The 57,671-nt window shown below is 36.2% G+C and carries 48 protein-coding genes and 5 pseudogenes (2 of these 53 cut by a window edge); all 53 read right to left on the reverse strand.

What is annotated here, in order from left to right; all coding sequences use genetic code 11:
- Positions 1-5,380, reverse strand: partial view of a putative Ig domain-containing protein gene (locus SMA_RS09600; protein WP_014295355.1) — the beginning only. 18,503 nt of this gene lie to the left of the window's left edge; only the first 5,380 of its 23,883 coding nucleotides appear in the window; the start codon lies at positions 5,378-5,380; its stop codon lies beyond the left edge, outside the window.
- A 351-nt stretch (positions 5,381-5,731) separates the two neighbouring features.
- Positions 5,732-6,876 (reverse strand): IS3 family transposase gene (locus SMA_RS11205; RefSeq protein ID WP_093529230.1). Its coding sequence is split into 2 segments (ribosomal slippage): positions 5,732-6,630 and positions 6,630-6,876, totalling 1,146 coding nucleotides; the frame shifts between segments, so codons are not numbered across the junction.
- A 182-nt stretch (positions 6,877-7,058) separates the two neighbouring features.
- Positions 7,059-8,027, reverse strand: coding sequence for a toll/interleukin-1 receptor domain-containing protein (locus SMA_RS09615; RefSeq protein WP_006531813.1), 969 nt, complete (start codon positions 8,025-8,027; stop codon positions 7,059-7,061).
- Between the two features lie 85 nt (positions 8,028-8,112).
- Positions 8,113-8,520: pseudogene (locus tag SMA_RS09620) on the reverse strand (hypothetical protein); the annotation flags it as partial.
- 118 nt (positions 8,521-8,638) lie between these two features.
- The gene (locus SMA_RS09625) at positions 8,639-8,863 is read right to left on the reverse strand and encodes a hypothetical protein (RefSeq protein ID WP_014295357.1); all 225 of its coding nucleotides are present in this window, start codon (positions 8,861-8,863) and stop codon (positions 8,639-8,641) included.
- A gap of 50 nt (positions 8,864-8,913) precedes the next feature.
- A pseudogene (locus SMA_RS09630) lies at positions 8,914-9,711 on the reverse strand (ParA family protein).
- Positions 9,712-9,714: 3 nt separating this feature from the next.
- Positions 9,715-10,080 carry a hypothetical protein gene (locus SMA_RS09635; protein WP_006531809.1) on the reverse strand — a complete coding sequence of 122 codons (366 nt, stop codon included), beginning with the start codon at positions 10,078-10,080 and terminating at the stop codon, positions 9,715-9,717.
- Between the two features lie 120 nt (positions 10,081-10,200).
- Positions 10,201-10,785, reverse strand: coding sequence for a recombinase family protein (locus tag SMA_RS09640; protein ID WP_006531808.1), 585 nt, complete (start codon positions 10,783-10,785; stop codon positions 10,201-10,203).
- A gap of 105 nt (positions 10,786-10,890) precedes the next feature.
- Positions 10,891-11,688 (reverse strand): hypothetical protein, encoded by a 798-nt coding sequence (locus SMA_RS09645; RefSeq protein ID WP_000791270.1) that lies wholly within the window; start codon positions 11,686-11,688, stop codon positions 10,891-10,893.
- A 35-nt stretch (positions 11,689-11,723) separates the two neighbouring features.
- A complete protein-coding gene (locus SMA_RS09650) occupies positions 11,724-13,352 on the reverse strand; it encodes a helical hairpin domain-containing protein (protein ID WP_014295358.1) in 1,629 nt (542 codons plus the stop codon).
- Positions 13,324-13,698, reverse strand: coding sequence for a plasmid mobilization protein (locus SMA_RS09655; protein ID WP_014295359.1), 375 nt, complete (start codon positions 13,696-13,698; stop codon positions 13,324-13,326). The genes SMA_RS09650 and SMA_RS09655 overlap by 29 nt, the downstream gene beginning before the upstream one ends.
- 307 nt (positions 13,699-14,005) lie before the next feature.
- Positions 14,006-14,305, reverse strand: coding sequence for a hypothetical protein (locus SMA_RS09665; RefSeq protein ID WP_014295361.1), 300 nt, complete (start codon positions 14,303-14,305; stop codon positions 14,006-14,008).
- 57 nt (positions 14,306-14,362) lie between these two features.
- Positions 14,363-19,000 carry a PBECR4 domain-containing protein gene (locus SMA_RS09670; protein ID WP_014295362.1) on the reverse strand — a complete coding sequence of 1,546 codons (4,638 nt, stop codon included), beginning with the start codon at positions 18,998-19,000 and terminating at the stop codon, positions 14,363-14,365.
- A gap of 48 nt (positions 19,001-19,048) precedes the next feature.
- The gene (locus SMA_RS09675) at positions 19,049-20,785 is read right to left on the reverse strand and encodes a DNA topoisomerase (protein ID WP_014295363.1); all 1,737 of its coding nucleotides are present in this window, start codon (positions 20,783-20,785) and stop codon (positions 19,049-19,051) included.
- A 140-nt stretch (positions 20,786-20,925) separates the two neighbouring features.
- A pseudogene (locus SMA_RS11440) lies at positions 20,926-21,075 on the reverse strand (IS256 family transposase); the annotation flags it as partial.
- Positions 21,047-21,322: a hypothetical protein gene (locus tag SMA_RS12415; RefSeq protein ID WP_014295364.1), complete on the reverse strand. Its 276-nt coding sequence runs from the start codon at positions 21,320-21,322 to the stop codon at positions 21,047-21,049. The gene SMA_RS12415 and the pseudogene SMA_RS11440, both read right to left, overlap by 29 nt.
- 81 nt (positions 21,323-21,403) lie before the next feature.
- Positions 21,404-21,541: a hypothetical protein gene (locus tag SMA_RS11615; RefSeq protein ID WP_014295365.1), complete on the reverse strand. Its 138-nt coding sequence runs from the start codon at positions 21,539-21,541 to the stop codon at positions 21,404-21,406.
- A gap of 35 nt (positions 21,542-21,576) precedes the next feature.
- The gene (locus tag SMA_RS09685; protein WP_014295366.1) at positions 21,577-23,643 is read right to left on the reverse strand and encodes a VirD4-like conjugal transfer protein, CD1115 family; all 2,067 of its coding nucleotides are present in this window, start codon (positions 23,641-23,643) and stop codon (positions 21,577-21,579) included.
- Positions 23,643-24,134, reverse strand: coding sequence for a DUF3801 domain-containing protein (locus SMA_RS09690; RefSeq protein ID WP_014295367.1), 492 nt, complete (start codon positions 24,132-24,134; stop codon positions 23,643-23,645). The genes SMA_RS09685 and SMA_RS09690 overlap by 1 nt, the downstream gene beginning before the upstream one ends.
- 17 nt (positions 24,135-24,151) lie before the next feature.
- Entirely contained in the window at positions 24,152-24,955 is an 804-nt protein-coding gene (locus SMA_RS09695; RefSeq protein WP_014295368.1) for a hypothetical protein, read from the reverse strand.
- Positions 24,955-25,230: a hypothetical protein gene (locus SMA_RS09700; RefSeq protein WP_014295369.1), complete on the reverse strand. Its 276-nt coding sequence runs from the start codon at positions 25,228-25,230 to the stop codon at positions 24,955-24,957. The genes SMA_RS09695 and SMA_RS09700 overlap by 1 nt, the downstream gene beginning before the upstream one ends.
- A 15-nt stretch (positions 25,231-25,245) precedes the next feature.
- A complete protein-coding gene (locus SMA_RS09705; protein ID WP_014295370.1) occupies positions 25,246-25,632 on the reverse strand; it encodes a single-stranded DNA-binding protein in 387 nt (128 codons plus the stop codon).
- 12 nt (positions 25,633-25,644) lie between these two features.
- Complete coding sequence (locus tag SMA_RS09710) at positions 25,645-26,250, reverse strand: hypothetical protein (RefSeq protein WP_014295371.1); 606 nt, start codon at positions 26,248-26,250, stop codon at positions 25,645-25,647.
- Positions 26,251-26,271: 21 nt separating this feature from the next.
- Positions 26,272-28,935: a phage tail tip lysozyme gene (locus SMA_RS09715; protein WP_014295372.1), complete on the reverse strand. Its 2,664-nt coding sequence runs from the start codon at positions 28,933-28,935 to the stop codon at positions 26,272-26,274.
- Between the two features lie 85 nt (positions 28,936-29,020).
- Positions 29,021-29,275, reverse strand: a complete 255-nt coding sequence (locus SMA_RS09720) for a hypothetical protein (protein WP_014295373.1) — start codon at positions 29,273-29,275, stop codon at positions 29,021-29,023.
- 13 nt (positions 29,276-29,288) lie between these two features.
- Positions 29,289-29,462: a hypothetical protein gene (locus tag SMA_RS11500; RefSeq protein ID WP_158309482.1), complete on the reverse strand. Its 174-nt coding sequence runs from the start codon at positions 29,460-29,462 to the stop codon at positions 29,289-29,291.
- A 2-nt stretch (positions 29,463-29,464) separates the two neighbouring features.
- Positions 29,465-31,831: a VirB4-like conjugal transfer ATPase, CD1110 family gene (locus SMA_RS09725; protein WP_014295374.1), complete on the reverse strand. Its 2,367-nt coding sequence runs from the start codon at positions 31,829-31,831 to the stop codon at positions 29,465-29,467.
- On the reverse strand, positions 31,806-32,162 hold the full coding sequence (locus SMA_RS09730; RefSeq protein WP_014295375.1) for a PrgI family mobile element protein: 357 nt from the start codon (positions 32,160-32,162) through the stop codon (positions 31,806-31,808). The genes SMA_RS09725 and SMA_RS09730 overlap by 26 nt, the downstream gene beginning before the upstream one ends.
- A gap of 56 nt (positions 32,163-32,218) precedes the next feature.
- Complete coding sequence (locus tag SMA_RS09735; RefSeq protein ID WP_014295376.1) at positions 32,219-32,971, reverse strand: hypothetical protein; 753 nt, start codon at positions 32,969-32,971, stop codon at positions 32,219-32,221.
- Positions 32,972-33,029: 58 nt separating this feature from the next.
- Positions 33,030-33,602: a hypothetical protein gene (locus tag SMA_RS09740; RefSeq protein ID WP_014295377.1), complete on the reverse strand. Its 573-nt coding sequence runs from the start codon at positions 33,600-33,602 to the stop codon at positions 33,030-33,032.
- Between the two features lie 79 nt (positions 33,603-33,681).
- Positions 33,682-33,909 (reverse strand): hypothetical protein, encoded by a 228-nt coding sequence (locus SMA_RS09745; RefSeq protein ID WP_000379152.1) that lies wholly within the window; start codon positions 33,907-33,909, stop codon positions 33,682-33,684.
- Positions 33,910-34,100: 191 nt separating this feature from the next.
- Positions 34,101-37,445 (reverse strand): GBS Bsp-like repeat-containing protein, encoded by a 3,345-nt coding sequence (locus SMA_RS09750; protein WP_014295378.1) that lies wholly within the window; start codon positions 37,443-37,445, stop codon positions 34,101-34,103.
- 140 nt (positions 37,446-37,585) lie between these two features.
- Positions 37,586-40,981: an SspB-related isopeptide-forming adhesin gene (locus tag SMA_RS09755; RefSeq protein ID WP_014295379.1), complete on the reverse strand. Its 3,396-nt coding sequence runs from the start codon at positions 40,979-40,981 to the stop codon at positions 37,586-37,588.
- A 23-nt stretch (positions 40,982-41,004) separates the two neighbouring features.
- Positions 41,005-41,814 carry an LPXTG cell wall anchor domain-containing protein gene (locus SMA_RS09760; RefSeq protein WP_014295380.1) on the reverse strand — a complete coding sequence of 270 codons (810 nt, stop codon included), beginning with the start codon at positions 41,812-41,814 and terminating at the stop codon, positions 41,005-41,007.
- A 12-nt stretch (positions 41,815-41,826) separates the two neighbouring features.
- Positions 41,827-42,153, reverse strand: coding sequence for a hypothetical protein (locus SMA_RS09765; protein WP_014295381.1), 327 nt, complete (start codon positions 42,151-42,153; stop codon positions 41,827-41,829).
- 240 nt (positions 42,154-42,393) lie between these two features.
- Positions 42,394-42,552 (reverse strand): hypothetical protein, encoded by a 159-nt coding sequence (locus SMA_RS11620; RefSeq protein WP_014295382.1) that lies wholly within the window; start codon positions 42,550-42,552, stop codon positions 42,394-42,396.
- A pseudogene (locus SMA_RS12420) lies at positions 42,545-43,455 on the reverse strand (replication initiator protein A). The gene SMA_RS11620 and the pseudogene SMA_RS12420 overlap by 8 nt, the downstream one beginning before the upstream one ends.
- Positions 43,456-43,459: 4 nt before the next feature.
- Complete coding sequence (locus SMA_RS11625) at positions 43,460-43,621, reverse strand: hypothetical protein (RefSeq protein WP_006531779.1); 162 nt, start codon at positions 43,619-43,621, stop codon at positions 43,460-43,462.
- A gap of 182 nt (positions 43,622-43,803) precedes the next feature.
- Positions 43,804-44,205: a DUF3021 domain-containing protein gene (locus tag SMA_RS09780; RefSeq protein ID WP_006531778.1), complete on the reverse strand. Its 402-nt coding sequence runs from the start codon at positions 44,203-44,205 to the stop codon at positions 43,804-43,806.
- Positions 44,206-44,215: 10 nt separating this feature from the next.
- On the reverse strand, positions 44,216-44,671 hold the full coding sequence (locus SMA_RS09785) for a LytTR family DNA-binding domain-containing protein (protein ID WP_014295384.1): 456 nt from the start codon (positions 44,669-44,671) through the stop codon (positions 44,216-44,218).
- A gap of 13 nt (positions 44,672-44,684) precedes the next feature.
- The gene (locus SMA_RS09790; RefSeq protein WP_014295385.1) at positions 44,685-45,524 is read right to left on the reverse strand and encodes an ABC transporter permease; all 840 of its coding nucleotides are present in this window, start codon (positions 45,522-45,524) and stop codon (positions 44,685-44,687) included.
- A gap of 1 nt (position 45,525) precedes the next feature.
- Entirely contained in the window at positions 45,526-46,377 is an 852-nt protein-coding gene (locus SMA_RS09795) for an ABC transporter ATP-binding protein (protein WP_014295386.1), read from the reverse strand.
- 122 nt (positions 46,378-46,499) lie between these two features.
- The gene (gene jag, locus SMA_RS09800; RefSeq protein ID WP_014295387.1) at positions 46,500-47,507 is read right to left on the reverse strand and encodes an RNA-binding cell elongation regulator Jag/EloR; all 1,008 of its coding nucleotides are present in this window, start codon (positions 47,505-47,507) and stop codon (positions 46,500-46,502) included.
- A gap of 12 nt (positions 47,508-47,519) precedes the next feature.
- Positions 47,520-48,335, reverse strand: a complete 816-nt coding sequence (locus tag SMA_RS09805) for a YidC/Oxa1 family membrane protein insertase (protein ID WP_014295388.1) — start codon at positions 48,333-48,335, stop codon at positions 47,520-47,522.
- Positions 48,319-48,678, reverse strand: a complete 360-nt coding sequence (gene rnpA / locus SMA_RS09810) for a ribonuclease P protein component (RefSeq protein ID WP_014295389.1) — start codon at positions 48,676-48,678, stop codon at positions 48,319-48,321. The genes SMA_RS09805 and rnpA overlap by 17 nt, the downstream gene beginning before the upstream one ends.
- 128 nt (positions 48,679-48,806) lie before the next feature.
- Positions 48,807-50,201 (reverse strand): argininosuccinate lyase, encoded by a 1,395-nt coding sequence (gene argH / locus SMA_RS09815; RefSeq protein WP_014295390.1) that lies wholly within the window; start codon positions 50,199-50,201, stop codon positions 48,807-48,809.
- Positions 50,202-50,654: 453 nt separating this feature from the next.
- Entirely contained in the window at positions 50,655-51,845 is a 1,191-nt protein-coding gene (locus SMA_RS09820; RefSeq protein WP_044563147.1) for an argininosuccinate synthase, read from the reverse strand.
- A 222-nt stretch (positions 51,846-52,067) separates the two neighbouring features.
- Positions 52,068-53,234, reverse strand: a complete 1,167-nt coding sequence (locus SMA_RS09825; protein WP_014295392.1) for a CynX/NimT family MFS transporter — start codon at positions 53,232-53,234, stop codon at positions 52,068-52,070.
- A gap of 175 nt (positions 53,235-53,409) precedes the next feature.
- Positions 53,410-54,867 carry a glutamate--tRNA ligase gene (gene gltX, locus SMA_RS09830; RefSeq protein ID WP_014295393.1) on the reverse strand — a complete coding sequence of 486 codons (1,458 nt, stop codon included), beginning with the start codon at positions 54,865-54,867 and terminating at the stop codon, positions 53,410-53,412.
- A 185-nt stretch (positions 54,868-55,052) separates the two neighbouring features.
- A pseudogene (locus SMA_RS09835) lies at positions 55,053-55,448 on the reverse strand (LURP-one-related/scramblase family protein); the annotation flags it as partial.
- Positions 55,449-55,515: 67 nt separating this feature from the next.
- Positions 55,516-56,196: an IS6 family transposase gene (locus tag SMA_RS09840; RefSeq protein ID WP_014295394.1), complete on the reverse strand. Its 681-nt coding sequence runs from the start codon at positions 56,194-56,196 to the stop codon at positions 55,516-55,518.
- 383 nt (positions 56,197-56,579) lie between these two features.
- On the reverse strand, positions 56,580-57,530 hold the full coding sequence (locus tag SMA_RS09845; RefSeq protein ID WP_014295395.1) for a magnesium transporter CorA family protein: 951 nt from the start codon (positions 57,528-57,530) through the stop codon (positions 56,580-56,582).
- Between the two features lie 130 nt (positions 57,531-57,660).
- On the reverse strand, positions 57,661-57,671 hold the final stretch of the coding sequence (locus SMA_RS09850) for a hypothetical protein (RefSeq protein ID WP_014295396.1). It continues 370 nt past the right edge of the window; only the last 11 of its 381 coding nucleotides appear in the window; its start codon lies beyond the right edge, outside the window — the gene reads right to left on this strand; it ends in the stop codon at positions 57,661-57,663.

Below are 57,671 nucleotides of genomic sequence, written 5' to 3' on the forward strand. Positions count from 1 at the left end.
CTGTCGCTGGGTTGTAGGCCAAGCCATCTGGTAAGCCAGTCACATCATTTGGATCGATGGCAATGGTGTCATCATCCTCATCGGTAACCGTTACTGGGATTGGGCTGATTGGTGCTTTTTCTGTGACGGTCGCATCATCTGCTGTGATCACTGGAAGGTTGGTATCTGGTGTCTTCGGATTCTTATCATCCTCATCCTTGATACCATCGTTATCATCATCTGGATCGGTCACATCTGGATCACCATCGCCATCTGTGTCACGTTGAACCGTGATCGTGATGGTCTTAGTAGCTTCGTTACCAGCTCCATCGGTTGCCTTGATTTCTACTGGGAAGTCTCGGCTTTCTTCCGTTGTGCCCCAATCGGAAACCGTTGGTGTGCCTTCAATCGCTTCTGTCGCTGGGTTGTAGGCCAAGCCATCTGGTAAGCCAGTCACATCATTTGGATCGATGGCAATGGTGTCATCATCCTCATCGGTAACCGTTACTGGGATTGGGCTGATTGGTGCTTTTTCTGTGACGGTCGCATCATCTGCTGTGATCACTGGAAGGTTGGTATCTGGTGTCTTCGGATTCTTATCATCCTCATCCTTGATACCATCGTTATCATCATCTGGATCGGTCACATCTGGATCACCATCGCCATCTGTGTCACGTTGAACCGTGAGGACAACAACTGTATCAACGCTTTCTAAGATACCTGCAGGAGTTGTTACGCGATTACCTAATGCATTGTAGCTCTCTACTGTCACAGGAATACTGAATGTACGTGATGTTTCATTGTCATTCGCCCAATCTGTAACAACAGCTGCACCGCTTATATAGCCACGATCATTGATTGAAACGCCTGTCAAACCTGTAGGTAAAGTTCCTTGAACGCCTTTAGTGTACGGCTTATTGCTATCAACAACTTTTTCAGAAGCAATACGCGCTTTTTCAGTAACTGTTTTGGTTTTTCCAGTTGCTGTCAAATCTGTAAAGACTTTTGATGTGCTATCTTGTCTATCTGGAATACCGTCATTGTCATCATCAGAATCTGTTTTATCTGGAATGCCATCACGGTCTGTGTCGCGATCTACAATAATAGTAACATTTGTCTTAGCTGTTTCGATAAGTCCTGTTTCAGGATTATTAAATGCTACTTCAACAGGAACAACAAAGCTTTTAGTTTCAAGAGTTCCCCAGTCTGCCACTACAGGAGTACCTGTTAATTGACCAGTTGAGTCAATGTCAAGTCCTGTTAAGCCTGTAGGCCAAGTCACTGAAGTCACATCAGATGGTTTTTTGTTAATCGTAACCGCTTGAGTAGCAGGAACCGCAACACCCTCCATCGAAGTGATTGTTTTTCCTGTTGCTGTTAATTTGGTGAAGACTTTTTGTGTGCTGTCTTCTCCATCTGGAATACCATCGTTGTCATCATCCGGATCCGTCACATCTGGATCGCCATCGCCGTCCGTGTCACGTTGAATTGTAACCGGAACATAAACTGTGACAACTTCAGAGGTTGAATTACCAGTTGGTCGGCTAACACTCAAGGAAACGCGGACAGGAATCTTAACATCACGGGTCTCATCAGTTACACCGTACCAGCTTGGAGCCTTAGGTGTTCCCACAATGACACCATTGGCATCAATAGATAAGCCATAAATTGCACTTGAAGTTAGTTTGGCTTCTGTATAATTAGGGGTAACGACGACTTTATCTGAGTCAACTTTTGCTTTATCAATAAAAACATTTGAGGTCTCTACTTTTGCACTTAGTTTTTCCGCCCAGAGCGCATACAAGGTCATGTGATCAGCCGAGATTTTTTGCCCTGTCTTATACTGACTAGTCGTTGATGTTTGGTCTGTGGTCCATCCAATCAAATTATATCCCGGACGGTTGTATCCTTGATTACGAACGTAGAAAGCTTGATTCTTACGATATTCTGTATTGATAACACGACCATTTCCTCCATTTGGATCAAAGGTCACAGTCACTTTATCAGTCGTAGGATCAGTAACCCACTCTGCAAAAAGCTCCAAACTACTTCCTGCAAAATCGTTGAATTGAAGCTCATGCTTAGGTAAATAGCGCGTTCCTTTTCCATCTGCTTTTGTGTTCCAACCGACGAAGACAAGCCCCTCTTTCGGTGGTGTCATAGCGCCTGGATCAGCAATCGCGATATTTTCTTTGAACTTCAAGTCTGAAGTTGTTGGAGGATTTGCACCACCATTGGCATTATAGTTAAGGGTTTTGGTTGGGTAGTTCCAAACAGGTACATAGATGGTACCGTGCTTAGAAATTTGTAGCGTAGATGGGTTTACACTTTCCAAACGGCCATTAACAAGTCTATACCATTCTGGTTGCAAGGTAGTGCCATCATAGTTAAGCTTGTCATTCACAGTAAGTGTGCCATCGAAGGTACGGCTAGTATCTACAATCGGAGTTCCGTTTGGATCAACCATAACAGAACCATCGCTATCAAGAACACCGTAGAATACTGCTCCCTTATCAGTTATTGTTTTACCTGGATCAACCAAGAGCACGTATTTATCATTCGAAACACTCGTATCAAGAACGGTTTCATTATGGACGATAACAGGAAGAAACTCTTTTTTCCAGATACCATAGTAAACCAGTCCACCAGCCGGCATTTTAATGTTAGAAAAATCAACTGGATCGCCTAAGCCGTTTTTGGTATCATACCACCCTTTGAAGAGATAAGTTACACCGAAAACATCCGTTTTCTTCGTAACATACTGCTTATAATCCGACGGAACAACCGGACTTACTGAGTCTAGGTAGGCTAAGTTTTCAGTCTTGACCGTTCCGTTTGCATCATTGGAAACAAACTTAACATCATAACGCTTTTTACGATAGTAAACTACCATATCTTCTGTAGTCAGCTTGGTTCTGGCAACACCTTCAGCCTCATTTTGGAACTTAACAAAATCGTAACCTTCTATAGGGGTGTAAATATATAGGTTACCAGCAACCCCATTGATTTTGAAAGAAGCAAACTCCTTATTTGTATCAATGTCCACCATTTTTACGGTAGGCGTTGCATTAATTTGCCTAAACACATCCTCTTTAATGGTTTCATCAAAATTAAATTTAGGCAAGCTTGGACGACTATAATAGATATTACGCGTTTCATTTTTCCAACCAACAACATTAGGCTGATCAAGATATTGAGTTAAGGGTTCGCCCCATTTAACATTTGCTGTTATCGTCAAAAACGCAACGTCACTTTCAGTAAAACTTACTGCCTTTGATGGAACTGAGTTTTTATATTGGGTTACAGTCCCATCTGTTAACATAATGTAACCTTGTGAATTACGCTTTGCATAAGTAACAGTCAACTGTGTTTTTTTGCGTTCATAGTAAACATTTAAAACAGACTCACCGTCTCCATTAATCGTAACAGATGGTTCTTGGTTACTTGACAGAACATACTCAGCCGCTAGAGCACTCGGCATGGTAGATGTGATAATAGCCTCTGTCGTACCTGTCAATTCTTCAACAGAGCTAACAGCATAATTAATACCAGCAAATGTCCGTGTTCCACTAGGTGTTTCTACAAGGTGAACAACTTTATACGGTGTATCTGTACGTGGTTGCCATTGCGCCTTAAGATTGTAATTACGTGTTACTTCGGCATTAATATCTACTGCCTTATTTGTAGACTTATCCAACCATTGAACAAAATCATAACCTTTACGTTCTGGAGTCGGTAACTTCCCTCCAGGGGAGTTGCTGGCTAAAGAACCATTATCAACATACATATTGTCAACTTCAGTACCACCCGCAGAATCAAAGTTGATGATTTTCTGATTTTTAACAACCGCATGAAGTTCTAAGTCGTTCGTAACAGGTGTGCTAAAGTCATACGCTTGCGCACCGTTAGCTGTTGTTGACCAATGAGAAAAGACGGTTGAATCTTTTGGCGATAGGAAGACGACATCTTTATCAGTTACCGTTTTACCAGCCTGCACTTCTTTAACACGAATAATGACACCCTCATCATCTTTAAAGACAACCCGACGGCTATTATTATAGCGCGCTACAATACGCACCAACTCTTTGTTGTCTCCACCAACGGTAGTATCTTTTTTGAAACTCGTCGGTGTTGTAAAGTCAACTTTCGTATCCTCACCTTCGATATACCATCCCAAGAATACATCTTCCCCTGAGGAAGGAAGGCTTGGTTCACGCAAGGTTTCTCCGATACGAACATACTGAGTTCCCAAGAGCTCATCATTGCTATAGAACTCAACAGCTGTGATATCCGTACCTTCAGTACCTGTATCTGCTGGTGTAGCATCCTCTACATTGAAAGTGATTTCATTAGTCGCACCTTCAGTGATAAGCATCGTTTGATTAGCCACAGGCTCTAATAATTTATAACCATTTAAAGCCGTCGTTGTCTCAATATCTACCGGTGCTTCTTCTACTGTCGCTGTTGCAACTTCATCAGTTGTTTCAACTTCTTTTTCTTTGTCTTCTCGATAAACTGCATCTCCGTTTTCATTCTTATAGACAACGGAATACTTGATAATTACCTTACGTGTACGACGAGACACTTTGAAAACAATTTCGTTAGCACCACCATCGGTCACTTCTGCTTGTTGAGACGTTTCTCCCTCCAAACGATATGACGAAAGGTCGGCAACCGATACCATATCTGTTGCATCCACCGTTACTTTTGCTGAAGCTGTTGTACCTGCAGGAACGTTTTCAACAGTCTGAGTCTCTTCACGACGATAGATTTCTTTGCCGTCTCCGTCTTTATAGACAACAAAGTACTTAATCGCCACTTGACTCTGTTTCGGTTTAACGGAAAAAGTTACCTCTGTATTGGCACCTTCTGTTACCGTTGCCTCTTTGCTATCCGATTCAGCCAATTCATAGTTTGCCAACTCAGATGCGCTTGTCATATCAGTAGCATTTACCGGAATAGTCGCGGAAGCGGAACTTTGTTCAGTTGTTTCTGTGGTCGTGGTCCGTTGGACACGGTAAAGTTCCTTGCCACTCGCATCTTTGTAGACAACGACATAATTAATCGTTGCCTGACGAGTTGCTTGTTCTGCAGCTGCTGGCGTCGTTCCTGACTCAGGAGTTCCAGTCGTCTCAGTGCCTGAAGTTGCTTCGGTGCCAGAGGCTGCTCCCGTGCCTGAAGTTGCTTCAGTACCAGACGCTGCTCCCGTGCCAGAGGCAGCCTCAGTACCTGAAGCTGCTTCTCCTCCCGTGGCAGTCGCTTCAGTACCAGTCGCTGGTGTCTCTGCCTTAACAGTGTTTGTTCCAAGAACCCCCACCAAAGCAATACCAATCAATACCGAAGCGATTCCATTATTCAGTTTTCGGATAGAAAAGCGTTGTCTTTTATTCCAAAATTCCATAAGATCCTCCAAATATCTTATTTGCAAATTGTTAGCATAAATAATTACATATTTCTAATGTTTTTCACATCAGATACCCTCACTTCTCGTGTCTGCGTTAACAATCAGTAAGAATTGCATTTGTGTAAACTATTAATAGATTACAATTATATCACAAAAAATGCTCCAATTACTCCTCAAAAAGCTCCTCAAAAATCAATTAAATCACCTAAAGTAAATTCTGGACTGAAGGTAATTATTAAAAATACCATCATAAGTATTAAAATTTTTAAAGTGATGATTAGCCATTCTTCTTTTTATTAATTCATTGACCTAGTCAAGCATTTTTGTAACACTAGTGTATAAAATTTCTTACGCTGCACGACATCGTGCAGCATAAGGTGTAAGTCCACCGTTTGCACGATGTGGTCTTACGTGATTATATTTCCCATAAACAAATTCATAGAGCTTTTGGTCAAGAATGTCATTTGAATCAAACTTGTAGAGATAATAGAATTCGTGTTTGAGCGTATTGTAGAATCTTTCCATAACGGCATTGTCATATGGACAGCCTGCTTTGCTCATACTTTGTTGGACATAGTTTTTATCACAAAATTTATTGAATTCTTTTGCGGTAAATTGACGCCCTTGATCAGAATGCAGGATAATTCCTTTTGCTGGTTTTCGACGTTCTAGTGCGATTTTCAAGGTTTCCTTTGCCAACTCAGTATCGATATGACTGCTGTTTAATGATGCAACCACTTCACGACCGCAAAGGTCTATAATCGTGCAATTGTAACGCATTGTTCCATCTGGACGAGTTAAATATGTAAAATCAGTACACCATATTTTATTGGGTTCTTTTACATCAAATTCCCTATTCAGAAGGTTTGGAAAGATTTTATTGGCAGTTCCTTTTACATAGTTTGGTTTCTTTCGACGTGTGATGGAACGTAAGCCCAATTCATTCATAAAATGATGTATTGTCAGATCTGAACGAATGCTTCCGATACCCTTAAGATAATCGTTCATCATTCGGTATCCAGGAACTCCATTTTCGCGGTGGTAGATTTCAACAATTTTACGTTGAATCTCTGCCTTTTCCTGACGATAAGCATGTTTTTTGTTTTTAAGATAATTATAGTAAGCATTTGAACAGATGTTCATTCTTCTAAGAAGCCATCTGACCCCAAATGTCTGTTGATATTTCTGGATGAACTGGTACTGAGCTAATCGATTTCCTTCGCAAAGAATGCTGCCGCTTTTTTTTAAAAATCATTTTCCTTTTTGAGTTCTTCAATTTCTTTGCGTAGCTTTTTTGCAACTTCGTATGAATCAGATTCTTCCCGTTTTGTTGGGCTGTTATCGCATTCTTTGCGGTATTGCTGTAACCAGTATGTCAGCGTGCCTTGTCCAAGATTATATTCTTCGGTCAGGCTTTTCTTGGTTCGTCCCTCTTCCAGATAGAGGCGAAGAACCTTTTGTTTGAGCTCAGGCTCGTAACGATTATTTGTCATTGTAACATCTCCTTGGATTATGTATGTATTTTACCAAACTATACACAGGTGTTACAACTTAATTATATCAGGTCAATGTATCGCTAGTTAAACTTATATATATGAATTATAAAACGCACTAAACCTATACAAATTAAGCTGTTTAATAACAAAATCTACGAGACAATCACTTTATTATTTTATTAGTTGTTTTTACTTTGAATGAAATCATCAGTAATATTAATGGGATTTAATATTCGATATTGAAGAGTTACCTTGCTTTTTACTTCATCCTTACTATTCATGTCTATATTCAGAATTTTACCAATAGCAACAAAATTGTTTTTATTCACCCACACAATACCATCACCGATCTCAAGAGTTGTAGACCACTTAAAATGAAATAGGTCATCAACTGGAATATCAGAGGTCTTTCTGACTTTTTCAAAAAGTGTAAAGTTATGAATACGAAATGTCTTCTGGACTTTATTATAAGAATGTATATTTTGTACCCCACTAGTAGACCAATGGGTCGTAAAATTCATTGGTGGTAAACCTATCTCAAAATCTCCTTCATTTAATAAATATTGAAATGAAACTATCCCTTCTGGTTGACATTCAAAATTCATCAAATCTATTGTATCAGCTAATAACTTGAATTTTTCTACATTATTATAATAATTTTCTATTCTCTTTTTTGGCTCTACACCCTTTACTGATAGTGCTTCATCTCTTAATGTACTAATAAGTTCAAAAATATTGTTTCTATTATCTTGAGAATATGGCTCAGAAAAATTTAACTCACTAACAAATTTACCACGAAAAAATGATGGTAAATTGACAAATTTACCTTTTTCTATAATTGGAATAATAAATTTGCTGTCGGCATTTTCTTGTAATAGTGTGAACTCAGTATTTACACCTGTACCGATTTTTGTCATCTTTTTAGTATATGTTTCTGTACAAATACATAATACAAATCTTGAAGTATTGACTCCCTCTAACATGAATGAATCTAATTTTGTTCCGGGATGATTCTCATATACATCAAGAAGTACTTCAAAATCCCATTTTTTTAAATAAACCGCTAACCATTGGGTAAACATTTTTACTTTTTTATCTTTTTCACTATTTTCTTCCCAAGCATAAGAAATAAAAATTTTTTTCTTCATAAATTTTCCTCGCAACTTAACTAACCCATGACCTAGTCAAGCATTTTTATACACTAGTGTTACAAAAATGCTTGACTAGGTCAGTTTCTTCAACTTGGTCAACAGCCGCTGTGGCAATCTGCCCTACTTCATTTTCAAACACCTTATAACGCCCAACTGGTGCATATTCATTATATTCTGAACTTGTTCCAGCTTTTAAAATGCTATGTAGTTTTTTAACATAGTCTTCTGTTAGCTGCTCATCAACTGTATTAATGATATAGTCAAAACATTTAAAATGATTGTTAGTTTCAACCAAATCATCAATTTTGATGCCTGTTCCACCAATATTTGCGATTGTTTTTGTTTCATAAATGAAACTAGTTTGCTCTTCAGTTAGACGATTGCCTTCAATTTTATTTGAATTATAAGCAAAATGCTTCTGAGTAATATCATAAATGCCACCATGAACCCTGCCATCTCGTTCAACTTTAAGTCTTGTAATTAAATCCATGATTATTCTCCTTTAATGGGCAGTATATTCATATTTATAACATTCAATATAAATATATGTGTAAATATATTTATAACTATCTATATCATTTTATATATAATTATAAATATAACAATATTTATAACTCGAAGTTTTTAAAATAATCATTTAGAAATGATGATGCAGATCGATAACCACGATTATGAGCAATTTGTGTAATTTTTTCTCGTACAGATGGTTGTAACGAAAACATAAATTGTTTAGTTCTTTCAAACTCAAAATTTGAATTAGTGTTATGTTTAGTTGTGTTGTCAGTTGATTTTAAAAGATTGCTAATTTTGTCTTGGTTATTATCAAATGCCATATTTTTCTCCTCTATACTCAATATAATTATATACACCAATATAAATATATTTACATTGCTATTTTATCAGTAATTGTTTTGAATGTACAGTTAATACTATCAAAGAATTTTTTATGTTTTTGATATAGTACTTTATCTTCCTTCATCTCTGAAAGAGACACTTTATCTAATGTTGAGCGATTGAACAACTCTCTATAAGGAATAGTTGATAGAACATTATCATTGCCTTGAAGCTGTTCTACAAGTTCTCTTGAAGAATTGGTATTGTGCTTGATCATATTTCCTAAAAAGTATAAATCAGCTGTAACATAACTTTTGCGAGTTTTAAAATCGAATGTTTCAGCTTTAAATTCTTCAAGACGTTCTTGAATATTGAATGTTGCTGAATAGCCAAATTTTGACGGAACAACAGGACTTAAAACAGCGTGACTTACTACGACAGCATTACGTGTTGCCGTTGAAAAATCAGGATGACAATCAATTAAAATAAAGTCATATTTACCAAGATTTTTAGGCTCATAATTGTCTTCTAACCACATGTAAAGCAACATATCTTTTTAATTTTTAGTTTCAAGTTCTTTCTCAAGACTATCTAAGCGGATATACCCTGGGATTAAATCAATATTATCTTTAAGATGATGAATAGCAACGTCACCTTTTCGTTTAAAGATATTAGCAACAGTCCCCTCACTTTCAAAAACATCATACGTTTGAGTTAGATTACATTGATGATCTAAATCAATTAAAAGTACCTGATAGTTTTGCTCAGCTAACCATTCAGCATAATTATATGCTAAAGTTGTTTTTCCTACACCGCCTTTAATAGCTGCAAATGTAATAATTTTCATTTTTTATTCTCCTTCAAATTCTTCTTCAATCCATTCAATGATATTTTCTGCTAAATCATTGATAATTATTTTCCAAGCTTCTTGAAGTGTTTTAATATTTTGATTATCAAAATCATCTTCAATTTGATCTAATTCGCTTGTACCTTTTAGACATTGTCTTAATAAGTCTTGTAAGTCACTAAAATTTTTAACGTTATTATCTTGCGAGGAAATGACAAGTGTTATTTCACAATCGTTAGTTCTTTGATTAAAATCAGCTAAATACAAATGAATTAATTGATATCGTCTTGAAATAGATTTTAGCAAGCTTTGTAAATCCTCTAAATTCATTGAACCTACTACCTCAAACTTTATTTGTGTTCTTGTCATTTATTACACCTCGTTTCATTTTCTAAATATATTATAGCATTTTTATATATATTTGTAAATATATTTATATATATAATTGTAAATATGTTTGTAAACATCATTATATATAATGTTTCTATACTATCTATGAATACCATATTTTTTTCGATAACGTCTAAACGTTCGCTCATTAATCCCCGTCAGTTCTGCAACATCTCTATCTGATTTTCCTGAAAGAAACAAGCCAAAAGCATGCTGCAATCTGCTGTCATCAGCTGAAAACAGTGCCCTACGTCCCTTATATTTACCCTGGGCTTTTGCAATGGCAATTCCTTGTGCCTGACGCTCTTTAATACGTTCTCTTTCAGCTTGCGCCTGATACTTATATAATTCCAATATCAAATTATTTAATAGACGTCTTAGATTATCATCTTCAATCCCTCTAAGGGTGGGGAGATTAAGAACTTCCAAGGTTGCACCTTTTAATTTTATCTCATCCATAACTTCGGTTAATTCTTTGTTATTTCTTCCTAGTCGCTCCAATTCAGTTACAACGACTATATCACCATCACGAATATAATCCAGCATTGCAATCAACTGAGGACGCTCTCTACTTGCTCCACTGATAGACTCTTTAAAAATCTTTTCAACGTTATTTAATTGTTTTAACTGCCTATCTAAATTTTGGTCAGCTGAACTGACCCTTGCATAACCGATTTTCGCCATTTTTTCTCCTCTATTTTGCCTAACTCTACTGTCCTATTCGAGAATCCTTTAAAATCAAGGTAAAACAAAAAGGACAATAAGGTATACTTAAATGTCCTTTTTGTTTTACAAATGCAATGCACTCACAAAACCAATTCTTACAAAATAATATGAAAATCCATCCTTGTACGGATATGGAGCTGGCGCTAATGTTTCTCCAAGAACTTGAAAATCTAGAAGCACACCAAGCTCTTTTTTATTTCTTCGAAACATATCATTATAAGATAGCTTTAATTCTATCCGAATAAGATTTTGACTAGTATTTTCATCTTTTAAAAACAAATAATTAGGAAAATTGATGATGACATCTGCTTTTTCATCAACCAAAATATCTCCCATAGACAATGGCAGATTTGAAGCAATATAAAGTTTGCTATCATCATCCCAGCTTACTTCTTCGATTTTTACACTATCCAGTGAGACATCAACTGCTTCTCCTCTTCCCTTATTTTTAAAAAGTACATGAAAAGAAGTCATACATTTCATTTGTTCTTCAAAAATTCTTTCTTTTTGCCCTCTTAAAGGATCATCATTAAAATACCATACTGGAAAACGAACACTTAATTCTCGATTTACAATAAAATCGGAATATTCATTCTCTACTGAAGCAAGTTTTATGATTGGTTTATATTTAATTGCGTCATCCGCTTCTGATTGTTTAGTCTGATAATTCAGAGTCATAACAACACCAACCAAGGTAATAATACCACCTAACAATGAACCATAATAAGAAAGTAAGTCACCTGCTCCCCACTCAGCAATAAATAATGGAGCTAAATACACTTTAAAGGAAAGATTGATAAAGATAGGAACAATAACAACTAAGATAACACTTACAAGTATAATAATTTTTTTGTTTTTCATATTTATATATTATAACCTTTTTCCTGAAGTAAGCATCATAATTTCTTACTATTTTTATGTGCCATTTCCTCACGCTCTTCTTTCATCTCTTTTGCAAAGTCATAATCTTTTACAATTTTATCTCTGTGCTTTTTGAGTATGTCACGTTCAATCTGAAGCTCTTTAATTTCTTTTTGTAATTCTTCTAGTTTTGTATTCTTATCAATTTTACCTTTTTCAAGAAGTTCAAGACTTACTTCTGAAGGAACTATATTATTTTGATAATCTGATAAAGCACCCATAAGTTTATTAAGATAAGTCATCTTTTCATCCAAGAACTCTAAAGTCTTATCGGTTTCATCCAATTGTTCCAAAAATTGATTTTGTAATTCTTCAAATTGTTTTGAATTGGTAACTTTGTTAATTGCCAAAAAGTTAAATTCATCAACTAATCTATCTAAATTTGTAATATTTTTGTTTTTAGTCAAAATCATTTCACCATTTTGAGCAGATAGTTGCTTGATTAAAGTTGTTCCGTTAATAAAACGATTTTGTTCAGAATGGTCAGCATTCAAAAAGTAAAAGAAATCATTCTTTTTAACAAAAGCTGTAAATGTTCCATCTTCATTTTGGTCAAGCATTCTTGCAGAAATAGAGACTGTACCTTTTCTATCTAATCCAAAAGTAATTGGAACATAAATAGATTGACTGGTAAGTTGCTGCACTTGCCAAGGTTCAATTGTGATTTGTAACTCAAAATCATCTTGTTTACTTTCCTGTTCTTCATCATATTTTTCCTTTATGACGTTTAAATTATAAACAACTTCATTTGTCGCAATTTGTTCTTTGATTTTTTCAAGTGAGAACTTACCTTTTTTAGATAATGTACGATCACGAACAAAACGCTCTTGTGGTTGATCCAGTAACATATATTTAACGTACTTACCACTCGTATCAATTTGCAAGTTTAAAGCTTTTGCTTTTTGTAAAAAGTCATTCATATCTAACGAGTGCTTTAACAAAAAGTTCAACCGTTCTTTAATCTCAAAGCGATAATTATTTTTTCGTCTCCATGCAGCATATTCAGTGTGAGAGTTTCTAAGCCTTGGTTCTAAAACTTTTGCGCCATATAGCTCAGCATACTTATTTGAAATTTGAAATAAGTTGCGAGCTGTATTTTTTTGCCAACGAAACTTTTTCAAAGTCACTTCGTTAGTTGTATTAAAAATGATATGGTTATGTAAGTGTCCTTTATCCATGTGCGTTGCAACAACAAATTGATAATCACCACCAGTTAACTCTAAAGCGGTTTTTCGTCCAATCTCGTTAACTTCTTCTGGAGTTAAGCCATCTTCTGGTGAAAACGATTGGATGATATGGTGCGCTAAAACACGTTTATCATTTTTTAAATCTGATAAGGTATCATTATTGTATAAAACATCAACTGACTCTTTCAATAAAATAAAATCTTCATAAATCGTTTGCGGATCAGATATATCTGTCAAATCATGACCAGATATTAATCGTTTCATCACTTGACCATTGACAATTTCAAAAGAATAATTTTCATCACCCTCTAAATGTTCTGTATCTAATTTTAAGGTTGCACTGTCACGTGTAATATAATCAATTGCTTGTTTTAATTTATTAGTGTGTTTAATCTGAAGAACCTTCGTCACTACCATTTAATTTCGCATGTCCTTTCGTTTTAAATTCATCAAAAAGTAATTCCTTCATATCATCAATTTCAGCTTGTAAAGCTTTAAAAAGTTCATTATCAATCTCATCAAAAGTGTTAGCATAACGAACTAACTGATTGACGTTTTGACCAATACGATTAACTTCAATTCGTAACTTCTGTAATTCTGAATAATCATAGGTTACTATTTTTCCATTTTGCAACATCTCTAAAGCATATGCTTGAAACGTTTTTTTATTGGCATGAGAAAAGCGTTGACGAATTTTACTAGCTCCAGCTTCGGTAGCTCTTAACTTAAATTCAACTGAACGTTTTCGTTTTTTGTCTGCCATGTCCTGTTTCCTTTCTAAAAACTATGATGATTATTATAGTTTCCTATCCCCGGTACTCAAGGTGAACTTTCATACCGGCAAGATTAGCAAGTGGTACCCCACTTACGAAAATAAAAAGCAAAAAAGCCTATTTGTAGGGCAACCCCACAAACAGACTTTTGACTTTTTACACTTTGGGGAAATCCCCAATCCCCTTTTTGGCACTTCGTGCATTTTTCAAAAATGACAATTTTTGATAATTGCATTTTGGTAAAATGCAACAATAGAAAAACTGACAATTTGAAAATTGTCAGCATTCCCTCTTATGTCATTTTTCGTTTTTTTGGCTTGGTTCCCAAGAAAAAACTTCTGTTTTTATCTTTTGATAATTGTCTTCCGATAATTCTTCCAGTGTAGCAATGCTAACTGAAAGCTCATCAAGATAATCATTGTTATCTTCTGTAGACAATTCTTCAAAATCAGATTTTAACATATCCAATAACTCGTCTTTTGATTTTTGGATAATATCAATGTTAACAATTTTGTTTCCTTTGAGCCATTCGCTCATGTCAAAATAATAACTCATCAATAATGTTTCAGTTGTCATCATCATTTCTTCTGTTACCATAACTTGTCTCTCCTTCTACTTTTAAAGTTAGTCCTTTTTTATGCGACCTACGCTGCGTTATTGCTTGGTAGGTCGATTGACTTTTTTTGATTGTTCTTCATTGTCAGGCGTTACCTGTTTGCTTTCCTCTTTAGCTTTTTGCAAACTTTGATAAAATGGGTTTGCTGCTTTGGATAATTCTCGTTTTTGACTTTCAGTTAGTTTTTCATCTTTTGAAACTGTTAGGCTTTGATATTTTTCTAAATACTTATCAATACGTTTCATAAGAGAACTTGCTTCTTCTTGAACAATTTCAAGCTGTGCTTTTAGATTTTCTAGTCCATCTGGTTCTTGTGACCAAGAAGCAAGATAGGCAAATGAGTCATTACTTGTATCAAAACCTAAATGATTAGATACAACATAAGCAATTGACTCAGCTTGTAATTCTTTTGAAGAACGTGTCAATTTACCTTCAAAACGTTCCGTTAAACTCTTCTTATTGTGTAATTCAGAATGTGCCATTTCATGAATTAGGGTTGAAAGAGTTTGTTCGTAAGTCATCCCTTTTTTAATTGTGATTTCATTTGTTTTAGGACTGTAAGAACCATCTGATTTTTCAAGTTCTCTAAAACGAATTGGAATACCATTTTCTTTTTGAGAAATATCCCTTAATGAGCGGTAAACATTTTGATAATACTCTTTAGTAATTTGGCTAGGAATGACTTCACCCATTTTAGGTAAATTCAATTCTTTACCTTTTACAGGTGATACTTGACTAATATCAAAAACAGGAACAGGTTTAAAGTAGGTAATAGTTTCTTTTTCTCCCGTTTCAGAATTAATAATAGGGTTGCCATCAACATCTTTTTTAATTACTGTGATTGGTGCTTGAACATAAAGAGCTTTTTCACCTTTATTAACATGACCGTTTCGCTTCTTCCACTCATTAAAAGAGGCAACCATACTAGCTTTAGGTAATTGAGCTTTTATTAACCTAATGTTTCTTGCTGAATAATTGTTGAAGTGTGACATCCCTTCAAGATAGTTCTTATAGTTGTCACTATCAAAATAATCTTTAATACCTTCCTGTAAATGTTGATTAAGTGCTGCTGTATTTTTGGCTTTAATCATTTCTGATAATGTTAAGTCACGTTTATTCATTTCTTCTTTTCGACTGTCTGGCGTATCTGATGGATTAGTGGCATCCGTACCACTAGCTTTTTCAACGCTATCTAAAATACCATCTCCATCTGTATCTGGACTGTATGGATTAGTACCTAATGCAATTTCTTCATCATCTGTTAGACCATCACCGTCAGAATCCTGCACTTTTTGATTTTCTTCTTGTATCTTGTTGACCCATACTTCTTTATAAAAATCTGAATTTTCATCTAGAAGATTATCTGCTCGTGCTGCCTTAACAATAACATCAAAATTATTGTCATATCTTTCAGCATATTCAAAGTATTTGTCCCAAGCAGGATATAAGTTTTCTGAAATGTTTTTTCTGTTGTCTTTTCCGACTCGTGCACCAACATTGTAGACGGCATCTAAGACTTTTGAAAAATCTTCAGCTGTCAATTCTCTTTCAGCTACCTTAACAGCTTTTTCAGGTGCTAGCTCTTGTTCAAGGAATTTGTAAATTTCTTCATTTCTTTCCAAACCATCACCTATATCAAGACGTTCTTGTTGTACTACTTTATTATCTTGAATTTTATTAAAGTAGAATTTATAATAGCCTTCACCTTCACCATTTAAACTTGCTAGATACAAACGATAATCATAATCTTTAATGCGTTCAAGTAATTCTTCTGTCAGACCTGCACCTGTAAAACTAGGAATTTCTACATTACCTGATAAATTAGTTTCATTAAATTCAATAACCCATTCAGCTTTTGGGACTGTATTTGATAAGTCTTCAAGTTGTCCATTTTTAACAATTGATAACATTTTTTCACCACCATCTTTGATAACTTCTTCATTAACAGATAAGATTTTAAATTCTCCATCTTTCTCACCAATGATACCTAAAACATCTTTGTTATTTGCCATCGACAATTCAGATTCTAGCTTATTAGTAACTTTCATTAATGAAGCTGGAAGATACTCACCATCAACATTTCTAAAAGCAATCAAAACATCCTTGTCTTCAGTACGAATAGCTTTACCTAAGTCCAATCGGTGCATACGTTCAACATCTGATAAATCGTCAAATATAAAACTATTAGAGTCAATTACTGCTTTAAAATCAGGTAAGACTTGAATTTTGCTGAATGTAGCACCCTTATTTGCAACCATAATGTTTTGATAATCACCTTGACCAGATACCAAATCATCTAGAGTCTTAGCTGCAGATTGCTCTTCATCAATAGCAAAAAAGCCAATCAAGTGCGGATACTGTTCTGCTTTAAAAGTTACTTTTAAAGCTTCAATTTCATTATTATTTTTATAAAAATATGTGACATTGCTATCAGCTAACTCTTTTTTATACCACGTAGCACTTTCTTGAATTTGAGTTGCATAACGGTTTAATTTATTTAATTCTTTCTTATTAACAGGATGATAACCAGTCTTATAAATTGACTTTTCAGGCTCTGAAATGGTAAAATGAAGCAAAGGTTGAGACTGAGTTTGAGTCGGTGACGACTCATTCAAAGAGTGCTCCTTGTGAGTACTAGGTAGAGGTGCTGCCTCCTGACTTTGCTCAGGTAAATCCCCGATTGGGTTCTCAACCTTTTTTTGTTGCTCAAAATTAACAATTTCTGTCTCTTGAAGTTCTTCAGGAGATTTTTCTTTTTCATTAGATAGCCCATATTGAGCAACAATAGCTTCAAATTGGTCATCATAGTGGTCAATGACCTTGTCCCAAGTTTCATCAACGGCAGCTTTTAAATTCTTCAAAAATAGTACTTTTTGGTCAAACGTCCAATCTTGATCAGCTAAATAATCTTCAATACTATCAGCATCAATTGGATTACCATCGAGTGAAAGATATCCTGTAACACCATCAGCAGATGACTCTTCAACATAAAGATAAATATCATTTTGATTATATTCAATATCTTTTAAATGATAGTGAAAATTGATAAACGCTTCATCAGGTGCGTTTAGGTTTTCTAGTTCTTCATCGTGCCATAAATAGTAAGTTTCGCCATCAGTAATATCTGCAATCATCCCATCAAGTGCACGTTGACGTAATTCTTCTCCTTCTTTTTGACTTTCTCCAAAATCATAAATACCTCCACCTTTAAGAACGAACTCACCTTTTTGGGGTTCAACTGCTTGTGTGGTAGCTAAAAACGCATTGACGTCTTTTTGAGTGTATAAATGATTTGTGACTTGATTATCCTTAACCCAAGTTTCAAGATTACCTAACTCATCTTCAATATCAAAGTCATTGCCCCAATCTTCACCATAAGCCAAATAACCAAGTGATTGACCATTCCTCATGACTTCAAGCGTCCAAGGTGCTGCAACGTCTGTTAGATTTTCTACCTCTTCATTGCTATGAATAGCTAATGAAAGACTATAGCCCTGGTTTAAATAAACCTCATTCATATAAACAACATCAACCGCTTGAGTGCCAACTAAATCACTTTCTTGAGACAGTTGTTCTTGAATATCATCAATATTCCAAGTCTCATCAACAGTACTTTCTTTAGTCTTAGTTTCCTGTTTAAGATAATCATTCCAATCCATTTTCTCTTGATTAGCCTGACGTGGTGGTAAATCTGGTACCACAGGGATACCATCATCTTGTAAGCCTTTAATAAAGCTTTGACCTGCTTCATCATTATCAACCGCTAAGGTAATCATATCTGGTTGCTCTTGTAAAATGTTTGTTGTCTTATTTAAGGCATCTAAAGCCCCTCTAATTTGCTCAGTTGACATGGTTTGAGAGTATTTACCATCTGTTAGCATATCAGCGACATAGCGGCTAATAACGCTCTTTTTAAGTCCATCCATAGCCACAAGTTTAACATCTTGTAACTCGTCTTTGTGTAGTTCGTAGTAAGACATCAGATCGATTGGAGCTTCCGCAAAGACTAAACGTTTTGGATTTCCAATATCTAAGCTAAAGCCTGCAGTCCCATCTGAGTTCTTCATCATTTGTTTAAGACGTCCACGTTCGGGGTGCTGAACACGATTTTCAACAATTCCTTGAAGGCTAGCACCAATCATTTTTCCATCGTTATCACGGCTTTTAAAAACAATAACAGGTTCAAAATAATCACCTTTTTTACGAGTAGCTGTCGCTAAATTTCCTGATGCTAAAAATGTATCAATCGTTTCATCAGACAAACCACGTTCTTCTTTCAAATATTGTTTTCCAATATTAAAATCAGAATGTTCATAGCGTTCTAGATAATACTCAAATGGCTCTTTAACAGGTGGTTGTACCGTTACATTCTCAAATTGACCAGTTTCAAGAAAAGCTGCAGCTTCCTTAAAGCTTGGTTTTTGACCTGTTAATTCTTCTCTTACCACTTGAACCAAGTCAATAGTATTTGATCCAATACTTCTTGACCACCAACGAAATGTATTAGTATTAGGATAAATATGGAAGCTATCATGTTCTTCCCAATAATAAGTTCCGCTTGAACCTGGTTTTAGCTTCATTCCTAAGGATTCAGCCACCGCCACAATATCCATACTAACTAATTTTTGTTTTCGAGCTTCAAAGCGTTGAGAAAGTAATTCTTGCATATTTGCCATGTTTTTCTCCTTCCAAAAAACGCCACTATTTACATGAGATAGTGGCGTTTAAATTTGTTTTCCTTTTTCAATTTGTTTAGTGATAGCCCATTTGATTTTGTCAACGAAGGCTTCTTTTTGAATTTTTCCTTGTCCGATTTGAGCTAATACTTCTTCCCATTTTCCTGTTGTTTCAGGATTAGTATAAGCAATCTCTAATTGGTCAAGATAATGAATAAGTAGCTTTCCTCGTTCTGTCGGGAAAAACTGTCCTGTTTTCTTATTCTTAGTGACATAACCTTTGTCCTGAATTAAATCAATCATCCCATCACGAGTTGCAGACGTCCCTAAATTGTATTTAGGTAACAATTTCTTCAATAAAATTTGTTCAGTAATTCGTGTCGGTGGCTTTGTCATTTCCTCTAAGAGTTTGCATTCAACAGTGATAGTTTGCCCTTCCTGGTAATTGGGTAACTCTTTATCTTCTTTTTTTACGGCTAAATAGTTTCGCCATCCCTTATCCTTAGTTACAGCACCAGTTGCTTTAAATTCAAGCCCATGATTATCGAGAATAACACTGGTTGATTGATAGCGATAGTCAGGGGTAAACATCAACAAAGTCCTAAAGACTACCTTCTGATAAATAAGCTTTTCATCATCGCTTAGCTCACTCAAATCAGGAATAGTTTCAGTTGGAATAATAGCATAGTGTTCTAACACTTTCTTATCATTCACATAAGCTTTTCTTGGCGAGCGATTAGGTGTTTCTAATTGTTTATTGATTGCCTTTTGATAGTCTTCAATATGTTCAACAAGATAAGCAAATTCATTGGTTGTAATCAAGGTTGAATCAGTACGTGGGTAAGAAAGATAGCCTTTTTGATAAAGGCTTTGAACCAATTCTTTCGTTTTAGTGGCATCAAAATGATATAGCTTACTCATTTCTGATTGAAAATTAGTTAAATTATAAAGCTTAGGTGCTTCTTGCACTTTTTCTTCACTCGTAACCGTTTTGACAACTGCTATATTAGCTAACTGTTGTAGCATCTGTTCTGCTTCAGCTTTTGATTGATATTTAATATCGTTGCCAAATGTAACTTTGGCTTCAGGATCAATCAGTTTTAGCTGCCAATAAGGACTCGGTTTAAAATTTTCAATGGCTTCATCATTTCTAACGATTAGACTAACAATAGGTGTTTGAACTCGTCCAACAGACATAGAATGGTCTTTCTTGTCTAAATACCCTTCTTCTTTCATTTTAATGGTTACGAAAGGACTTAAATTAAACCCAACCAGCCAGTCTGCATCACCTCTTGCATCTGCTTCATGAAAGTAGTTAACTGAATCCTTTGGATTTTTAAGACTTGAGAAGGCTTGTTCTAAACCTTTCTTTGTTAAAGAGTTTGCCCATAAGCGATATTTAATCTTTCTTAGGGCTCCTGGAATTAATTCTAAAATACGATAAGCAATGGCTTCTCCTTCACGGTCAGGATCAGTACCAATGATTATGGCATCTACTTCCTTAACCGCTTTTTTGATAGCCTTAAAGCGTTTAATAGTATCTTTTTTAGGCTCATAAGAAAAGCCTTCAGGTAAAGCAGGAAGATTCGCCATCTCCCAATTTTCAAAGTTTGTATATGGATTAATTCGTTCAACTAAGTGACCAACGGCAGGTGCAACAATCACTTCAGCATTCAATACAGATGATTGAACACGCCAAACACCTTTATCGTTTTTAGGGTTTCCTAAAGCGTTCGCATACTTTTTAGCCTGGTCAGGCTTTTCTGCTAAAAGTAGATATTTCAATAAAATCACTCTCCTTTCTATTATTTCTATCATAGTTATAAAATATTTTTTATTAAGAAAATAAATGATAAAATAGACTAAAAATTATTTAGGATACTGTCAATAATTATGTGTAAACACTCAAGTAGAGTTGAAGAATGTTAATCAAATAAGCTTTCAAGTGTGTCAGCACATTGGCCAAACCCTTTATGGATGCGTTGATTTTGCTTGAAATTATAATCTTCAAACAGGTTAACTAAATAACGTTCCAGAGCCTCCTCGTTAGGAAAAAGGACCTTCTTTTTTGTTTTTTAGAAGATGTTGCACTTCTTGCATTTGCTCTTCACCAAAAGCAGAAGACAGGGCTTTTTGGTATTCTAAGAACTGAATCGTCTCTTTTAAAGAAACAATCAATTCTTCCAGTTGTTCAGGAGTATATTGAAGATACATGTCATCAAAGTTAGCTTGTCTTACATAACCACTACCAATGAGGTTTTGAAAATCATTATATTCCTCTGTCTTATAGTCACCATGAGCTTTATTTTTAAATAATTTCATTATAATCTCCTTATATATTTTAAATAAGTCACACGATTTTACAAAAACAAAAGCTACACCGTTTAACGATGTAGCTTATTTTTAGTCTGATAAATTTAATAGTAACTGTTCAAGTTTAGTAACCAAAGGATCATCTGGATGTTCCTTTAGATAATGTAACAATTCATCCTCTGAAATTCCAAGTGTTTTAAAGAATGGACTTTGTTTTGATGTAGCCATATAAACCTCCTGAAACTATTATACTTTATTACAGGCTAAACTTCACCATAATACTCACCATCTTCTTCATCTTCTGGTGGGAGTTCAAAGATTTCACCAGTCTCAAAATCCACTGCTTTGATTTCACTTTCTTGTGTCTGAGATTGGCTTTCTACGCTCATTTCAGGCAATTGAATGGGTACTTGTTCATAAACAGGCTCTTCTGTGCCTTGCATGTTTACTTCATCAGCTTGTGCTACTTCAACTTCAGTTAGTTTTGAAGTATCAATATCATTATCTTTAACAAACTGATCATAACCTTTCATATCTGGATACCAGATATTTTTAGGGTCAATTTTTCCATCACGTGCATTATTAAAAAGTTCTGGATCTTCAACCATGAAACGAATGTAGTTATACCATTTCCCATCATTCGGATTGTCAGATAATTCATCTTTCATAGGGTGGTCTGTCACCATAGCCTTTTTATCTCGGAAAACATTTTGTTTTGAGATAAATACTAATGCTTCATCAACACCTATACGTGCAATTTCATCAGGTGTCATCAAGTCACGCTGATGAGCTTGTGTACTTGTAGATCCTGATACACGTTGACCACGTTGTTCAGAATAGCTTTTTTGTGTAATGGTTTGTTTACCAGCACGCATTGAGAAGTAACGCATAGTATCTTCGTCATTAGTCCCTAAGAATAGCAAGGTTGCACAGTTATTAACCATTGATTTTCGTGCTTTATCACCATAAATCGTATCAAGCTGACTAATGGCTTGAATGATGATTTTTACGGACATTTCACGACTGCGAATAGATGCTAAAACTTCGTTAAAATGAGGTATTTTACCAATGTTCGCAAATTCATCAAAAATAAATTGAACATGCACCAAATCATCAGCTGTGTAACCATCTTTCTTTCCTTGAATAATAGCATCAGCGTTGTGTGTTAATTGGTCAAACATGACTGTAAACAAAGTAGATGCTAGGAAACTGTAAGCTGTATTAGTTTCTGAAATGGCAACAAAAACGGCTGTTTTTTCAGTGTTCCAAGTATCCATCTCCATAGTGTCAGCCATAATCAAATTAGTGACAGCTTGGTGATCGAAGATAGAATATTGTGTAGCAACAATCGCAAGAACACTGGTTCTTGTGTCAGCTTCAAAGTTACTGTTAAATAAGTCCCATTGTCGACAAGCATAATTTCCAGGCATGGCTTTTTCAAGATTTGCAAACATCTTTTCAACTGGACTTGGTTCTTTTTCATTTGGACGTTTCATGTTACGAAGTAATTCAGAGACCATTGATAGGTTAGGGGTGTAATTTTGAACCTGACTATCAAAATAGAGATAACCAATCAATGCACGATTAAGAAGAAGTTTTGCTTGATTCCAGAAATCTTCACCTTCACGATCACCTTTTTTACTTCCTTCAACGATTGCTTCTGTGATACGGTCAATATCTAGTTCTGATTTCATGTAGTGAAAAGGATTGAACATATCTGATTTAGTGAGGTTAACCAGGTCAAATACTTTAACCTGGTAACCATGTTCCTCAAGCATCTTACCAGTTTCACGAACTAAAAGTCCTTTGGGGTCGGTAACAATAAAGCTTGAATTCATTTGCATAAGGTTAGGTTTAACATAAGTAAATGTTTTACCATCACCAGGAAGCCCAACAACAAGAACATTTTTATTCAATTGCCATTGAAACGGAAGATTCTTATTAAACAATCCCATTTGGGCATTCTTTGTGAAAATCATATTGTTTGTTGGCTCTGGATCTTTAAAGCCAGCAATCTCTTGAGCAAACGCAAACTTTGCTGAACCTGCTTCTTCACCATGACGAAGAGTTTCATCAGGTTTTATTTTTAAATAAAACATCATCCCAATAAAGAAACCAACCATTGCAGCTAAAATAGCAATTGGACTGAAGTTAGGATAAAAGTATGGTTGTTCAACATATTTTTCCAGGACATAGGTATATTGACTAAATAAATTGCTCATATCAGGTTTAGGAGCAATGCTATATAACACATAAGCCCTGTGAGTCAAAAAAGCTAAAAATAGACTAATAATCAGATAAGGAATAAGAGGTTTCTTTTGAAGTTTCATCAGATACTCTTTCCTTTCTTCTTAGTTTTGACAGTATCAAGTTTTTCCTTAGTTGCTTTCTTGATTTTGTTAATCTGTTCTTTTGGAGTTAACTCTTGTTCTGATTTCATGTACTTTTCTTTAGCTTTTTTAGGGTCATTAACGATTTCATTAAGAGTATGTCTCAAAGCATCCGCAATAACTTCCCTGTTAGGTGCTTCAAACCAAACTTGTTTCGTACCGTCACCCAAATCTTTAAAAGCAAAGCGAACACCTGATTTTTTAAGCTCATCCGTAAACTTTCTAAGGTTAACATCCGCTTCTAAAAAAACAATATGATCTTTCGTCAAAGATGACAGATTGAAGTTTTTAAAAGACTGTTCTCCAATCTGTTTGTGTTCATCATAAGTTTTGTACAGCTGTTGTGCCGCATAAGCTAAAAATTGAAATAACTGTTTACCTGTCTCAAGAGTGACACGTGCACCTCTATCAAAAATTTGTTCTTGATCCATCTTTCTCCCCCTTTATGTTATGGATAAGCAGTTAGTTTAGGAGCTTTTGAGACTAAATAGCCATATTTAGCTTCTTTGTTTTGTTTTACGGTTAGTGTCAAACGTTTGTTAGCGGTTGAATTATCGTCATAGCGACAATTAATAACATAAGTTAAAGTCGTTACTTTTTTAGTCATCACTTCTTTTTCTAACAAAACACTAACTGTTGTTGCTTTGTCAGTATCAAACTGTTTTAAATCAAGCGAATTAGAAATAAAATCCTCACGAGCTGATGAGTTTGCAAAATAATTACTGATGAAATAGCGACAAAAAACATCAGCTCCTTGATTAATGGTAGTCTGTTGTGTTTTATTCTCCTCTTTTTGATACCTACTGTAATGATTAGTAAGAGAAGTCGCTAAACTAAAAATTGAGAGTAACAAAGCTATCATTACCCAAAAACGATTAGAAGACTTGGGAGTTGCTTTAACAGATGGCTTTGATTTGCTCATATTTTCGTTTGCGGTTGATAATTCATGTTTTTTCTTTTGAACTCTTTGAGTTTTTTCTTGCTTAGTCCCACGTCTGAAGAAGAATTTCTTATCCTTTTTTAGTCCAAAGTCACCTAAAAGCTCTTTAACGTCTTGTTCCCCAGAAGATGGAATAGTGAGTTCCATTGACTCTAGCAGCTCTTCATTTTTATCAAGATGAAAAAGTTGAAAAGTGGCTGTTGTATTTAGCTGCAAGCAACGATTTTCTTCACCTTCCAAGAAAAATTCTAACTCTTCTCGATTTTGAAAATCGCGCTGTTGACCTGTACTTAATCTTGTAATGCGAAACATTACGCATCACCCCCAAGTTTGTCCTTGTTATCAGCTAAAAAGGCTTCTAAGTCCGATAAACTCATGCCATATTCTTTAAGAATTTCTTGTTGACGTTTGGCTTCAAGTTCTTTAATATCGGCTTCCAGTTGTTTAATTTTCTTTTGAGCCGCTTCAAGAGATGCTTTTGCTTTATTGAGTTGTTTCAATTTGTCTTTTAAGCGATCACTTGTTGATTTTTGACGGCGTGCTGATTTAGCAGTGTGATTATTTGTTTCAAAAGTCGTTTCATTCATTGTCTAGTTCTCCTTCTATAGTGATAAATTATCTAAACTATCGTTAACAATAGTTTTTTCTTTAACAGGATAGTCACCTTGATTTTGATTAACGGCAACAATATACCATTTATCAACTTGGACTTCGGTAACTTTATGAGTTACCTCTTTTTTATCTTTATAAGTTCTAGTCTGCAAACGCCCTGTAACCTGAAGAGTATCGCCTTTAGCTGTTAACGTATGGAAACTCTCAGCTGGTGCTCCCCACAAAACACAATCAATAAAGTCTGCTGGGTAAGCCCCCTCTTCTGTTTTATAATCTCTACTTGAAGCAAGCGTAAAAGAGACCACAGAACGGTCAGTCACTTTTCTTAGCTCGGTATCTTTTGTTAGATGTCCTGTAATAATACTTTGGTTCAACATCGTTTTATTCTCCTATTCATCATTACTTGCAACAACATCTCCATAAGAATCTTGTGAAGCTGTCGGATTTTGAGAATCTGTAATCAAAAGTGTACTCATGTTATTTACTAAGTATTTCCCATTAATTTCATTGTAAGTTAACTGGATAATAGTATTATTATCTACACTCAGTTGGGCACCTTCTGTTGAATTCTTTTTCTGAAGCAAATCGTTTGTATAATTAACATAACAAATAACTTTATCATTGGTTTTATCAATATAAATTTGAGCATCTTTAAATTCAAAATTGACAACAAAGCCTTTATAAGCTTGATTTTGTGCTGTTTCTTCCTCAGATACAGCAGCATTAAACATGCCATCAGTCATATATTCTTTGTAGCGATTACGATTTTCTTCTAAATCTTTTTTAGTGTAATAAGCGATTAAAAATTGCTTAACCCAGCTTTCGGTTAACTGCTGACCTTCTTTAGTTTTCTTCACTGAAGTTGTGTGACTTGAAGATTGATTATCTGTTTTCTTTCCCATTGATCCAAATCCTAAACCAATGAGAAAGATAACGATAATACCTACAATCATCATGACACGTTTAAAAAAGGTCACTTTAAATTCATCTATCATTATCTTTCCTTTCTGTTACTATTAAGGTGTTGCAAACGTGTAGTATGGAGCGTTACGACAAACACGCCAGTGAATTTGACTTTGATTACCTGCATAATTACATTCAGATACCAAAAAGCTACCATCAGCATTGACCGCTTCAACAATCATAACGTGTCCATACTGAGGATAGGTGCTATCAAAGCCACCAGCCGTTGAACAAACAGCTCCTGCCGTTGGCATTGTACTAAATTTCCAACCTTTGGCGACAAGATTTCCTACCCAGCTTTTACCATCACCAAGGTGACCATAACTTCCTGATAAATCCGTAATTTCACCTAGTTCAACCAGACGATTATAAGCATACCAAGTACATTGACCTGCAGGATAACCATTACCAGGTTGTGTTGTCATGCTGACACCTGTTGGCATGCTCTTAATTTTGTCCCGATACTCCTCAGGGAAATTCCAAGAGGAAGCCATTGTTCCACCACCTGCGATTGATTGGTGGAACCAAGACAATGTTTGTTTAGCATAGCTTTGACGTTGAGAAAGTGTACCATTGTTGATACCTTCCCACTTTGTTAAGAAGGTTCTGGTTAGACTATCTGTATCAGAATTAGAACTTAACACACTTTTTAAAATGTTTTGATAATAAGGTGAATCACCTTCTAACATAAAGCGAATTTGTGTTTCTAGCTCATACCATTTTTTACCAATAGAATTTGCATAATTGATTAGCATAGTATGACGAGTACCGCCATCGGTGGTATCCGTCCATTGACCAAGTCCGATCCCACGATGAAGGATATTAGGATAACCACCACCGTAGATTGCTGTACCACCCATATTCAACCAATTTGCATCATCCCAGCACCCATCAGATGCTCCGATGGGTGGGCTAAGATAATCACCTTCGGCTCGTTTTGGGGTAATGGATGACTCAACGGCAAAATTACCAACAACAGCAGCAATTCCATTATCAGTAGCACTTGGATAAAACTTCTTCATTAAGTCATAAAATTGTTTAGCACGTCCACTCAATTCAGATGATGTTCGCATAATGACAGTTGTTTGAGCGTACTTAACAAACGGGAAATAAAAACCAGGATTAACTAACACCCAAACGTTTGTCTTATTTTTCTTTGTCTGCTCCGTATAACCATATGAAACATCTTTATTTTTTATGTCTTGCAACCACTGAGAATCTTTAGCATCGACTTCACCATAGTTTTTGGCATAGGCAATCTTTTGTGAACCACCAGAAACGGTTCCAAGCTCGGCTCCTGCTTCAACTTTATCACCTGTCTTAACTCGAATAGCTGAAACACCATAATAAATGAAACGTGCATCACTATCTGAAATAATTAAGTTAGTTGTTTTCGTTTCGTTACCTTTTAAATCTTTTGTTGTAACCGTAACCTTACCATCCATGACTGCATAAAGCTTTTGACCTGATTGAGCCTGAAGCGTTGTCGTTGGATCAATTTTATCTTTAGACGTATATCCATATCGCTTTGAAACAGTTAGATAATCTGTATCGCTTTTGGCATCATCCGCAGAATAAAAAGGATTAATCAATTCTTGAGTAGCTAAGTATTTTCCTGTTTCGGATTGACTCTCAAGAATTTCTTTATAATCAGCTAAATCAGCTTTATCTAGTTTCATCCAGGCTTTACCGTTAGTATAAAGCTCAGCCATAGTTTTTAGGTTATCAATATCGCTATTTTCTTCTTTCCAAATATCATCCAGCGCATCTGAAAAATGATTAAAACCAAGGGCACCTGTTAATTTACCACCTGTCCCATCATCCCAGTTAGCATCTGGTTCCCATTCACCACCATAGCGAAAGTTCATGTAAAGCAAGATAGAATCAATATCCGTGTAATATTCAACTTGGTCAGATGATTTTTGGCGGTCAACTTGTGAAATATGAAGCCAGGATTGATTAAGTGTAAAATCATTTTGTTGAATAACATTACTTGAAAAAATTGAGGATACAATGATTACCAAAAACAAGATAAAAGCAAGAACAGCACTGACAATCCATGTAATGGGGTTAGCTAATAACGTTGCTGCTGCACTTGCTGCCGTTTTTACAGCTGAAGCAGTTGCTTGTGCTACTTTTGTAGCAGCTTTTGCTGTTGTTTTAGTTGCAAACTTAGTTCCTGCTTTGGTGCTTTTATAAGCTCCTCGACTAACTTTAACCATGCCTTTACTTTTTCGATAGGCTAGTTTAGCACCTCGCCAAGTCACTTTACCAGCTTGTTTAGCAACTGCTTTTGACTGTCTTGTTCGATATTGTAAATTTTGTAAATCGGACAAGGTATCATCCTGGTCCATTGCAGTAGTTTTAATCTGATGACTAGCATTTAAAGCTATATTCTTACCAGTTCGTCTAGCTTTCTGACCAATGGTTGGATTAGTCTTTCTGACTTTCTTTTTGATTTTCTTGGTAGCTTTCTTTTCAGCTAATGCTTTCTCTAGGTCGTCAACAATCTTTTCACCGTCAACATCTTTATCAATGCCTTTCTCAGCTCTCCTTAAAGATGCTCTAGCATGTTTCACCTTAATCTTAGCTTCATGATGCTCCTTTTTAGCAGCGTTTTGAGCTTTCTTAGCTGATAACTGATTATGACGTTGCACACTTTCTTTAATGTGACGATTTCTCACCACACGCTTTCTTAAATCTTTTTTGTCAGACATGGTTCACCTCCTCTCAAAAATGGTTGAAATTAATAAAAATAATTTTTTAAAAGTAGATAACTTTTAAAGATAATGACAACAGCCACTAGTTATTATGTTGCTCAGCTTTCCGCTGTGCAGCTATCGCTTTTATATCAGCTTCTAGCCATTTCTTATGCTTTCGATGATGAATATAAGCAAGTACTGCTAAAAACGACAACAGCAAAAGACCAGCAGCAACTAAGCCAAATACAAACTTAATAGTTATGACGCTAAAAATAACACCTAAAGCTATCAGAATTCTTTTTTCACTAGCTTTTGCTTCTTGTTGAAGTTTAGTATCCAAATCTTTTAAAGTCATAGCAAGCTTCCTTTTAAAACATAGTACTGAAAAATATAGTCATTATTGCAATCCCTAAAACTAACACTCCTTTAAAAAACTTTTCTTCGTTTTTTATTTCTAATTCAATCTGTTTGAACATCATGATTAGTCCAACAACAAAGATTAACGGACTAATAACAACTAGCAAGTCAAGTATGGTTTCCATTTTTATTCTCCCTCAAGTTTACGGTAAGCATCAGTAGCAACCAACCTGAACAACTCAGTATTCTTAGGAATTGGATTTTCAAATGGTACTGCTGTTTGACCTGCAATGATTAGCCCTGTGCCTTTCGCTTTAGGCTTTTCAACATAACGAATAAGTGCATCTGTCAAATTGATAGTTTGAGTTAAGTATTGTAAATCTGTTTTCTTCTGCTTCAGCAAAACAATAAACTCACTATTTGAAATCAATTTACGTCCTTCAGTACGAGCTAATAGTGTTTCAACGTTTTGAGTAATTCCAGTTGGGATAGCACCATACTTACGAACACGAGCGTAAAGGTTTGTAAAGAACTCTGCTTGATTATCTGTCAAGAATTGATTTTGCATTTCATCAAAATAAATGCGAGTTGTTAGTTTACCTTGATTGTTAACGACTTGGTTCCAGATATAATCTTGTACAACCATTAAGGCAAATGGTTTCAATTTACCATCAAGTTTTTTCAAGTTGAAAATAACCACTTGATTATTCAAGTTAACATTAGTCTCATGTGCAAAAATATCTTGAGAACCATTCGTATACGATTCTGACTTCAAAGCCAAATCTTGAGCTACATCTTCAGGTTGTTCCAACAGAATGTTGTACCAATCTTTTAAAGTCGGTGTTCTATCAGTGATACGTTCATAACATAGACGTGTGACACGGTCAATAATCGAAAAATCTTCATCAGTAACTTCTTGAAGAATATTTTCAAAAAGTCCCATAATAAGCGATGATTTTTCACCAATTGGGTCAGCATCTTCAGCCGATAGATTTTCTTCATCTGGTAAATCCATCAAATTCAAGTGGGTTTGTGAACCTGGGAAAATATCGATTAGTTGGGCATCAAATGCACGTCCAATATCAGAATATTCATCCTCAGGGTCAACAATAATAATACGGTCATCAGGATACCTTAAAATCGTTGGAATAACTTCACTCGTTTTAACAAATACAGACTTTCCAGAACCAGAAGAACCTAGGATAACACCAGAAGACGTGTTCAAATCACGTTGACGATCAAGCGTAATAATATTGTTTGAAATTTGATTTTGTCCGTAATAAATCGCCATCGGACTACTACTTTGCAAGTCAGTATTTGTAAACGGAATTTGTGTGGCAATGTTGGTTGTTGTCATATCACGCATGAAACGGCGTTTAACATCCAAATAAGTTTTTCCGATTGGCAACATGGTATTAAGCGCTTCTTCTTGGTGATAGTAAGTTTCCTCAAAATCAACCACATGCTTACGTCCAGCTTGTTTGACACGGTTTGTATAATCAGCAAGTTCTTCAGGTGTATCTGCTTTTAGCATGACTGCAAAAATACCTGAAAACATTTTTTGGTCATTATCATTAATTTCAGTACTCCATTTAGCGGCTTCTTCTGCAGTAGCTTGAGCTACACCTGATACTGCTAAATTTCCTGAGATACCTTTATCTGCAGCAACCTTTTGAGACTTAATCATATCCATTTTTACCCCTGCTTCAGCTGTATTGATTTTCTGAACAGCGTCTGCTGGATCATACGGTTTAGCATGAATAGTAATAGCTAATTCAATCCCAATATCTGTGATTGACTTGATAAGACGGTCATTTAGAAAAGCTGGGAAGCTTCTAGCAAAAAGAACTTTGCAGTACTTTTTATCCATCATAAATTGGTCTTGTTGGAACCAAATCCGTCCAGGAGCAACAAAAGATTTTGTTGTTAAACCGCTAATCCGAACATCTTTGTAATCAACGTTAAGATATGGGTTACCTCTCAACAAATCAGCGAAAATATTTAATCGTTCTGTTCCTGTTAAAGGTGTGAAGGGAATATCAATCACTTGGAATTGTTTTGAAAAGTTATTTTCAACATCATTTAATTTTCGATAAGCTTGTTTACGATCTCGTGCAGACGTTGAAACAGTGATAAATTTTTCAACCTTAAAATTATTTTGGTCAGTCGCAAAACGTGACGTAATCATATCATTATATTCTTGACGATAGACATCACGATCATCACTTTCAAGTTCATAGGTAATTTGATTTAAAAGCGTTGATGGAACTGGACGATTAATAATAAGTAATTGGTAAGTATTGTCACTGTCTAATCCATTCAGAGCTTCAACATAATAATCAATAATATCAAGCTTTTCATCCTCATCAGCTGTGATATAGTTAGTATCGCCCAACTCCCAAGTCTTAGAGTATTCTTCATCAACAATGTGCATTAATCCATCTTCAAATAAAGACGTGTATTTAATTGTGTTTTGAGTGCTAGCTTTCAAAGCTTTCTTAAGTTGCTTTGCTCGCTCTTTATCTTCTTTAGTCAAAGTTGTCGTTCCATTCATGGACGCCCTTTTCTTGAATAAACGTACCATTCATATCCTCACTTTCAAAATCTGTTTGATAAGCACGTTCTTGTACTGTAAATTTAAACATTAGAACTTCTTTAATATGTTCATCTTTCTTTATGCCATAAACAAATGATGGCGGAACAGTTAAAGCTAGTGCTAGATAGAACAAAATGTCAGGCAATTTCAAAAAAGAAATCAATGTTGCTAAAGCAACACCAAAGATAATCCCAAATAGCATGACAAGCTGACGCCAAGTAAAACCACCAACGACACTTCGTTCAAACTGGTCAATTGCTTTAAAAAATTCAGAACCTAGTTTGTTCATTTTTCTCCTTTCTACCCAATACCCAAAAAGCACCTCTTAATCAGAGATGCTTTTTATTAAGATACATTAAGTAATTGTTTGGCTTTACGTTGTGAACCAATCAGCAAAATCAAGAAGACTACACATTTACCTATATAGCTAAAACCTGCTGAAAAAGAGCCTAACCAAGAATCTTTTGAAATCTGAATTGCAGTATCAATGTTGAAACCTTGCCAGATAGCAAGCAACAATACAATAACCGCTCCTTGTAGTGCTACAGCACCAAACATTTTTAAAAAGTTAATAGCAATATGACGTGTGTTGTCACTCATCCAAAAAGCAACAATTACAGGTGCTATTGCTTTAAAGAAATAAAGTTCAATAAATCGTAATAAAATTATGACTCTTATAGATAGGGTAGCTGCAGCACCAATAATCGAAGCTAAACCATTAACCACTATGCGGACACCAAAATTTCCTTTTTTAATCCAAGTAAAAGTAAACATATTATCATTACCAAAATTTACACCTATCAATTTAGTAACACCATTGGTAAACCACATAATAGCATTTAAAATTGCACCTGACTGAGCCACTAAAAAATAAGCAATAAAATATTTGATTGCAACTTCTAAAAAGAGTTTCCAAGTCATTTCTCCACCTTGGTTCCGAATAAATCTGTACCAAGAGAGCATTTCAATTAAAAATAAAATCGAAATCAGAATATAACCTATTGCCATCAAAGACTTATTGATTGCACCAATCGATGAATTAACTGTTTTATTATAACTTCCTAAAGTCTTAGTTAGTTCAGAAAGAGTTCTATCCATACCTCTCCTTTCTAGCATAATAAAAAAGAGCCTTGAAAATAAGGCTCTCATCCTATAATTATTTGTGTTCTTCTACTTTTGAAAAAGTGGCAACTAATGCAAGTAAAATAATAACAATACCAATAATCCAAGCATCTAACACAGGGTGAGGGAAGAAATTAGGCAGTGCATTTAAGAAAAATTCTTTTCCTAAAATAAAGTCAATAATCTCTCTAAACGGTGTTGGAAAAGGATTACTTTCTAAATTAGAACCATATTTTACATCTGTAATGATTCCAATAATTAATCCAAACATAAATTTAGAAATAAACCAAACCATGAATACACCGATTGCTGATTTGATTAAATTAAAGAAAAGCATTGTTAAATATAGTGGAGACATAAGAATAAAAAATAAAGCTTTGAAAAATCCACGTCCTAGAAAGCCTAAAGCATCCTTTAAGTGTTCGCCAAATGTTGGCTTATAAGATGCGTTAATGCGTTCCAACTCAGCTTGTGACTCTTCTGGTGTATGCCATCTAATACCGAAATGTTCCCATTTAGCATTATCAAGTTCATCCGCTGTTGGTGGACGTCCGTTAGTGGCTTCAAAGTTTTTTGCAAAAGCTACATAATCAAATTCCTTACTCATTCTTATTCTCCTTGTAACCCTTTTACTTACCGTTATCATACCACTTTTTCAACTGATTATCTTACATGTATGTAAGTTATTAGAATGAGATTGAGCGCATAGCCGCAACAATTGCTGCCGCAACACCTGCTGAAATAACTGCAATAGCTCCACCTGAAACCATTGAAGTCATGCCTTGGTCCATCATAGCTGGATTACCATTTTTACGTCCTGAAAAATAGTCAAAGGCTCCTGTTAATACCCACCCAAGACCTACGATTGAAAGAATTGCTCCTAAAGCTGTAACTACACGAACTGCTGTATCCATAATAAATTTCTCCTTTTAAGTGTAATAAAAAAAGACTGTAAATTGTCTTATCAGTTATTTTTACAGTCTTTATCAATAGAGCCTTACCTGCTCCACGCAACAAGCGACCTAGGCGATTTATTTTGACACTATTTAGAAAAAAGGTGACTTGCTGGTTAGAGCAGGCAAAGCCTGTTTTAATAAAGTATTATTTAAATATCTATGATTTTGACAAATGGATTTCCTAAACCACGAGTATCCACACTTTGCGTACTTTGTTCATTCCAAAGTGAGACAATTGGATACCAACCGTTATTGGCTGAATTGTATGGGTCGTAAACATAAGTATTTCCATTTGAATAGCCTTTAAGAACAATCTCATGGCTTGTTCCCCATCCCCACGGAGAGAATTTGTCCTGTTGAACGGCAGCTACCACATGATGCCCTTCTTTAAGAGCACTTGTTAAGGCATCTGAGGAATTAAGAACAGTCGGTGTCAAGCCCCATTGACGAGAGGCAACCAAGATACCATTTCCTGTTGTTCCTTCTGTTCCTCGGTTAAATTCTACCGTATTGTTATAGAGATAGCTTGCCACTGTAGTTGGAAGCACTTCATTTCCTGTTAGAGATGAGAAGACCATGGCAAGACTGGTTGGGACGCAGCCTGTAGATGCCAAAGTGTAGTAACCATAGCGATTACCACCCCAACGACCATCACGTTGATTGTAATACGGTGTGTTGTAGTTGGTTTGTTTAACGGTGAAATCTGTTGATGTCAAGAAATACATCTGCCCATTATCAGATTGATAGGCATGAAGATGATATGTTCCTGTACCAGAATGATTAGCAACATTAATGAGACCACTAGCACTTGTTCCTGAAGTTGTCGCATCATACCACTTAATGTCATCTTGTCCATTCGTATCAGACCAAACAGCGTATTTAACCGTTCCACTTGAATAAACACCTGAAACGTTAACGCTATAGACACCTGTTCCTTTATAAGTCGTTGACACACTAGCTGTTGTTTGTTTATTATTTAAGACATACTGACCAAGATTATAACCTATTGTTTCACCATCTTTAGTTTTCACATAGACGTGAATAGTGTAATCCGCTGAAAGATTGTGGTGATATTTTTCATCAACTGTAATCACAACTTTGCCATTTGACACCTTAGAACTTGTATACCAGTGAATATTTTTTTGATTAGGATCTGACCAAGCCGCAACTGACACACTAGCAACATCTTTCGAAGTTTCTGTCTCTGCAATTACTACTTGTAAAGTACCGTTAGCCTCATTATGATTCTGAACAGTTACCGTTGGCTTTGAAAGGCTTTGATTAAAGGTTAAATCAATCCCATCTGAGCCTGATAAAGCCACAAATGAATGTGTCACTTCACTTGTTCCATAGACATGGACATTATAATGACCTGTCTCAAAGTTATGATTTTTAGCATAGAACGTGTAGGTATAACTTCCGTCTGACTGTTTAGTAGCTTTATACCATTTTAAATCATCTTGATTGTTCTTACTTGTCCATGTTGGCAATTGAATATCATGGATATAAACAGGGACATCAGTTACCGTTACTTTAGCTGAGGTATCACTCACTTTAGTAATACTTACCTTAACTTCTGGTTTTGGGACATCGATACTTGTTGCACTAATGATTTGCATTTGTCCTTTAACAACAGCATAGGTATGAATCAAATAAGGTCCATAATCACCTGTGTAGGTAGCGGTTGTCTTACCACTATGATCAACTTTATACCATTTAAGATCATCTTGGTTATTTTTCGTAGACCAGACCGCATGATAGACCGTTAAGTTTGTACTCACATCACTTGGCATAGTAATGTAAATCCCTTTTTCACCTAAAGAAGCTTGAACCTGTACATCTCCATATTGATAATCTGCTGTGAATCGTGTCCCAAGTAACCCTGTTAAGTTATTTGTCACACGACTATTACCGTACACATGAACGTTGTAAGTCCCTGCTTCTAAGTTGTGAGTCGCTTCACTAAAGATAACATAATAAGAGCCATCAGCGGCTTTTGTTGCCTTATACCACTGAATATCATCTTGACCACCTTTTTCTGTCCACGTTGGTATTTGAATACTATCAATGTAAACTGGGACATCGGTTACCGTCACTTTATAAGTTGTAGCACTTTCTTTGGTGATGGTTGCCTTAGCAGTTGGTGTGGGAACATCAATTGATGTTGCACTCAAACAAACCATGTGACCGTTAACAACGCCGTAAGTATGGATAAGGTATGTGCCATAGTCACCAGTATATTTAGCAGTTAATTGTCCGTTTGAAGGAACTTTGTACCAAACAATATCATCTTGGTCGTTTTTAGCAGACCAGACCGCATGATAAACGGTCATTCCTTGGCTAACATCACTTGGCATTGTGATATTGATACCAGTTTGACCGAGACTTGCTGACACCGCAACATCTCCAAAGGCATAGTCGCCTTGGAAACTTGTTCCCAACAAACCTGTTAGAGAATTGGTAACTGCACTTGTTCCGTAAACATGAACATTGTATTTACCACTTTCAAGGTTATGTTCAGCAACGCTGATAGTTGCAGAGTAGGTTGTCGAACCATCCTTGGTAGTCTTATACCAAATAATATCATCTTGACCACTTTTTTCTGTCCACGTTGGCAAGGTTACACTGGTAATGTAAACTGGTACATCTGTGACAGTCACTTTATAAGTTGTAGCGCTAGCTTTTGTAATGGTTACCTTAGCACTTGGTTTTGGCACGTCAATTGTTGTTCCGTTCAGTCCAGTCATCTTTCCATTGAGATTTTGGTACGTGTGAACATTGTATTTACCGTATGAGCCCGTATATTTAGCGGTTGCTTTTCCGTTGCTATCTGCGGTGTACCAAACTAAGTCATCTTGACCATTAACGTCAGACCAAACGGCAAACATGATTTTAGCGCCATTTGCAATGGCTTGATTGTATTGTAAGTTAAAGCCGCTGCTTGCTAGAGAAACGCTTGTGACTTCATTAGTCGCATTTCCAGTTGCTCCACGCTCAACAGTCACATTGTCAGCTGATTCTTCAACAGTTACTTCTTGTTCATCAGTTTGGACAGAATCTTGTGTGTCAGCTGCTTTATCTTCTGTTTGCTCTGCTATTTCACTATTAGATACTTCTATTTCAGCAATCGTTTGTGAGCTTTCTTCGCTATCTGATGACACGTCTTTTGCTGTTTCAGAATCAGCGTTATCAGTTGTCATCTGTTCTTGAACATCAGCTTGGTTATCTTCAGAAACCGTTTCCTGTTCATCATTAACCGTGACAATTTCTTCACTAACAACAGGCTCTGTTTCAGTAGCAGCCTCGTTATTTTCTGCTTCCGTAGCAACTGAATCAGTTACTAATTCAGTTGTCGTATTGGTTTCAATAGTTGTTTCATCTGCGCTAACACTTGCTGTTCCTAAGGTAGCAATTAAAGCTCCCGACAGAAACAAGGTTCCAATGACACCATAGGCTTTCGATTTTTTGATTGTTCCATGCCCTTTTTGTTTCATAAACACTCCTTCATTCGATGATTAGTTTTGATTATTATAACAAAATTTTAAGCTATTTTTAAGGTAAACGCTTCATTTTCCTTAAAAATCAAAGACCGCACAAGGTCTTGTTCTATTGTGCAGTCTTTAAAAAGTAATCATCAGTCTTCTTTGCGTTTACGAACGCCAAGGATACCAAAGACAAACATTAGTACACCAATAAGTGATGCCATAATATTGAGTGGTGTTGTTTCGTCACCTGTCAATGGCAGAACACTAGATTGAACAACTGGAACATCTTCAACTGGTGTTTCAGGTGTCTCTGGAACTTCTGGTTCTGGTGTGTCAGTCACAACTTCTGTTTGGTAATCAACACCATTGATTGTATTGATAAGAATGTTATGAACGTCACCTGATGCAATACGTTCAGCTTCAAGCCAAGTGTTAACATCGAAAGTACCAACAATACCAAGCGATTGTAAGAAATCACTATCAACAACTAATTTCCAAACTCCTGCTTCTTCATCCCAAGTCACTTTGACGATAGAGTTAACAAACTCTTCATTTGTATCTTGGTTAAACGTGAAGTAGAAAGCGTACTCTGTTCCTTCTGGAATAACGTCACCTGCTTTAATAACTGTTCCTGAAATAGAACCATCTGCGTTAACAGTGTAATCAGTCATCACATCATAAGCAAGTGTCAAATCTTCACTAGCAACGTATTTTGTACCAATAATTTCACTGTGATAGTTACCAGTATAACGGTCATGAACAGTATCCATAATATCTGTTAGATCATATTGCCACAATGTGTCATGACGTTCAGGAATTTCGATACCATCAAGAAGATAATTGATAACTTCACCAAGACCAACCGTTTGATTATCAAGGACGGTATTTGTACCATCTGTACTAATCGCATGTTTTTCTGGTGAGACATCTGGAACTTGAACCGTTACAAGATTTGATTGATAAGCATTTCCGAAGTCAATTTGATAGAAATCATTAGGAACAACAGTGCCTGCATCTGCTGTGAGATAGGCAGGAAGGTCAATGGTAACGTTCTTACCTGCCTTAACATAGTTTGTATAGAAACTTGCAGGGTCTTTAGCTACCCAAAGATAGAATTCACCAACTGGTGATAAACCTGATTGATCCAAAATAGCTTGAACTTCATCTGAAATAGTTTCATCTGATAGAACATGATACATTGTAAAGAGGTCATTCAACTTATTAACAGCAGTTGTTTCTTCGCTATCGTTATCACCTGTATGGTTAGTTGATACGCCGCCTGCTTCTGTAACATCTGCAATGTCAGTAGAAAGCGTTGTTGTTTCGCCATTATCATCAGTCAAACGGATAACAATACCGTCTTCATTAACAGTAAACAAGCCATCTTCAACGTCATCTAAGATAGCAAACCCTTTAGAAATAGCATCTGTTGAAGCTGTTACATCTGTATAAGGTGTGTAATCAGTATTGAGGTGGAAAACAACGTTTTTATCGAAAGTTGTTGACCCATCAATGTCGTTACCATGAGTATCTGTGATTTCCTTCGTTGGTTGAGGCGCTTCTGGCGTTGGTGTTTTTACTGTATTTGAATAAACTTGATAAAGGTTATCATTAACAAGCACTTTATAAGTGTTATCGTAATAAGTAGCATCATAGGCAGGCGCCCAATCAACCGTTGGCACAACTAATTTTTCACCTGTATAAGTTGTTTTATAAGTGAACGTTTCTGTTGCAGCATCGTAGCTGACTTCCCAACCATTCGCAACTGCCGCAGCAATATTGTCATCAACGTTGTAGTATTCCCCTGCTTCGAGTGGATCGATAATCGTAATGGTATCACCAACGTTAAGGTTAGCATAGAGATTTGAAATATCAAGTGTATCTGTTAAGACATCACCTTTAACAGCAGTCTTACCATCCATATCAACACCATCACTATTGGCGCGATCTTTTTCAACCATTGGGCTGTAGTTAAGCTTGTAGTCATGGTAACTTGCTTTAATAGTTTGATTTGTTGTGTCTGACAAACTTGTCAATGCCAAACTTGGTTTTTTTGGATTGACAGCCGTTACCAAATTCGCTTTGACCTCAGGTGGATTTACAGGATCTGGAGCTTTATTGGTATTCGTAAAGCTAATAACGGCTTGACCATGTGTGTTGTAGATCCAGTTATCATCAATATTCAAGAAACCAACATTAGCCAAGGTATCACCGACAGAAACACCGTGTTCATAAGTTAAAGTTGTTGAGCGATTAATGGTATCTGTAAAGGAATCATTACCAGTATGATAAGTACTGTAAATTTCAGTACCGCCAAGCGTATAAACATGGAAGTTTAGATTTTGATTAACCGCATAGTTTGGTCGATAAGCTGTATAAGAGTAAGTATAGAGCTCAACGCTATCCAAATAGACGGTAATATTACCATTACCTTGAGATTCTACATGGTAATTAAGTTTTCCTGTTAGCGTACCTGTACCAAGTGTGCCATAAGTATCATTCAAGCCATCGTTCATATCATGAGTGAAAGTAAAGGTACCATCAGCGTTGATTGTACCATTCATGAACGAATTACCATACGTCAAATTATCAACATCTTGTGTCTTAACACCTGCAGAGACAGAAACGTTTGTCCCATTGTTAAATGCAGCTAAATCAGCTGCATATTGTGCCAAAAGCGCATCAACAGCAGCTTTTTCGCTATTGGCTTGGGCAATAGTGGCATCATTTTGCGCTTGCAAGGCTTCAACATCAGCTACAGAGTTGACAACTTGACTTGATGTTGTTACCGTAACACCTTTATTCTTCAATTCGTTAGCTGCTGCTTCAACCGCTGCATTCAGCTCTTCTGCTTTTGAAACAGTGGCATCATAGTTAGCTTTAGCTTCTACATATTCAGCAACTGCTTCTTTGTTATCAGCTAAGGTTTGTTCAGCTTTTGTTTTAGCTTCGTTATTGGCACTAGCTGTACCGTCAGTAGCTGTTGATGAATCATTTGTCACTGTTACAGTTGTTTCTGAACCGTAAGTATCTTTAGCATTATTAACATAATCGTTATTGGCATCAATAGCAGCTTGCGCATCTGCATACGCTGTATTATTAGCGTTTTGTGTTGCTGTTGCTTGTTCTAGTGAGTCGACTTGTTTTTCTTGGTCGTTAGCAATTTCTGATTTTGTATCATTTAATCCATCAGTTGTTGTATCTGTTCCATAGTCTTTAGCAGCTTCTTTTGTCACGTCAACACCAACGTTGCTAGCTTCTGTCGCAGCAGCTTCCACATTACTGTTATCAATATCTACTGCTAGTGTCCCTTCAGAAGTATTAGCATTTTCTGCATAAACATTGTTATCATTGATGCTTTCGGGTTGACTCGTCACAACTTCTGTCGTGTTATCTGTAGCCGCTGTTGTTTCATCGGCAGAAATACCTGTTGCACCTGCAAAGGTAATGACAGCAGCTCCTAGGGCAATACCTGAAGCTAACCCTTTTGCCCATTTTTTCTTCCGAAAATAACCATGTCCTTGTAATTGTTCTTTCTGATTCATTTGTTATTCTCCTATCCTATTTTTTAATTAAAGTATTGGCGTTTCTTAAAGAATAAACCACCAATAGCGGCTAAGGCACTTCCTAAGATACTTAAAAGTGTTGTATTTTCATCACCTGTCATCGGTAATGTGGTGCTTTCACCAGTTGCGGTTGTGACTGAGATAGTCCCATCACTGTTTGTCGTTGCTCCGATTGATTCAGGACTGGTAATCGTGCCATCAGCCAATACGACTGAGCCATTTTGGGTGCTCACAATCGTAGCGCCTGTGTTGGTGTAGACTGGTGAGTCTGTCGTTACGTCTTGCACGATTTGGCCTGTAACCGTTGAGGTTGTACCAACTTGAGATGCACCAGCATTAGCTGCTGTTTCAGCTGAGATATTTGGATTGTTGGTAGGTACAGATGTGTCTGGAGTGACTGTTGCTGTCCCACCATCCGTTGTTGGAACGGTATGATTTGTTGCCACACCGCCTGCATCATCCACATTAGGAACCTCTTCACTCGGATCTGTATTACTTTCCGTTTGGGTATCGCTATCACCTGTGTGATCTGTTGTCACACCATTATCATCGGTTACCTCTGTAACGTCTGAAGAAGGATTCGTTGGATCAACAGGGACGGTTGGTTCCGTTGTAGAACCTGTGTCTGTTGACGGGGTGGTTGACCCCTCATCAGGGATAACAACCTCTGATGAGGGAGCTGTTGATGGTGTCACTTGCTCTGTTGAGGGAGAAGTGGTGCCATCTGAAATCAATTCATCCGCATAAACTCCTGTTGAAGCCGTTGCTAAAATAGCTGTTGAAAATAAAGCGACTGCTTTAATCTTTTTCATTGGTTTCCTCCTTTATTCATTTCGTTGGCGATGATAGCCAACTCCTGTTAACACAAGAAGATTATCTCCGTTTCGATTAATTCTCTCAGCAATGATAAAGTGTTTTCGCTTGACGGTTAGAATTGCTGAGTAGATCTCGTGAAAACGGAGAATCTCTTCACTAACAACTTGCCAATTGCCATTAACCATTCGTTTTTCTTGCACTACTGCAAACTTTGGTCTGACAATGGCTTGCCTTCCGTCAACAAGGTAAAGAATAGCTTCACCTTGTTGTCCAAGAAGACGTAAGTCTGATAGAGTCATTTCTGGTCTATCAAATACTTTTTGTAAGTTTGGCATAGCAAACTCCTTTCTGCTGCTTATGTAGAAATAAATTCTATCCGCAAATTTAAACGCATGAGTAATACTCACAACTCCTAAACAGGAGTTAAGCCAGGACGTGCCTTCCCTTTTAAAAGGCTGTTACACCGTCTTCCTTATTCATTGTTATTCCATAGGCTTGCTGATCAGATCGGTGTTGGTGTTTAATTATCAAAGGTCACAAGTAGTTTTGTGACTTGCCCAGGTCAATGATTGCTGTTAAGCAACATTGTGTGTTTTGTGAGTGTTGTGGTTTGGATATGATATTGTTGTCATTTCATCATCAGCCAATAATGGAGCATTGTGAGCTTCAACAGTAACTAAGGTAATCCCTATGATAGCTACAAAACTTATGACTACGAATACGACACTAAACATTTTCATCACCTTCTTTTTTCATGCTATAGTAATTTTCAGCATTTAAATGTGCTATACTTTTTTGCTCATACAGTCGCTCTTGTTTTAAGTTTTCTAGTGATTTCAGCAAATACGCTAATGGAGAAGTGCTATCTTTCGGAATACGTTCAATCATGTTTAATACTTCAGCACTTGTTACATAGCCACTTGCTAAATATTGTCCGATTTTCATTTTCTGGTTATGAGTCATTGTTAAAACATTAGGAAACCCAAACAGTTGCTCATTGTATTTATCAGCAATTATTTGCAAGAGAGAATAATACTTTGGTTCAACGAATGGAGTTGATTGATTTTGTGATAATGACTGATTAGTTTCAGTTGACTGTGAAAATTCATTAGAATTTTTCTCAGTCTTTCTAGAACTAATATGATCACTATAATTAGTCTCGTTATATTCAGTCTCATTAGGGGCTGAATTTGACACCACCCCCGTATTATTTTGACACCCCCCTGGTCTAAATTTGACACCCCGGGTAATTCATCATCGTTAGCGTCAAAATCATCAACAATCAAGTTTCCAAGATAAATACGATTAGCAAGGTTTCCTTTACTACTAGTTGACTGTTGAACTTCCTTAATTAAATCGTATTCAGCTAATTGTTTTTTTATCCTTAACAAAGTTGACTTTGATACTTTAAGAATTTTCATTAAACTTGTATTTGAATAAACTAGATAAATTCGTCCCTCTTCATCAACCCAATTATTTCTTAGGGAAAGGCTTAGTCTATCTTTTAAGATTGAATAAGATACTTTTGAATCTAATCGCATATCTTCATAACGAGGACTTTCAAATAAAAGTTTTGGAAGTTTAAAATATCGTTCAGACGTTTCATACTGTTCTACAGTTATTGCATTAAAAACCATAAATCTATACCATTTTAAAATAAAGCTGACCATTTGGTTTTATTTCAATAAGACCAAATTTTTCTAATTCAGCAAGTTGACTTTGACTTTCTTTACGTGAAATTTTTAACTCAAACATCAAAAATTCAATGAGTATTTCACGCGAATGTAGTTCATTAGAAGTCATGTTTGTATCCTTTCTTTTTAGTACAGAAAAAGAGAACAATTTTCATTGCTCTCTTGACTTATAGATTTATTTTATTAATTCTCAAAACTCTAGACACTTACTTTTTGTTTAATTTCAAAGACTTTCTTTTGAGCGTTTGATAGAAGAAAAAGTCCTGAGTCCTGGCAATAATAAGTTAAAATTTATTTTTTAGTTTTTTCTTGTAGTTTCTGGTTAATATTTTTTACACGATGATTAAAATTAATATAAAGCACAAGCCAAATCACTAGGTAAATCAAGGTAAATTCTACCAAAAAATCCCATGACCAAATGAAAGTTGTCGTAATACCATTCAATAAATTTAACCAGCTATTAATACTGTAAACTAAACAAAAATGAATTATAATTTTCCATATCATTGGAATAGTTTCAACCGCAAAAATCATACTAACCAAACCTATCAACCCACTTGTGAAAATAACATTAGCAATTTGTTGAACTGTCTGGGTTTCAGCACCACTTTGCCACAAGAAATAGAGATAGCAAAGACCACCAAAGCCTATTCCAATTAAAATATAGATAACCGCACCTTTAATATATTTCATCACGTCCACCTCACAATCCCAAAGCTTTTTCCAAATCTGACAAATAACGTCTGCTAACATTTGTCGTCACGTCATTTGTAAGCATGGCCAACATATTTCCTGAGAAGCTATTTTCTAAGGATTTTAAATGATTAATATTAATCAGAGCATGCTTTGAGATCTGTACAAAGTCAGGATTAGCTAGACGCTCACGAAACTTGTACAAGCGATCCGTAGTGATAAGTCTTCCATTGGTCGTCTCCAAAATCAAAGAAGTCCCATCAACATCCACAAGAATCAAATCTGACACGCGTAATAACTCTGTACGAACAGCCGTTTTTACTGGCAAAATCTCCACCCTGCCCTGCTCAAATTTCGCTAAATAATCTAAAACATCTTGGACAGCTTGGTCGTATTTTCCACTTCGTACCAAAACTTCAATAGTCTCTTTTGGTAAACTGCTATCCTCTTCAAACTGGTAATGCACCCTTCAACTCCTCTTATTTATGTTTAGTCAATGAAAATCGCTCAAGATATAAGCTTAGTGCCAAAAGAACGACGATGCCACAAATGACAAGACTCACTAAAAGTATTTCTTGATTCAAGGTTGTTAAGGTTTTTAATTTCAAACCAATTCCTAAAAATTCCTTGGCATCTGCGTTTACAGCGTCTTTTGCAATCAAAAGCTGACGATAAGCAGCTGATACGTAGGCTGCAGGTGTTAATTTGACCACTTTTTGTGCAAAATCAGGCAAAGCACCAATCGGCATATAAACCCCAACAAGAAAACCTGAAACAGTTCCAACAATTGTCGCCAAAGCTTCACTTGTTGATAAGGTTTTAATGAATTGCAAGACAAACAAAGCAATTCCTGATCCCATAATAGAACTTAGGAGCATGACTAAAAGGATTTGTGGTAAATAATCTAAATCAAAGCTGACCTCATCTTGCCAGTAGAAGTACAATTTCATAATGGCTAACATAATTAATTGCATGATAAAACCAATCACACTAGAAGAAATTAAATAGCCAAGATAAAGTTTTAAACGAGAAATATCTGTTAATAAAAAGTCTTCCAATTTATGGCTTACCTTATCCTGAACCAATCGCGTAACCCCAGTCCAAGTTGTTGTAATACTCGTAACAGCTAACGTTCCACCTAGAACCCAATTATCAAGAAGTTCTTCCAAATTCGGTGTTCCTGCAAATGAATCCTGCATATTTTTCTGCAAGAAAATCACATAAAGAATAAAAGCAATCAAGGCTCCAAGTAATGAGAAAAAGACACTAGCCTTATTTGAAAAATAAAGTTTTAAGTTTCGTTTTGTCATTGCCCACATCTTACGCCATCTCCCTTCCCGTAATGTTCAAAAAGACATCATTGATATTTGCTTTAACATAATCAAAATCATTAATAACTGTACGTTTATCTGATAAAATGGCCAAAGCTTTTGAAGAATCTTCAACAATAATTTTCAAACGACCATCTCCCAAACGCTTACAGTCAAGGTCTGAGAAAGCAGCTACGTCACTTGTTTCAACCAATAAATATGGTTTTGAATAAGTTTCTTTCAGTTCCTTAGCAGAACCTTTAGCTAAAACCTTCCCGTGGTCAATAATATAGGCCATATCCGCATTCTCAGCCTCTTCAAGGTAATGAGTGGTCAAAAAGATAGTCAAGTTTTCTTCACGTTGTAAGCGATGTAAAATCTCCCAAATCGCGCGACGTGTCTGGATATCAAGTCCTGTCGTTGGTTCATCTAAGAAAAGTAAGTTAGGCTTATTCAAAAGGGCACGAACGATATCAACACGACGACGTTGACCACCTGATAACGTGCCATACTTTTGGTTCAAAAAAGCATCCAAACCTGTCAGATGAATAAGTTTTTCTAACCAAGCTTTATCCTGTTTACGGTAAAACGCTTGGCGACTTTTCAGATTATCTAAAACCGTCAATTCCTCATCAAGAACACTCTCTTGAAAAACCATTCCAATCTTCAAATCTGCTGCCAATTCAATCTCACCTGACGTTGGTTTTAAGAGCCCCGTTAACATCTTCATAGTTGTTGATTTCCCAGCACCATTTGTCCCAATATAAGCTAGCAATTTCCCTTCTTCCACTTCCAAATTCAAGTGCTCAATCACCGTTTTATCTCCGAAGGTCTTGATTAAATCTTTTGTTCTAATTAGCATAATTAACCCTCCCTTTTGACATTATTTTATCAAAAAAAGGCTTGAAATAAAGCCTTTTTTGGTAAGCGGTTAAAAATAAGCGGTAAATGGTATTAAAAAAAGCCCTGACGGGCTTTTAAGTCTTATTGAACAGGCGTTACGACCACGTAGCGATTTGGGTCGTTACCTTCAGAATAACTATCAACACCTTCGATGCTTGTGATAGTTTTATGAACAATTTTGCGTTCACTATTACTCATTGGGTCCATGACATAATCTTTACCAGTTTCAAGCACACGGCTTGCGGCTTTGCGGGTAAATTCAATCAATGTCTCTGTACGGTGTTCCACGTAATCATGAACATTCAAAATCACAGAGAAATTCTTTGAATAACGGTCATGTAGGAAATTTTGTGAAAGTAGTTGAAGTGATTTCAACACTTTTCCGTGATAGCCAATCACACGACCAGCTTCTGGTGTTTCAATTTGCAAATTGATTTGACGGCGATTGTGGCTTGTTTCCACAGTTACCTCAATATCCATTTCGTAGATGATTTTTTTAACATAATCAGCCACTTCTTCTGTCGCTTTTTCGATATCTTTACTCAATTCACGTTGAGCTGGAAATTCGCTGGCCACAAATTCTTCAAAACTTTGGTCTGTGTTAACAGGTTTTGGTGTGTCTGAAACTTCTTTTGGCTCTACAACTGCTTCGTTAACATCGTCTGTTTTTCCGAGCGCTTCTAAAACTTCTGTATGTCCAGCTTCTTCAAGAATGGTTTGTGTTTTTTTCTTGTGCATGACGATGTCTTCCTTGACAGAATCATCGATGACTTCGCCATGTTCTTCCATTTTTTTAATGATGCTGGCTACTTTACGAAGCTCCATAGTATCTTCAAATTTTGATGATACATGCTCATTTTTTTGATTAACTTCTTCTGGCACACCTTTAACTGCTTTTTGGTTAGCACGGTGAGCAGTGACTTCATTAATCCCTTCAATATCTACTTGAGCTGGTTTCTTACCAAAGCCAAAGAAACCTTTTTTCTCACGAGAAACAACCTTAATATGGGCTTTAAGACGTGACAAATTTAACTCTTTCAAGCCCTTTTCAATAGCATCTTCAACAGTTCGACCTGTGAATATTACCATAGTTTTATCCTCTTACTTTCTTCTCTTTTGCGCTTTCTTTTTAGCACGACGAATCTTAGCCGCATGTTCTTTTTCAGCACGTTCCTTAGCTTCACGTTCTGCAATAATCTTAAATGGATTATTTAACAAAAGGATTTGGAACACTTGGAAGGCATTTGATACTGTCCAATAAAGCACAACCCCTGACGCCAAACGGAAACCAAAGAAGAAGATAATGATTGGCATCACGTAGGTCATAAGCGTTATCGCGAAATTTTTCTCACGCGCAGCTTTATTAGTCAACCAAGTTGAAAGGAATGTAAATAGAGCTGCTAAAACAGGCAAGATATAATATGGATCTGGTTGTGACAATTCAATCCACAAGAAAGTACCTGTTTTCAAGAAAGCAACACGAGTCAATGCTTGATACAAAGCCATCAAAATCGGCAATTGAACGACTAGTGGGAGCATCGTCGCATATGGATTAACACCGTATTCCTTGTAAAGCGCTTGGCTTTCCTCTGTCAAGTTCATGCGGCTGTCTGTATCACGACCAGGATATTTTTCTTGCAACTTTTTAAGCTCTGGCTGCAAGTCTTGCATTTTTTGCCCTGATTTGATTTGCATATTGTAAAGCGGCATCATGATTGCTCGAATGATAATGGTAAAGAGAACAATCCCAACTCCGATTCGACCATTAATCGATAACCACTGAATAGCTTTGGCAAAGAAATAAACAATTTGATCCCAGCCATTAGTTGATGAAGCGGTTACTTCGCTGCGCCCACAAGCAGCCAAAAGTATTAAAGTAAGACTACTTAATCCTAATAATTTAATCTTTCTTTTCACTATTTAGACCTTCCTCATATAAATTGGCAAGTTTTAAAACATGGAGTAAATTTTTCTTCACTTCATGATAATCAAGTTCCTCGACACCTTTACGAGCAATGATAACAAAATCATGATGTCGTAAATTTGGTGACAATTCCATGACAACATGTCGAATTTTTCGCTTGATGCTATTTCGGGTAACAGCATTACCAAGTTTTTTGCTTACAGAAAGCCCTACACGATAGTGGCCTTGATTTTTTTCTAATTGATAGACGACAAATTTTCGATTGGCAACACTTGTTCCCTTGCTAAAAATTGCCTGAAAATCTTTGTCACTTTTGACACGATAGGTTTTCTTCAACGTACAACTCCATTCTAAATTATTTTTATTATACCATAAAAATTTAAAAAGCCCTAACCTCTAAGGATTTTGGGCTTAATATCTTTAAATATTTTATTGGAAAATGCTTTAGGAAGTAGAAAAAATTGTTAATGAGTCGCTTTTAGACTGTTTTTGGCTTCTTTAATTTGCCTTTTGACTTGGTCAAATCCAGTCCCACCAAGAGAATGGCGACGCTCAACAGCGGTGTGTGATTTAAGCGTTTCATAAATGTCCTCATCAATCAAATCAGAAATTTCTTGGTAACGTTCAAGCGGCACATCTTGCAAACAATAGCCAGCTTTAGTACATTCTAATACTAATTTACCAACGATTTCATGAGCTTGACGGAATGGAAGCCCTTTGCTTGCGAGATAATCAGCCAATTCAGTTGCATTTGAAAAATCTTTTTCAGTTGATTCAGCCATATGCTCTTTATTGACCGTCATGGTTTTAAGCATACCAGCCAAAATATCAATAGCCACCGTAATGGTTTCAACCGTATCAAACATGCCTTCTTTATCTTCTTGCAAATCTTTATTGTAAGCCAAAGGCAAAGATTTCATAACCGTCAAAAGCCCAAAAAGATTACCGTAAACACGACCAGATTTTCCACGAATCAATTCTGCCATATCAGGATTTTTCTTTTGCGGCATGATTGATGAACCTGTTGAGAACGTATCTGAAAGCGTCACAAACTTAAATTCATTTGAGCACCAGCTGATGATTTCTTCACAAATACGGCTCATATGCATCATCAAAATAGAACTATTTGCCAAAAATTCCAAGATAAAATCACGGTCAGACACTGCATCAAGGGAATTGCTGTAAGGTTTGGCAAAGCCCATAAGCTCCGCTGTCATCTCACGGTCAATTGGAAAAGTTGTTCCAGCAAGAGCAGCCGCACCAAGCGGTGATATATCCGTATGTTTCACATTAAATTCAAAACGTTCACTATCACGCGTAAACATATTATAATACGCCATTAAGTGATGCCCAAATGAAATCGGCTGTGCGTGTTGCAAATGCGTATAACCTGGCATGATAGTATAGACATGCTCATCAGCCAAGTCCACCAACGTTTGACGCAAATTGGCAAGCTTTTCAATCACTTCATCAAGCTTAGCTTTTAAGTACAAGTGCATATCAGTTGCCACTTGGTCATTACGTGAACGTGCCGTATGCAATTTTCCAGCCACAGAACCGATTTTAGCAGTCAAGAGACTTTCCATATTCATGTGAATATCTTCGTTTGACACGTCAAATTCAATTTTTCCACCCTTGTATTCTGCAAGCAATTCTTCAAGACCTTCTTTGATTTGCGCAGCTTCGTCTTTTGCAATAATGCCTGTTTCACCAAGCATGGTCACGTGAGCAATTGAGCCTTTCAAGTCAAATTCTGCCATTTTTTGGTCAAAAGAAATCGATGCTCCAAATTCTTCAACCCATTTTTCAAGACCAGCTTCAAAACGCCCGCCCCATAATTTATGATTTTCTGTTGCCATAACAATGATACAATGAACCACCAAAACACGTGGCGTTCAAAGCCTTTCTCTTTTCTTATTTGTTAATTAATAAATAAGTCCAAGGAGCGACCTAGGACTTATAGGGTGTTGCCTCACGGGGCGTTGGTCTTAAATGATTCTCACAGGATATCATTATTTAAGCTCGATGCCACTCTCTGTTGACATTAACGAGATAGGTAAGTTATAAGAAAAGAGTCTCAGATGGGGCTCCCTGTCCCCTTTTATCTGAAACTTGGTGGAAATTTTCGGTACTAATCATCGTCATCATGGCTTGCCGTACCCTAAGTACTGCCTGTGCCATTCTTCCTTGATTAGGCTTGAAAATTCCTCACCAATTCTTTTTTTACTTATTAATATTTTTATCTACGGCTCACTTCCTTGATTGATATCAAAGTTACGCCTTAGAAACTATTTTATTTATTTTTCTGTTAACTATTTATTGTTTACTTGTGAGTTAACTTGGGTTGGTAGTCCCCAAAGTTTGATGAAGCCTACGGCTGCGTCTTGGTCAAAGCTGTCAGCTGATGTGTAAGTTGCCAAGTTTTCGTCGTAAAGTGAGTTTGGTGATTTACGAGCCACAACTTGAGCATGACCTTTGTAAAGTTTCACTTTAGCAGTACCGTTAACCATTTTTTGTGTTTCTTTGATGTAAGCAATGATAGCTTCTGTCGCAGGGCTAAACCACAAAGCATTGTAGATAAGGTTTGACAATTCATTTTCAAGAATTGGTTTGAAATGAGAAATTTCACGTACCAATGTGATGTCTTCGATTTCTTTGTGAGCTGTCAAAAGTGTGATAGCACCTGGGCATTCGTAAATTTCACGTGATTTGATACCAACCAAACGGTTTTCAACGTGGTCAATACGTCCAACACCGTGTTTACCAGCGGTTGTGTTTAATTTTTGGATAAGGTCTGCCAATTTTAGCTCTTCGCCGTTAAGTGCAATTGGTTTTCCTTGTTTAAATTCAATATCAACAAATTCTGGTGTATCTGGAGCTTCTTCTGGAGAAGTTGTGATACCAAAAGCAGCCTCTGGTGCTTGATTCCATGGATTTTCAAGGACACCACATTCATTAGCACGCCCCCAAAGGTTTTGGTCAACTGAATATGGATTGTCAAGGTCAGCAGGAACTGACACACCGTTTGCTTTAGCGTATTCAATTTCTTCTTCACGAGACCATTTCCATTCACGAACTGGAGCAATAACTTTCAAGTTTGGATCAAGCGCAGCGATTGCCACTTCAAAACGAACTTGGTCATTACCTTTACCAGTACATCCGTGAGCAATAGTAGTCGCACCAGTTTTATGAGCAATTTCAACCAATTTTTTAGAAATGACTGGACGGCTAAGCGCTGATACCAATGGGTATTTTTGTTCGTAGTAAGCGTGAGCTTGAAGTGCTGGAAGCACATATTCCTCAGCAAATTCATCTTTAACGTCAAGGACGTAAGATTCAACCGCACCAACTTTAAGAGCTTTATCATGAATAAAATCAAGGTCTTTACCTTCGCCGACGTCCATACAAACAGCAACAACATCATAATCTTTCATGAGCCAAGTAATGGCAACTGAAGTATCAAGACCACCTGAGTATGCAAGGATAACTTTTTCTTTTGACATAGGAATACTCTCTTTTCTTATTTTTGTGTTTTTATCAACTTTATGTGTATAATTATACATATCAAAAACAATCCTGTCAACACTTTTTTGAATATTTTTTCAAAAAAAGAGAAATTTTTACGGTTTTATAACAAATATACAGTATATATACAGAAAATAAGCAATTTTATGCAAAAACAATCTCCCCAGTATATCTACTGGGGAGATTGTTTTTCTCATTTATTATAATATTTTTTCAAAACGTTCGGTGTAGAACAAAGCTACTGTCATGATAATCGTACAGATGAATAGGCAAAGGACTGCTACTGTCCATGAACCAAAGAGGTCAAAGCTATAACCAAACAGTATTGGTCCAAAGGCTGCTAGAAAGTAACCTCCTGATTGTACCATCCCAGATAATTGAGCGGTTTGGCTTGGCGTATGAGATTTCATTGAGAAAACGACAAGCAGATATGGGAAAAGGGCGCTAACAGCAATTCCGATTAAAACATTAACAAGCAACCAATAGATAAAGTTGCTTGATTGGAATAACAGCATACCAGTTCCGATGATACCACAAGCAGAGACAATCGCTAACATGATTTTACGATTCTTAGCCGATAAATTAGTGGCTAAAGTTGGAATTGTCAATGAAAATGGCAAACTAATCAATGAATAAATAGAAGCCAAAATACCTGCTGCTTCGCTTGATACACCAGCTTGACTTGCCATTGTTGGTAACCAAGTCATTCCTGTGTAAAAAAGAAGAGATTGCAAACCACCAAAAACAAGCAATGCCAGCGCACGCTTATTTTTCCAAAGCGACCCAACGTGTGCTTCTTCATCCTTTTCAGTCACATGATTGTGGAATGTATTTGGAAACCAGACCACCAAAGCAAGCAAAATCAAGAAACTAAGAAGTAAAATCAACCCTTTCCATGATGTCATCTTGACAATTGGCACAGCCACAGATGAAGCGACCGAAGAAGCTAAGCCCATAGCTGTCGTATAAACAGTCGTCAAAAGCCCAATACGCAACGGTTGATTAGCCAAGATAACGCTTGGTAGTAAAACGTTCATCATGGCAATACTAACTCCAATAATCATAGTACCGAGATAAAGACTTGGTAAATTAATCACGCGCATACTTGAGCCGATAAACATGGCAATCAAAACCATGGTGAATAATTTTTCAAGCCCAAATTTATCTGCCAAGCGCGGTGCCAAAGACGAACAAAAAGCAAACATAATCAACGGGATACTCGTTAGAATCCCTAGTGAATTGACCGAAACGCCCAAACCGTCCGCAACATAGCTCAAAACCGTTGGTATCGTTGTAAATGGAATCCGCAAAACAGCTCCCACTAAGATGATACCAGGAACAAAAAAGCTCGAATAATCTTTTTTCATATAAACCTTCTTAACTTAGAAATAAACAAATTCAATACCTATTATAACAAGAACGACACACGTTTAGAATAGATATTATCAAAGAAAACGTTTTTTACAACAAATTTAAAATATTTCTCAAAATTCATTATTTTAAGCAAAAAGCCCAAGGTTTACATCTCGGGCTTTTATTCTATTATTTCAAGCTGTTAAGCATACTTTCGATGTGTTCAATTGATTTTTCACGACCAAGAAGATAGATAGTATCTGGAAGTTCTGGACCGTGCATTTCACCTGAAACAGCGATACGAATTGGCATAAAGAGATTTTTACCTTTGATACCAGTTTCTTTTTGAACAGCTTTGATTTGTCGGAAGATATTTTCTGATTTGAAATCTTCGTCACTCATCGCTTCAAGTTTAGCTTTGAAAGCTTCAAGAACTGTTGGAACGGTTTCACCAGCCATGAATTCTTTTTCAGCATCTGTCAATTCTGGGAAATCTTCGAAGAACAAGTCAGTCAATGGAATGATTTCGTCAACAGATTTCATTTGTGGTTTATAAAGTTCAACCATTTTTTCAGCTTTGTCAGTCAAACGACCAGCTTCTTCCAAGAATGGTTTCGCCATTGCAAAGACTGTATCAAAATCAGCATTCTTGATGTATTCGTTGCTCATCCAGTCCATTTTCTTTTGGTCAAATGCAGCTGGAGATTTACTCAAACGGTGTTCATCAAAGAGTTTGATCAATTCTTCACGTGAGAAGATTTCATCTTCACCACCAGGGTTCCAACCAAGAAGAGCGATAAAGTTGAATACTGCTTCTGGCATGTAACCTTTTTTACGGTAGTCTTCGATGAATTGAAGTGTGTTAGTGTCACGTTTTGACAATTTTTTACCAGTTTCAGAGTTGATAATCAATGTCATGTGACCGAATTCTGGTGCTTCCCAACCAAGTGCTTCGTAAACCATCAATTGTTTTGGTGTGTTTGCGATGTGGTCATCTCCACGGATAACGTGAGAGATTTCCATCAAGTGGTCATCGATAACAACGGCAAAGTTGTATGTTGGGTAACCATCTTTTTTCTGGATAACCCAGTCACCACCGACGTTTCCACCTTCAAATTCGATGTCGCCTTTAACGATATCATGCCATTTGTAGATACCTGATTCATTAACAGCCAAACGAACAGTTGGAACGATTCCTTTTGCTTCACGTTCTGCGATATAAGCAGCTTTTTCGTCTTCTGACATACCAAGGAATTCGTTGATATAACGAGGTGTTTCACCAGCAGCTTCTTGGCGTTCACGTTCTGCAGCTAATTCTTCTTCAGTAACGTATGATTTGTAAGCTTTACCTTCTGCCAACAATTGGTCGATGTATTTTTGGTAAATGTCCAAACGTTCTGATTGGCGATATTTTTCATGAGTTTGTGGGCTTTCGTCCCAATCTATTCCCAACCATTTAAGGTTTTCCAATTGTGAACGTTCACCGTCTTCGACATGACGTTTACGGTCAGTATCTTCGATACGGATAACAAAATCACCACCATAGTGACGAGCATAAAGATAATTAAAGAGCGCAGTACGCGCATTTCCGATGTGTAAAAGTCCTGTTGGACTTGGTGCATAACGCACGCGAATTTTCTTAGGCATTTTCGTCTCCTGTTGAATTTCGATCATTTCTATTATAGCACAATATTTATCCTTGGAACAAAAAAATCAGCTGAAAACAGCTGATTTCCTAGGTATCTTTCAATATTTGATTTCCAGCGAGTTTTGATTTCTCGTTGTTAACCTAAAACGATCTATTTCCAGACCATTACTTTCCAACTCTATAATCAGCTTGAGGCAGAGCTACTTGATGATTCGATTGCTTTGACGTAGTCGATAGCAATCACTAGCGAAATCACTAAATCAGCAAGACTGTCATCGTAAATATCAACATGGTAAGTCGAGGCTATCTTGAACCATTCTTGATGAATACCTGCCACTTCACGCCCTTGGTCAAGCAGACTAAAATTCATATTCCAAATGTCTTCAGCCACTTCCAAACCAAAATCAGAAATATCATATTTAGCTTTGAGCAATGAAAAATGTTGTTGAATCGTAATCTGTTTACCGTCCACAAAAGTTACCGTAAACCGTTGAAAAGGAAAGCTAAAATGATGTTTGATATGACTAACAAACTGCCCTTGACTATCAGAAATCGTGAATTCCTTTAAAAACTTTAAAAATGATCCTTGAACGGGTTCTGTTGCAAAGTTTTAAATAAAGAATAAAATCCCTTACGGTATCTATGATTTAAGATGGGATTCCCAATAATACCTTGATTTCAGTACAGACCGAAAACCCGAAGAGTGTTCCATTTCTTCGGTTCTTTTTGTATATTCCTCGAATGGTCTCCATGCCCTTTATCGTGGTTGAGGCAGTACGAAGACTTCTATAAAATTTATTACGCCGCTTAATTGGCCGATGGTCCTGCTCAATTAAATTGTTGAGATACTTCACTGTTCGATGCTCCGTCTTGGTATATAAACCGTTCCTCTGCAACTTTCTAAATGCAGCTCCAATAGACGGAGCTTTATCCGTGACAATTACTCTAAGTTCACCAAACTGCTTATGTAGTCGTTTCAAGAATGCATAAGCAGCTTGAGTATCCCGCTTCTTTCGTAACCAGATATCTAAAGTCAATCCATCCGCATCAATTGCTCTGTACAGATCATGCCATTTGCCTTTAATTTTGATGTACGTCTCATCCATTTTCCATGAATAAAAGGATTTTTTATTTTTCTTTTTCCAAATTTGATAGAGTAGTTTGCCATATTCTTGCACCCAACGATAAATCGTCGTATGAGAAACGTTAATGCCACGATCATATAAGATTTCTTGAACTTCACGATAGCTAAGGTTATAACGAAGATAGTAGCCCACGGCTACAATAATCACATCCTGCTGAAATTGCTTTCCTTTAAAATGATTCATCGTCATTCCTCCTGCTATCTTTTTCAATTATTCTACCTTATCTGATAGTAGATTTAAAACTTTGCAACAGAACCCGTAAAAATAACCCCTATAATCTTCATCCTAGATCATAAGGGTTGTTTTTATTGGATTTCCTAGGGGTTATTATCTAATTATAGACCCTAAGTTAAGGAATGTACTGATGTTTTCTAGTATAATCCCTAGTTTGATAATATTTATTGTATTTTTCTGTATTTAGTTATTCGATGATATCGAGGCTAATATGTCAGTCTTCCAAGCAGCCATTGGTTGGTATATCAATTTTTATAATCGCAATCGTATCTCAAATGTTGCCTAAGTAAAAGAAATTCTGCTTTAAATCATATTAGGGTATCACAAATACTTTACAAATATGTTTTACGTCGCATCAAAAACCAGGAAATTAGACTTAGTATAGCAGAGATAATCAATACGGCTAAAACACCATAAGAAGACTTTTCAAACGGGACATGGACATTGATTCCCCAAAAGCCAAAAATAATTGCTGGAATAGTCAAAACAATTGATATCTCGGTTAAGGTTTTCATAATCATGTTTAGCTGATACGAAATCATATTGTCTATCATATTTTCCAACTTGTCCAAATATTGGCTGTAACCTAAAATGATTCTATCCATTGTATCACTTGTATCGTATAACTCATCAATTATTTTTTTAGTACTAAAATCAATATCGTCAATAGTTGTGAAATTTTTTTTAATGAAATCAAGCGCTTTATGGTTAGCTTTATAAGTTATTGACAAAGCTATTATGTATTTTTGAAGAGTCAATAAATCACCAAACGCTGGTCTGAGTGAACCGGTCGTTGATATTTCTGAGTCTAATTCATCAATTTTTTCCTTGACTCCACGAAGGTCGTTAAGCATCACATAGAAATCTTTTTGCACGATCTTTAAAAGTACTTCCTCCACGAAATGATTGACATCACGTAAAACCATATTGGATAAGAGTTCGGGAATGAATTTTAATTTTTGTTTTGTAAAAATTATCAACTTATTTTTAAATACCAAGAAAACAATAGATGTCGTCAGGTTATCTAGACGCCCACCTTCATGTACCTTGGGAAACAAAAAACTTACGAGCAAACTTTTTTCATCGTTCTGATCTATCATCGTGTCACATGCAACTTGATCATCAAACGTTAGTATATTGCCTATTTTAAAGTCATATTTATGTTCAAAAGATTCGATATATTCTCGTTCGTCACCATAAACATAAACAACAGAAGAATTTTTGATATTTGATTCTGACGAAACTAATAATGTATCTTTTGTTAAGGAATAAGTTTTCAGCATTGTAATCCTCCTGCTTTATATTTTTCTCAGAAATAAATGCGTAATTGTTGTGGAATAAATACATTATCAGTTTTAAAAACATTTTGTCTTATGTATGATAACCTGCCAAAAATTTTATCTCACACATTATCTAGACAATCT

The sequence above is a fragment of the Streptococcus macedonicus ACA-DC 198 genome (genome assembly GCA_000283635.1).
Lineage (GTDB): Bacteria > Bacillota > Bacilli > Lactobacillales > Streptococcaceae > Streptococcus > Streptococcus macedonicus.

What these genes read in the sequence shown, in the direction of transcription:
- SMA_RS09650 (WP_014295358.1), bottom strand. Translation starts at nt 13,352, where the DNA reads ATGGTAGTGACGAAGGTTCTTCAGATTAAACACACTAATAAATTAAAA.
- SMA_RS09690 (WP_014295367.1), bottom strand. Translation starts at nt 24,134, where the DNA reads ATGGATCAAGAACAAATTTTTGATAGAGGTGCACGTGTCACTCTTGAG.
- SMA_RS09645 (WP_000791270.1), bottom strand. Translation starts at nt 11,688, where the DNA reads ATGAAAAACAAAAAAATTATTATACTTGTAAGTGTTATCTTAGTTGTT.
- SMA_RS09745 (WP_000379152.1), bottom strand. Translation starts at nt 33,909, where the DNA reads ATGGATACAGCAGTTCGTGTAGTTACAGCTTTAGGAGCAATTCTTTCA.
- SMA_RS11500 (WP_158309482.1), bottom strand. Translation starts at nt 29,462, where the DNA reads ATGGAAACCATACTTGACTTGCTAGTTGTTATTAGTCCGTTAATCTTT.
- SMA_RS09750 (WP_014295378.1), bottom strand. Translation starts at nt 37,445, where the DNA reads ATGAAACAAAAAGGGCATGGAACAATCAAAAAATCGAAAGCCTATGGT.
- SMA_RS09720 (WP_014295373.1), bottom strand. Translation starts at nt 29,275, where the DNA reads ATGACTTTAAAAGATTTGGATACTAAACTTCAACAAGAAGCAAAAGCT.
- SMA_RS09755 (WP_014295379.1), bottom strand. Translation starts at nt 40,981, where the DNA reads ATGAATCAGAAAGAACAATTACAAGGACATGGTTATTTTCGGAAGAAA.
- SMA_RS09615 (WP_006531813.1), bottom strand. Translation starts at nt 8,027, where the DNA reads ATGAAGAAAAAAATTTTTATTTCTTATGCTTGGGAAGAAAATAGTGAA.
- SMA_RS09760 (WP_014295380.1), bottom strand. Translation starts at nt 41,814, where the DNA reads ATGAAAAAGATTAAAGCAGTCGCTTTATTTTCAACAGCTATTTTAGCA.
- SMA_RS09740 (WP_014295377.1), bottom strand. Translation starts at nt 33,602, where the DNA reads ATGAGTAAGGAATTTGATTATGTAGCTTTTGCAAAAAACTTTGAAGCC.
- SMA_RS09730 (WP_014295375.1), bottom strand. Translation starts at nt 32,162, where the DNA reads ATGAACAAACTAGGTTCTGAATTTTTTAAAGCAATTGACCAGTTTGAA.
- SMA_RS09825 (WP_014295392.1), bottom strand. Translation starts at nt 53,234, where the DNA reads ATGAAAAAAGATTATTCGAGCTTTTTTGTTCCTGGTATCATCTTAGTG.
- SMA_RS09735 (WP_014295376.1), bottom strand. Translation starts at nt 32,971, where the DNA reads ATGGATAGAACTCTTTCTGAACTAACTAAGACTTTAGGAAGTTATAAT.
- SMA_RS09765 (WP_014295381.1), bottom strand. Translation starts at nt 42,153, where the DNA reads ATGCCAAACTTACAAAAAGTATTTGATAGACCAGAAATGACTCTATCA.
- SMA_RS09725 (WP_014295374.1), bottom strand. Translation starts at nt 31,831, where the DNA reads ATGAATGGAACGACAACTTTGACTAAAGAAGATAAAGAGCGAGCAAAG.
- SMA_RS09670 (WP_014295362.1), bottom strand. Translation starts at nt 19,000, where the DNA reads ATGGCAAATATGCAAGAATTACTTTCTCAACGCTTTGAAGCTCGAAAA.
- SMA_RS09840 (WP_014295394.1), bottom strand. Translation starts at nt 56,196, where the DNA reads ATGAATCATTTTAAAGGAAAGCAATTTCAGCAGGATGTGATTATTGTA.
- SMA_RS09715 (WP_014295372.1), bottom strand. Translation starts at nt 28,935, where the DNA reads ATGTCTGACAAAAAAGATTTAAGAAAGCGTGTGGTGAGAAATCGTCAC.
- SMA_RS09655 (WP_014295359.1), bottom strand. Translation starts at nt 13,698, where the DNA reads ATGGCAGACAAAAAACGAAAACGTTCAGTTGAATTTAAGTTAAGAGCT.
- argH (WP_014295390.1), bottom strand. Translation starts at nt 50,201, where the DNA reads ATGGCAACAGAAAATCATAAATTATGGGGCGGGCGTTTTGAAGCTGGT.
- SMA_RS09640 (WP_006531808.1), bottom strand. Translation starts at nt 10,785, where the DNA reads ATGGCGAAAATCGGTTATGCAAGGGTCAGTTCAGCTGACCAAAATTTA.
- SMA_RS09700 (WP_014295369.1), bottom strand. Translation starts at nt 25,230, where the DNA reads ATGAATGAAACGACTTTTGAAACAAATAATCACACTGCTAAATCAGCA.
- gltX (WP_014295393.1), bottom strand. Translation starts at nt 54,867, where the DNA reads ATGCCTAAGAAAATTCGCGTGCGTTATGCACCAAGTCCAACAGGACTT.
- SMA_RS09635 (WP_006531809.1), bottom strand. Translation starts at nt 10,080, where the DNA reads ATGACAAGAACACAAATAAAGTTTGAGGTAGTAGGTTCAATGAATTTA.
- SMA_RS09665 (WP_014295361.1), bottom strand. Translation starts at nt 14,305, where the DNA reads ATGGTAACAGAAGAAATGATGATGACAACTGAAACATTATTGATGAGT.
- SMA_RS09795 (WP_014295386.1), bottom strand. Translation starts at nt 46,377, where the DNA reads ATGCTAATTAGAACAAAAGATTTAATCAAGACCTTCGGAGATAAAACG.
- SMA_RS11615 (WP_014295365.1), bottom strand. Translation starts at nt 21,541, where the DNA reads ATGGCTACATCAAAACAAAGTCCATTCTTTAAAACACTTGGAATTTCA.
- jag (WP_014295387.1), bottom strand. Translation starts at nt 47,507, where the DNA reads ATGGTAATATTCACAGGTCGAACTGTTGAAGATGCTATTGAAAAGGGC.
- SMA_RS09625 (WP_014295357.1), bottom strand. Translation starts at nt 8,863, where the DNA reads ATGGCATTTGATAATAACCAAGACAAAATTAGCAATCTTTTAAAATCA.
- SMA_RS09705 (WP_014295370.1), bottom strand. Translation starts at nt 25,632, where the DNA reads ATGTTGAACCAAAGTATTATTACAGGACATCTAACAAAAGATACCGAG.
- SMA_RS12415 (WP_014295364.1), bottom strand. Translation starts at nt 21,322, where the DNA reads ATGAAATTATTTAAAAATAAAGCTCATGGTGACTATAAGACAGAGGAA.
- SMA_RS11625 (WP_006531779.1), bottom strand. Translation starts at nt 43,621, where the DNA reads ATGACTTCTAATGAACTACATTCGCGTGAAATACTCATTGAATTTTTG.
- SMA_RS11620 (WP_014295382.1), bottom strand. Translation starts at nt 42,552, where the DNA reads ATGTTTAGTGTCGTATTCGTAGTCATAAGTTTTGTAGCTATCATAGGG.
- SMA_RS09685 (WP_014295366.1), bottom strand. Translation starts at nt 23,643, where the DNA reads ATGAAACTTCAAAAGAAACCTCTTATTCCTTATCTGATTATTAGTCTA.
- SMA_RS09790 (WP_014295385.1), bottom strand. Translation starts at nt 45,524, where the DNA reads ATGTGGGCAATGACAAAACGAAACTTAAAACTTTATTTTTCAAATAAG.
- SMA_RS09710 (WP_014295371.1), bottom strand. Translation starts at nt 26,250, where the DNA reads ATGATAGATGAATTTAAAGTGACCTTTTTTAAACGTGTCATGATGATT.
- SMA_RS09780 (WP_006531778.1), bottom strand. Translation starts at nt 44,205, where the DNA reads ATGAAATATATTAAAGGTGCGGTTATCTATATTTTAATTGGAATAGGC.
- SMA_RS09820 (WP_044563147.1), bottom strand. Translation starts at nt 51,845, where the DNA reads ATGTCAAAAGAAAAAGTTATCCTTGCATACTCAGGTGGTCTTGATACT.
- SMA_RS09695 (WP_014295368.1), bottom strand. Translation starts at nt 24,955, where the DNA reads ATGTTTCGCATTACAAGATTAAGTACAGGTCAACAGCGCGATTTTCAA.
- SMA_RS09845 (WP_014295395.1), bottom strand. Translation starts at nt 57,530, where the DNA reads ATGCTGAAAACTTATTCCTTAACAAAAGATACATTATTAGTTTCGTCA.